The sequence below is a fragment of the Cytobacillus spartinae genome (assembly GCF_042865285.1).
Lineage (GTDB): Bacteria > Bacillota > Bacilli > Bacillales > Cytobacillaceae > Robertmurraya_A > Robertmurraya_A spartinae.
Genome location: NZ_JBIACK010000020.1, coordinates 1 through 57,335, shown reverse-complemented (window position 1 = coordinate 57,335; position 57,335 = coordinate 1). Strand labels below are relative to the sequence as shown.

Annotated in this window: 70 protein-coding genes and 2 other annotated features (1 of these 72 running past the window's edge); all 70 genes read right to left on the bottom strand. The window is 39.0% G+C overall.

The window, feature by feature from the left end:
- Positions 1-434, bottom strand: the 5' portion of a protein-coding gene (locus ACFYKX_RS25160; protein ID WP_389364753.1) for an SAF domain-containing protein. Its footprint begins 298 nt before the window's first position; the window shows 434 of its 732 coding nt (coding positions 1-434); the start codon lies at positions 432-434; its stop codon lies off the left edge, out of view.
- 560 nt (positions 435-994) lie between these two features.
- Complete coding sequence (locus ACFYKX_RS25155) at positions 995-1,420, bottom strand: 2-oxoglutarate dehydrogenase E1 (protein ID WP_389364751.1); 426 nt, start codon at positions 1,418-1,420, stop codon at positions 995-997.
- Between the two features lie 166 nt (positions 1,421-1,586).
- Positions 1,587-1,979 (bottom strand): 30S ribosomal protein S9, encoded by a 393-nt coding sequence (rpsI, locus tag ACFYKX_RS25150; protein WP_389364749.1) that lies wholly within the window; start codon positions 1,977-1,979, stop codon positions 1,587-1,589.
- Positions 1,980-2,000: 21 nt separating this feature from the next.
- Entirely contained in the window at positions 2,001-2,438 is a 438-nt protein-coding gene (gene rplM / locus ACFYKX_RS25145; RefSeq protein ID WP_389364747.1) for a 50S ribosomal protein L13, read from the bottom strand.
- Between the two features lie 295 nt (positions 2,439-2,733).
- Positions 2,734-3,471: a tRNA pseudouridine(38-40) synthase TruA gene (truA, locus tag ACFYKX_RS25140; protein ID WP_389364745.1), complete on the bottom strand. Its 738-nt coding sequence runs from the start codon at positions 3,469-3,471 to the stop codon at positions 2,734-2,736.
- A 12-nt stretch (positions 3,472-3,483) separates the two neighbouring features.
- Complete coding sequence (locus ACFYKX_RS25135) at positions 3,484-4,281, bottom strand: energy-coupling factor transporter transmembrane component T family protein (protein ID WP_389364743.1); 798 nt, start codon at positions 4,279-4,281, stop codon at positions 3,484-3,486.
- Positions 4,278-5,147: an energy-coupling factor ABC transporter ATP-binding protein gene (locus tag ACFYKX_RS25130; RefSeq protein ID WP_389364741.1), complete on the bottom strand. Its 870-nt coding sequence runs from the start codon at positions 5,145-5,147 to the stop codon at positions 4,278-4,280. The genes ACFYKX_RS25135 and ACFYKX_RS25130 overlap by 4 nt, the downstream gene beginning before the upstream one ends.
- Entirely contained in the window at positions 5,123-5,962 is an 840-nt protein-coding gene (locus ACFYKX_RS25125; protein ID WP_389364739.1) for an energy-coupling factor ABC transporter ATP-binding protein, read from the bottom strand. Before ACFYKX_RS25125 ends, ACFYKX_RS25130 begins: the two co-directional genes overlap by 25 nt.
- Before the next feature lie 612 nt (positions 5,963-6,574).
- Entirely contained in the window at positions 6,575-6,937 is a 363-nt protein-coding gene (rplQ, locus tag ACFYKX_RS25120) for a 50S ribosomal protein L17 (protein ID WP_389364737.1), read from the bottom strand.
- Positions 6,938-7,014: 77 nt separating this feature from the next.
- Positions 7,015-7,959: a DNA-directed RNA polymerase subunit alpha gene (locus tag ACFYKX_RS25115; protein WP_389364735.1), complete on the bottom strand. Its 945-nt coding sequence runs from the start codon at positions 7,957-7,959 to the stop codon at positions 7,015-7,017.
- 177 nt (positions 7,960-8,136) lie between these two features.
- Positions 8,137-8,526, bottom strand: a complete 390-nt coding sequence (gene rpsK, locus ACFYKX_RS25110; RefSeq protein ID WP_389364733.1) for a 30S ribosomal protein S11 — start codon at positions 8,524-8,526, stop codon at positions 8,137-8,139.
- Between the two features lie 21 nt (positions 8,527-8,547).
- Complete coding sequence (gene rpsM, locus ACFYKX_RS25105; protein WP_389364731.1) at positions 8,548-8,913, bottom strand: 30S ribosomal protein S13; 366 nt, start codon at positions 8,911-8,913, stop codon at positions 8,548-8,550.
- 24 nt (positions 8,914-8,937) lie between these two features.
- Entirely contained in the window at positions 8,938-9,051 is a 114-nt protein-coding gene (gene rpmJ, locus ACFYKX_RS25100) for a 50S ribosomal protein L36 (protein WP_000868344.1), read from the bottom strand.
- A gap of 36 nt (positions 9,052-9,087) precedes the next feature.
- Positions 9,088-9,306 carry a translation initiation factor IF-1 gene (gene infA / locus ACFYKX_RS25095; protein WP_019157108.1) on the bottom strand — a complete coding sequence of 73 codons (219 nt, stop codon included), beginning with the start codon at positions 9,304-9,306 and terminating at the stop codon, positions 9,088-9,090.
- The gene (locus ACFYKX_RS25090) at positions 9,293-9,619 is read right to left on the bottom strand and encodes a KOW motif-containing protein (RefSeq protein ID WP_389364728.1); all 327 of its coding nucleotides are present in this window, start codon (positions 9,617-9,619) and stop codon (positions 9,293-9,295) included. The genes infA and ACFYKX_RS25090 overlap by 14 nt, the downstream gene beginning before the upstream one ends.
- A gap of 16 nt (positions 9,620-9,635) precedes the next feature.
- Positions 9,636-10,382, bottom strand: coding sequence for a type I methionyl aminopeptidase (map, locus tag ACFYKX_RS25085; RefSeq protein ID WP_389364726.1), 747 nt, complete (start codon positions 10,380-10,382; stop codon positions 9,636-9,638).
- Positions 10,382-11,032 (bottom strand): adenylate kinase, encoded by a 651-nt coding sequence (locus tag ACFYKX_RS25080; RefSeq protein ID WP_389364724.1) that lies wholly within the window; start codon positions 11,030-11,032, stop codon positions 10,382-10,384. Before ACFYKX_RS25080 ends, map begins: the two co-directional genes overlap by 1 nt.
- A 60-nt stretch (positions 11,033-11,092) precedes the next feature.
- Positions 11,093-12,385, bottom strand: a complete 1,293-nt coding sequence (secY, locus tag ACFYKX_RS25075) for a preprotein translocase subunit SecY (protein WP_389364722.1) — start codon at positions 12,383-12,385, stop codon at positions 11,093-11,095.
- Positions 12,385-12,825 (bottom strand): 50S ribosomal protein L15, encoded by a 441-nt coding sequence (gene rplO, locus ACFYKX_RS25070; protein WP_389364720.1) that lies wholly within the window; start codon positions 12,823-12,825, stop codon positions 12,385-12,387. The genes secY and rplO overlap by 1 nt, the downstream gene beginning before the upstream one ends.
- 32 nt (positions 12,826-12,857) lie before the next feature.
- Positions 12,858-13,040, bottom strand: coding sequence for a 50S ribosomal protein L30 (rpmD, locus tag ACFYKX_RS25065; RefSeq protein ID WP_389364718.1), 183 nt, complete (start codon positions 13,038-13,040; stop codon positions 12,858-12,860).
- Positions 13,041-13,052: 12 nt separating this feature from the next.
- A complete protein-coding gene (gene rpsE, locus ACFYKX_RS25060) occupies positions 13,053-13,553 on the bottom strand; it encodes a 30S ribosomal protein S5 (RefSeq protein ID WP_389364716.1) in 501 nt (166 codons plus the stop codon).
- Positions 13,554-13,577: 24 nt separating this feature from the next.
- Positions 13,578-13,940, bottom strand: a complete 363-nt coding sequence (gene rplR, locus ACFYKX_RS25055; protein ID WP_389364714.1) for a 50S ribosomal protein L18 — start codon at positions 13,938-13,940, stop codon at positions 13,578-13,580.
- A gap of 32 nt (positions 13,941-13,972) precedes the next feature.
- Positions 13,973-14,509, bottom strand: a complete 537-nt coding sequence (gene rplF, locus ACFYKX_RS25050) for a 50S ribosomal protein L6 (RefSeq protein WP_389364712.1) — start codon at positions 14,507-14,509, stop codon at positions 13,973-13,975.
- A gap of 31 nt (positions 14,510-14,540) precedes the next feature.
- Positions 14,541-14,939 carry a 30S ribosomal protein S8 gene (rpsH, locus tag ACFYKX_RS25045; RefSeq protein WP_389364710.1) on the bottom strand — a complete coding sequence of 133 codons (399 nt, stop codon included), beginning with the start codon at positions 14,937-14,939 and terminating at the stop codon, positions 14,541-14,543.
- Between the two features lie 30 nt (positions 14,940-14,969).
- On the bottom strand, positions 14,970-15,155 hold the full coding sequence (gene rpsN / locus ACFYKX_RS25040; protein ID WP_009499044.1) for a 30S ribosomal protein S14: 186 nt from the start codon (positions 15,153-15,155) through the stop codon (positions 14,970-14,972).
- Positions 15,156-15,180: 25 nt separating this feature from the next.
- On the bottom strand, positions 15,181-15,720 hold the full coding sequence (gene rplE / locus ACFYKX_RS25035) for a 50S ribosomal protein L5 (protein WP_389364798.1): 540 nt from the start codon (positions 15,718-15,720) through the stop codon (positions 15,181-15,183).
- A 26-nt stretch (positions 15,721-15,746) separates the two neighbouring features.
- Complete coding sequence (gene rplX / locus ACFYKX_RS25030; RefSeq protein WP_389364708.1) at positions 15,747-16,058, bottom strand: 50S ribosomal protein L24; 312 nt, start codon at positions 16,056-16,058, stop codon at positions 15,747-15,749.
- Between the two features lie 36 nt (positions 16,059-16,094).
- Complete coding sequence (gene rplN, locus ACFYKX_RS25025) at positions 16,095-16,463, bottom strand: 50S ribosomal protein L14 (protein WP_389364706.1); 369 nt, start codon at positions 16,461-16,463, stop codon at positions 16,095-16,097.
- Between the two features lie 39 nt (positions 16,464-16,502).
- Entirely contained in the window at positions 16,503-16,766 is a 264-nt protein-coding gene (rpsQ, locus tag ACFYKX_RS25020) for a 30S ribosomal protein S17 (RefSeq protein ID WP_389364704.1), read from the bottom strand.
- A gap of 20 nt (positions 16,767-16,786) precedes the next feature.
- Positions 16,787-16,990: a 50S ribosomal protein L29 gene (rpmC, locus tag ACFYKX_RS25015; protein WP_003351417.1), complete on the bottom strand. Its 204-nt coding sequence runs from the start codon at positions 16,988-16,990 to the stop codon at positions 16,787-16,789.
- On the bottom strand, positions 16,980-17,414 hold the full coding sequence (gene rplP, locus ACFYKX_RS25010; protein WP_389364702.1) for a 50S ribosomal protein L16: 435 nt from the start codon (positions 17,412-17,414) through the stop codon (positions 16,980-16,982). The genes rpmC and rplP overlap by 11 nt, the downstream gene beginning before the upstream one ends.
- 1 nt (position 17,415) lies before the next feature.
- A complete protein-coding gene (gene rpsC, locus ACFYKX_RS25005; RefSeq protein ID WP_389364700.1) occupies positions 17,416-18,072 on the bottom strand; it encodes a 30S ribosomal protein S3 in 657 nt (218 codons plus the stop codon).
- 3 nt (positions 18,073-18,075) lie between these two features.
- On the bottom strand, positions 18,076-18,417 hold the full coding sequence (rplV, locus tag ACFYKX_RS25000; RefSeq protein ID WP_389364698.1) for a 50S ribosomal protein L22: 342 nt from the start codon (positions 18,415-18,417) through the stop codon (positions 18,076-18,078).
- An 18-nt stretch (positions 18,418-18,435) separates the two neighbouring features.
- A complete protein-coding gene (gene rpsS / locus ACFYKX_RS24995) occupies positions 18,436-18,714 on the bottom strand; it encodes a 30S ribosomal protein S19 (RefSeq protein WP_389364696.1) in 279 nt (92 codons plus the stop codon).
- Between the two features lie 60 nt (positions 18,715-18,774).
- The gene (gene rplB / locus ACFYKX_RS24990) at positions 18,775-19,605 is read right to left on the bottom strand and encodes a 50S ribosomal protein L2 (protein WP_389364694.1); all 831 of its coding nucleotides are present in this window, start codon (positions 19,603-19,605) and stop codon (positions 18,775-18,777) included.
- Between the two features lie 30 nt (positions 19,606-19,635).
- Complete coding sequence (gene rplW / locus ACFYKX_RS24985) at positions 19,636-19,920, bottom strand: 50S ribosomal protein L23 (RefSeq protein WP_389364692.1); 285 nt, start codon at positions 19,918-19,920, stop codon at positions 19,636-19,638.
- Positions 19,920-20,543, bottom strand: coding sequence for a 50S ribosomal protein L4 (gene rplD / locus ACFYKX_RS24980; protein ID WP_389364690.1), 624 nt, complete (start codon positions 20,541-20,543; stop codon positions 19,920-19,922). The genes rplW and rplD overlap by 1 nt, the downstream gene beginning before the upstream one ends.
- A gap of 25 nt (positions 20,544-20,568) precedes the next feature.
- Positions 20,569-21,198: a 50S ribosomal protein L3 gene (rplC, locus tag ACFYKX_RS24975; RefSeq protein ID WP_389364688.1), complete on the bottom strand. Its 630-nt coding sequence runs from the start codon at positions 21,196-21,198 to the stop codon at positions 20,569-20,571.
- Between the two features lie 39 nt (positions 21,199-21,237).
- Positions 21,238-21,546, bottom strand: coding sequence for a 30S ribosomal protein S10 (rpsJ, locus tag ACFYKX_RS24970; protein ID WP_009336571.1), 309 nt, complete (start codon positions 21,544-21,546; stop codon positions 21,238-21,240).
- A 901-nt stretch (positions 21,547-22,447) separates the two neighbouring features.
- Complete coding sequence (gene tuf, locus ACFYKX_RS24965) at positions 22,448-23,635, bottom strand: elongation factor Tu (RefSeq protein WP_389364686.1); 1,188 nt, start codon at positions 23,633-23,635, stop codon at positions 22,448-22,450.
- Positions 23,636-23,753: 118 nt separating this feature from the next.
- Positions 23,754-25,832 (bottom strand): elongation factor G, encoded by a 2,079-nt coding sequence (fusA, locus tag ACFYKX_RS24960; RefSeq protein ID WP_389364684.1) that lies wholly within the window; start codon positions 25,830-25,832, stop codon positions 23,754-23,756.
- Positions 25,833-25,883: 51 nt separating this feature from the next.
- Positions 25,884-26,354 carry a 30S ribosomal protein S7 gene (rpsG, locus tag ACFYKX_RS24955; RefSeq protein WP_389364682.1) on the bottom strand — a complete coding sequence of 157 codons (471 nt, stop codon included), beginning with the start codon at positions 26,352-26,354 and terminating at the stop codon, positions 25,884-25,886.
- Positions 26,355-26,399: 45 nt separating this feature from the next.
- The gene (gene rpsL, locus ACFYKX_RS24950; protein WP_389364681.1) at positions 26,400-26,822 is read right to left on the bottom strand and encodes a 30S ribosomal protein S12; all 423 of its coding nucleotides are present in this window, start codon (positions 26,820-26,822) and stop codon (positions 26,400-26,402) included.
- A 107-nt stretch (positions 26,823-26,929) separates the two neighbouring features.
- Complete coding sequence (locus ACFYKX_RS24945; RefSeq protein WP_389364679.1) at positions 26,930-27,178, bottom strand: 50S ribosomal protein L7ae-like protein; 249 nt, start codon at positions 27,176-27,178, stop codon at positions 26,930-26,932.
- A gap of 316 nt (positions 27,179-27,494) precedes the next feature.
- The gene (gene rpoC, locus ACFYKX_RS24940) at positions 27,495-31,094 is read right to left on the bottom strand and encodes a DNA-directed RNA polymerase subunit beta' (RefSeq protein ID WP_389364677.1); all 3,600 of its coding nucleotides are present in this window, start codon (positions 31,092-31,094) and stop codon (positions 27,495-27,497) included.
- 171 nt (positions 31,095-31,265) lie between these two features.
- Positions 31,266-34,826 (bottom strand): DNA-directed RNA polymerase subunit beta, encoded by a 3,561-nt coding sequence (gene rpoB / locus ACFYKX_RS24935; RefSeq protein ID WP_389364675.1) that lies wholly within the window; start codon positions 34,824-34,826, stop codon positions 31,266-31,268.
- A 250-nt stretch (positions 34,827-35,076) separates the two neighbouring features.
- Positions 35,077-35,679, bottom strand: a complete 603-nt coding sequence (locus ACFYKX_RS24930) for a class I SAM-dependent methyltransferase (protein ID WP_389364673.1) — start codon at positions 35,677-35,679, stop codon at positions 35,077-35,079.
- Positions 35,680-35,903: 224 nt separating this feature from the next.
- Entirely contained in the window at positions 35,904-36,269 is a 366-nt protein-coding gene (rplL, locus tag ACFYKX_RS24925) for a 50S ribosomal protein L7/L12 (RefSeq protein ID WP_389364671.1), read from the bottom strand.
- Positions 36,270-36,333: 64 nt separating this feature from the next.
- On the bottom strand, positions 36,334-36,834 hold the full coding sequence (gene rplJ / locus ACFYKX_RS24920) for a 50S ribosomal protein L10 (RefSeq protein ID WP_389364669.1): 501 nt from the start codon (positions 36,832-36,834) through the stop codon (positions 36,334-36,336).
- A 34-nt stretch (positions 36,835-36,868) separates the two neighbouring features.
- Positions 36,869-37,019: a sequence feature (ribosomal protein L10 leader region), on the bottom strand.
- Positions 37,020-37,066: 47 nt separating this feature from the next.
- The gene (gene rplA, locus ACFYKX_RS24915) at positions 37,067-37,765 is read right to left on the bottom strand and encodes a 50S ribosomal protein L1 (protein ID WP_389364667.1); all 699 of its coding nucleotides are present in this window, start codon (positions 37,763-37,765) and stop codon (positions 37,067-37,069) included.
- A gap of 116 nt (positions 37,766-37,881) precedes the next feature.
- Complete coding sequence (gene rplK, locus ACFYKX_RS24910; protein ID WP_019157072.1) at positions 37,882-38,307, bottom strand: 50S ribosomal protein L11; 426 nt, start codon at positions 38,305-38,307, stop codon at positions 37,882-37,884.
- 169 nt (positions 38,308-38,476) lie between these two features.
- Positions 38,477-39,010 carry a transcription termination/antitermination protein NusG gene (gene nusG, locus ACFYKX_RS24905; RefSeq protein WP_389364666.1) on the bottom strand — a complete coding sequence of 178 codons (534 nt, stop codon included), beginning with the start codon at positions 39,008-39,010 and terminating at the stop codon, positions 38,477-38,479.
- Positions 39,011-39,329: 319 nt separating this feature from the next.
- On the bottom strand, positions 39,330-39,509 hold the full coding sequence (gene secE, locus ACFYKX_RS24900; protein WP_389364664.1) for a preprotein translocase subunit SecE: 180 nt from the start codon (positions 39,507-39,509) through the stop codon (positions 39,330-39,332).
- Between the two features lie 52 nt (positions 39,510-39,561).
- The gene (gene rpmG, locus ACFYKX_RS24895) at positions 39,562-39,705 is read right to left on the bottom strand and encodes a 50S ribosomal protein L33 (RefSeq protein WP_389364662.1); all 144 of its coding nucleotides are present in this window, start codon (positions 39,703-39,705) and stop codon (positions 39,562-39,564) included.
- A 185-nt stretch (positions 39,706-39,890) separates the two neighbouring features.
- Positions 39,891-40,502 carry an RNA polymerase sporulation sigma factor SigH gene (sigH, locus tag ACFYKX_RS24890; protein WP_389364796.1) on the bottom strand — a complete coding sequence of 204 codons (612 nt, stop codon included), beginning with the start codon at positions 40,500-40,502 and terminating at the stop codon, positions 39,891-39,893.
- Between the two features lie 119 nt (positions 40,503-40,621).
- On the bottom strand, positions 40,622-41,131 hold the full coding sequence (locus tag ACFYKX_RS24885) for an NYN domain-containing protein (protein WP_389364660.1): 510 nt from the start codon (positions 41,129-41,131) through the stop codon (positions 40,622-40,624).
- 3 nt (positions 41,132-41,134) lie between these two features.
- Positions 41,135-41,878, bottom strand: coding sequence for a 23S rRNA (guanosine(2251)-2'-O)-methyltransferase RlmB (rlmB, locus tag ACFYKX_RS24880; protein ID WP_389364658.1), 744 nt, complete (start codon positions 41,876-41,878; stop codon positions 41,135-41,137).
- Positions 41,875-42,300: a Mini-ribonuclease 3 gene (locus ACFYKX_RS24875; protein WP_389364656.1), complete on the bottom strand. Its 426-nt coding sequence runs from the start codon at positions 42,298-42,300 to the stop codon at positions 41,875-41,877. The genes rlmB and ACFYKX_RS24875 overlap by 4 nt, the downstream gene beginning before the upstream one ends.
- A gap of 3 nt (positions 42,301-42,303) precedes the next feature.
- On the bottom strand, positions 42,304-43,701 hold the full coding sequence (cysS, locus tag ACFYKX_RS24870) for a cysteine--tRNA ligase (RefSeq protein WP_389364654.1): 1,398 nt from the start codon (positions 43,699-43,701) through the stop codon (positions 42,304-42,306).
- On the bottom strand, positions 43,682-44,350 hold the full coding sequence (cysE, locus tag ACFYKX_RS24865) for a serine O-acetyltransferase (protein ID WP_389364653.1): 669 nt from the start codon (positions 44,348-44,350) through the stop codon (positions 43,682-43,684). The genes cysS and cysE overlap by 20 nt, the downstream gene beginning before the upstream one ends.
- A gap of 104 nt (positions 44,351-44,454) precedes the next feature.
- Positions 44,455-44,718, bottom strand: a binding site (T-box leader).
- A 67-nt stretch (positions 44,719-44,785) separates the two neighbouring features.
- A complete protein-coding gene (gene gltX / locus ACFYKX_RS24860; RefSeq protein WP_389364651.1) occupies positions 44,786-46,231 on the bottom strand; it encodes a glutamate--tRNA ligase in 1,446 nt (481 codons plus the stop codon).
- A gap of 196 nt (positions 46,232-46,427) precedes the next feature.
- Positions 46,428-46,907 (bottom strand): 2-C-methyl-D-erythritol 2,4-cyclodiphosphate synthase, encoded by a 480-nt coding sequence (gene ispF, locus ACFYKX_RS24855; protein WP_389364649.1) that lies wholly within the window; start codon positions 46,905-46,907, stop codon positions 46,428-46,430.
- Between the two features lie 32 nt (positions 46,908-46,939).
- A complete protein-coding gene (ispD, locus tag ACFYKX_RS24850) occupies positions 46,940-47,623 on the bottom strand; it encodes a 2-C-methyl-D-erythritol 4-phosphate cytidylyltransferase (protein WP_389364647.1) in 684 nt (227 codons plus the stop codon).
- 202 nt (positions 47,624-47,825) lie between these two features.
- A complete protein-coding gene (locus tag ACFYKX_RS24845; RefSeq protein WP_389364646.1) occupies positions 47,826-48,911 on the bottom strand; it encodes a PIN/TRAM domain-containing protein in 1,086 nt (361 codons plus the stop codon).
- Between the two features lie 321 nt (positions 48,912-49,232).
- Positions 49,233-50,306, bottom strand: coding sequence for a DNA integrity scanning diadenylate cyclase DisA (disA, locus tag ACFYKX_RS24840; protein ID WP_389364644.1), 1,074 nt, complete (start codon positions 50,304-50,306; stop codon positions 49,233-49,235).
- Between the two features lie 4 nt (positions 50,307-50,310).
- On the bottom strand, positions 50,311-51,690 hold the full coding sequence (gene radA / locus ACFYKX_RS24835; RefSeq protein WP_389364642.1) for a DNA repair protein RadA: 1,380 nt from the start codon (positions 51,688-51,690) through the stop codon (positions 50,311-50,313).
- Between the two features lie 349 nt (positions 51,691-52,039).
- Entirely contained in the window at positions 52,040-54,475 is a 2,436-nt protein-coding gene (gene clpC, locus ACFYKX_RS24830; RefSeq protein WP_389364641.1) for an ATP-dependent protease ATP-binding subunit ClpC, read from the bottom strand.
- A gap of 22 nt (positions 54,476-54,497) precedes the next feature.
- Positions 54,498-55,562, bottom strand: a complete 1,065-nt coding sequence (locus tag ACFYKX_RS24825; RefSeq protein ID WP_389364639.1) for a protein arginine kinase — start codon at positions 55,560-55,562, stop codon at positions 54,498-54,500.
- Between the two features lie 2 nt (positions 55,563-55,564).
- A complete protein-coding gene (locus ACFYKX_RS24820) occupies positions 55,565-56,113 on the bottom strand; it encodes a UvrB/UvrC motif-containing protein (RefSeq protein WP_389364637.1) in 549 nt (182 codons plus the stop codon).
- An 86-nt stretch (positions 56,114-56,199) separates the two neighbouring features.
- Entirely contained in the window at positions 56,200-56,661 is a 462-nt protein-coding gene (locus ACFYKX_RS24815) for a CtsR family transcriptional regulator (protein WP_389364635.1), read from the bottom strand.
- Between the last annotated feature and the right edge of the window lie 674 nt (positions 56,662-57,335).

Genomic DNA, 57,335 nt, shown 5'->3' with positions numbered 1-57,335 from the left:
TTTTTATTTGTAGATACAATAATGTCCACTCTATCTAAAGTTTCAATGACCTGATCAAATTGGACCTTTTCAGACGGATACATGGCGATTAAACGACTGTTTTCGTTTCTTAATTCGGTAAATGGCTTTAGCATATTTTTTGTGATGATCTCACCCTCGTTTAAGGGGACAACCGAGACCCGATTTATTAACTTATCTTTATCTTGTATATGTGCCTTATTCACAAATTTATTGGGGATTTCTATGGTGGTAACCTGATTTTCCTGAATAAGTGTCCTGACAGGAATACTTCCATTTGCAATATATATCTTTGTCATTCCTCCTAGTTCAGCATTAAGATCCCTTACCTTATCTAAGACCAGATATCCAGCGGCTACAGCTAGAAGAAAGGCGAGTAATAAGAAAATCGTAGCTCTTCTTTTTGACTCTAACATCCTGCATCTTCTCTCCCAAAAAGTATTTTCAATCCTTAGGGAAATCATCCCCGTTAACTCTGTTTAAAATTGGAAATAATTAAAAATATTTACTATATATTTACTATCATGTGTTCACAATTCAGTCAAACTCTCATACCGATTTGTCGAAACATGTCTGTAATTTTTTTCCTATATTTATCTCAAAACCGAGATTTTTTCATAGAGATATGGACCTAGAATAGGACAGGAGAAGAGAAGGATATTCCTGGAATTTTATTAATGTTTTTTCAAGTTATATTACATTTGTTAAATTTTATAAGCCTTTCGGATGATTTTTGTCAGTTAATTCATTTTCGACCTACTATATACCAAGGGGGCTATACTTTGTTCCAAGTTCCAGACAAGGTGACCTAGGCTTTAGTAGCTACTAGAATTACTATTTTTTTAATAACAAAGGAAGATCTCTATCGATATCATTTATGCTATAGAAAGAATCTAAAGGTTAAAAACGATTAGGATACACTGTCGCTATTGATGTCTTTATAATTTAACTTGATAATTCTATTAATGGTTTTAACTTATATAGAATGCTCCCACAACCCTAGCTTCCCCTTCGCCGGAATCAAGGTGTTTAGGAGGGTTTTTTCTTTTACTTCCCAAGCATAGTTTCCCACTCTAAAATCCCCTAAAAAGTAGTCATTTCCTGACACCACTCGTCCATCTTCTAAGATAGCACTTGATTGATTATCTTCTAATACCCTTAGACAATTCATTAGTTTGCAAGTACCTATTATCATGCCCGTTGGAAGATTCTCTTGTATATATCCATACTTATATAGAAGGGTATTAATTCTTTCATTGCTAATGGCTGTTTTGTCTATTTTCTTACTAGCGTGAATCGCAAATATACCACGATAATTAGTTCGCCATGTCCTTGTCTCATAGTGGGCCTCCCCCAAAATAAAAAGACTTGACCATGGTTGAATCATTGATAACGCCTTCACTCTTTAAGCCCTCCTTTTTTCATTTCCACAAATAGTGCTCGTTCATAGGGCATTAACATAAATAATGAACATACACTATTGATAAAAAATAAATTTACTTTATCATTCCCAAAACGCAAAAAAGACCCCCAACCAAATTGGTTGAGAGTCTTTGATAAACATAAAATTAACGTTTTGAGAACTGAGGTGCACGACGAGCGCCTTTAAGACCGTATTTCTTACGTTCTTTCATACGAGCGTCACGAGTTAATAGTCCAGCACGCTTTAATGTTGGACGGAATTCTGGATCAGCTTGAAGTAACGCACGAGCGATACCGTGACGGATTGCGCCAGCTTGACCAGTGTACCCACCACCATTAACGTTTACAAGAACGTCATAGCTACCAAGAGTTTCAGTAGCGTTAAGTGGTTGCTTTACAACTTCACGTAAAGCTTCGAATGGAATGTAGTTTTCGATGTCACGATCGTTGATTGTAATTTTACCGCTGCCTGGAACTAAACGAACACGTGCAACGGAGCTTTTACGACGACCAGTACCAATATATTGAACTTGTGCCATATTAAAAAATCCTCCCTTTAATTATCCACGAAGTTCGTAAACTTCAGGTTGTTGTGCTTGATGCTTATGTTCTGCACCAGCATATACGTGTAATTTTTTGAACATTTGACGACCTAGAGAGTTCTTAGGAAGCATACCTTTGATAGCAAGCTCTAACATTCTCTCAGGGTAGTTCGTGCGCATTTCAAGAGCAGTTCTAGTTTTTAATCCACCTGGGTGCATAGTGTGACGGTAGTAGATTTTGTCAGTTAACTTTTTACCAGTTAACTCGATTTTTGAAGCATTAATAATAATTACATTATCACCAGTATCAACATGTGGTGTAAAAGTTGGTTTGTTTTTACCACGTAGAATTGATGCTACTTCAGAAGCAAGACGACCAAGAGTTTTGCCTTCAGCATCAATTACGTACCATTTACGTTCGATATTGTTTGCATTAGCCATAAACGTAGTACGCATGAATTTCCCTCCTAAATTTCCTTTTCAATTTCGCTATTTCGTATATTCTTCATCACAATAAGTTCCGGGGCTTATCGTGGGATTAAAATACATACCATATTATGATATATCACTGTTTTCTTGATGTCAAGAGAATGTTACACCAGGATTAGTTGTCATTGAAAAAAATTTAAATTTATCTTCGCCATCCCATGAGTTTTATTGGACAACAAACGTTAGATATTCGCCGTAGAAAGGAATTTATTGGACATAAACCTTTTTTTATTGGACAAACTCTAACCAATATTCGCCAAATTTAATAAAACACTTCCCACAAATAAAGTCCCTGAGGCGGCGCTGTTTTACCAGCATACTTTCGGTCCTTCTTCTCTATGATCTCTTTTATTGAATAAGGTTCAATGTCCCCAGAACCAACCTGTAGCAATGTACCTACCATAATTCTTACCATGTTATATAGAAACCCATTCCCGACAAAACGGAATAGCAGCATACCATCCTCTTCAATAAGCTCAATTTCCTTGATTTCCCTAACACGATCCTCCACTTCTGTCCTAGCTGAACAAAAGCTTGTAAAATCATGGATACCAATGAAAAATTTAATCGCTTCTTTCATCGAGATAAAATCAAGAGGGTAAGGGTAATGATATGCGTAGGATCGTTTAAAAGGATCACGTGTTTTGGATAAATGCACATAATACCGGTATTCTTTTCCTGTAGTATCAAATCTAGCATGGAAGTCACTCGCTACTTTTTCAACATCTATAATGGCAACATCATCTGGCAATAAAGAATTTATTGCCACCTTCCATTTTTCTAGTGGAATTTGTAAGGATGAATCAAAGTGGATGATCTGTCCTTTTGCGTGGACCCCAGCATCCGTTCGCCCAGAGGCACTGATTTTCACCTTTTCACCTTTATGGATCTTCTGTAGAGCAAGTTCGATATCTCTTTGAACCGTCCGTTTCTCTGGCTGTACCTGATACCCAGAGAATTGAGAGCCGTCATACGTCACTTTACACTTATATCGCTGCATCTATTAAGCTCCTTACGTTCTTAATAATGATAGTAGCACGGTTACTAATCCAAGAAAAACAAGCATACCCGTGTCCACAACTCCCCACTTTAAATGGCGATACTTTGTTCTCCCTTCTCCACCTCTATAACCTCGTGCTTCCATTGCAACTGCTAAGTCTTCTGCTCTTTTAAAAGAGCTAATAAATAGAGGAATAAGAAGCGGAATAATGGCTTTTACACGGTCTTTGATCGGACCTCCAGAAAAATCTACCCCTCTAGCTGTTTGAGCTTTCATAATCTTATCCGTTTCCTGCATCAATGTTGGGATAAATCTTAGTGAAATAGACATCATTAGTGCTAGCTCATGAACTGGGAATTTAAACTTCTTTAATGGGTTTAATAGATCTTCTAGGCCGTCTGTTATTTCAATAGGAGTCGTCGTTAGCGTCAGTAAAGATGTCATTAAAATTAATAAGAAAAAACGTACTGATATGAAGACACCTTGCCGTAGACCCTCTTCATAAATTTTGATCCAGCCTAACTCAAAGAGGAGTTCTCCTTCTTTCGTTAAAAACAGGTGTAAAACTAGAGTAAACAAGACGAGCCATATAATCGGTTTTAAGCCACCTAGAAGGAATCTAAATGGAACCTTAGAGAAAGATACCATTAACACTGTATAAACCGCTAAAATCCCATACGTAAGTGCGTTATTTGCGATGAACACTACACATACAAATAAAAAGGTTAAAATCAGTTTTGACCTCGGGTCCATTCGATGTAATAGAGACTCTGCAGGAATATATCGGCCAAAAATCATTTTTTCCATCATATTGGCATCCCTCCTTTTAGTTGAGTGGATACCTCTTCCGTTAATTCTTCTATCGTTAAGCATGTTTTGCCAAGTTTTGTTTTAAAAGTCTCCTCAAGCTTATGTTGAAAACGTACCACTTCAGGCACATCGAGGCCTAGTTCAATAAGGCCTTCTGGAGAACTGAATATCTCCCTAGGCTTTCCTCGTTTGTATACTTTTCCACTATGCATGATCACAATTTGATCAGCAAATCTTGAAGCATCCTCCATGCTATGCGTAACAAGCACCGTAGAAAGATTTCTTTCTTTATGAAGAGCATGAAACATCTCCATAATCTCTTTTCGCCCACGAGGGTCTAGACCCGCTGTAGGCTCGTCCAAAACGATCACATTAGGTTCCATCGCCAGAACTCCTGCAATCGCTACACGACGCATTTGACCGCCTGAGAGGTCAAATGGTGACTTTGCTAGAATCTCTTCTGGAAGGCCTACCTGTTTAATCGCTTTTCTAGCCCGGTCTTTTGCCTCGTACTCGGAAACACCAAAATTCATGGGACCGAAGCATATATCTTTTTCCACTGTTTCTTCGAATAACTGGTGCTCAGGGAACTGAAAAACAATCCCAACTTTTTGTCTAATTTCCTTTAAGTTTTTTTGCTTCTTTGCTCCTGTTACTTCTCTATCACCAATTACCACTTTACCTTTATGAGGCTTTAAAAGTGCATTAAGATGTTGAAGAACCGTTGATTTTCCGGATCCAGTATGCCCAATAATCGCTAAGAATGTCCCTCTAGGAATATCAATAGAAACATCCGTAATGGCTAATCGTTCGAAGGGAGTATTTGCTTGATAGCGGTATTCTACTTGCTGGAGTGAGATGTCCATAACTGCGTTAGCAACTCCTCTTCTGATAGATAGTGTTTTTCTACTGAAATACCTCTTTCTTTTAAGGACTTACTCAACTTAACGGAAAAAGGAATATCGAGACCCAACTCAACTAACTCTTCGTCCATCTGAAAAATTTCATTTGGAGTTCCTTCTTTATATAACTGACCTTTATTCATCACGATGATTCGATCTGCCTTAGCTGCTTCCTCTAAATCATGTGTAATTGAAATAACCGTCATTTTATTGTCCTTTTTTAGTTCTCTAACAGTCTCTAGTACTTCTTCTCTTCCACGAGGATCCAGCATGGATGTCGCTTCGTCCAATACGATAATATTCGGTTGCAAAGCTAGTACACCTGCAATGGCTACCCTTTGCTTTTGCCCACCTGAAAGATTATGAGGCTCGGATTGAAGATACTGCTCCATCTTTACTTTTTGAAGAGATGACTTTACACGTTCCACCATGACTTCCCTAAGTATCCCGTTATTCTCTAATCCAAACGCGACATCATCCTGCACGGTTGTACCAACAAATTGATTATCTGGATTTTGAAAAACCATTCCTATTAACTTGCGGGTATCCCAGACAGTATCATGACTCAAAGTTATACCACATATCGTTATACTACCTTCCTGAGGAAATTGAAGACCGTTAAGAAGTTTTGCTAGCGTTGATTTTCCTGAACCATTATGACCAACAATCGCCAACCATTCACCATCATTTATTTGAAAAGAGACACCGTTAAGGGCATACTCCTGTTGACCTTCATATTTAAAAGAAACATTCTCTATTTGTACAAGTGGCTTTGACATAAAACTCCTCCTCTCAGCTCTACCTTCTATGCTAATCTAGCTCGTATCTATATTGTAATATAACATGACGATATGTTCATGTTTAATTTAGAGGTCATTTATTGAGGGGAAAAATAATTAGATATAAAGAAAACTCGCCAATTGGCGAGCCTATACTATGAGAAAACATGACCATATTATCATGAATTTAATAAGTATGAATAAAAAATAATAGCAAGCAATCATTCAATCAAACTGACCATTGTCCCCTTCATACCGGCTCTATAAAAATGAAAATTTTTATATAGGCAAAAAACGGAACAATTATTAATAAAAATAAATAAAGCCTGCACCCCTTGTTGTTATTAACAACATAAGGGGTGCATGAGCTAGACGAGACGTGAAACAATAAGAATACTTCAAGTTCCCACAAGCGTTAGACAACTCGTAAGGAATTGAATCGATTGGGAGTTCCTGAATTATAGACATATGCCTATTGTATCCCTATGTCTTTCATACACGCCCATCGTAACACTCTATTTTGGCTTGACTCATATAAGGTACACTTACAGAAAAAGGGCAAAGAACAAGTTTCGAATTAAACTGTCCCGCGCCCTTGCTCTGCCTTAGTCATTAAACTAACTCGATAATTACCATTGGTGCTCCGTCTCCACGACGTGGCCCAAGTTTCATGATTCGAGTGTATCCACCTTGGCGCTCATTATAACGACCTGCGATATCACTGAATAACTTTTGTAGTGCATCTGTATTGTTCTCAACATCAGCAACCTCGTTACGAATGAATGCAGCTGCTTGACGACGTGCATGTAAATCTCCACGCTTACCAAGTGTAATCATTTTCTCAACAACTGAACGAAGTTCTTTCGCACGAGCTTCAGTTGTTTCAATACGCTCATTAATGATTAAATCTGTAGCTAAGTCACGTAGCATAGCTTTACGTTGAGCGCTAGTGCGTCCTAACTTTCTGTATCCCATGAAAGTTTCCCTCCTTTGTTGAAGTTATCATGTCGGCTAGCATAAGCTAACATCAAAATGCCTAGTTATCGTAGTAACTAGTCATCTTTACGTAAGCCTAAACCAAGCTCTTCTAGTTTATGCTTTACTTCTTCGAGTGACTTACGGCCTAGGTTACGTACTTTCATCATATCTTCTTCAGTTTTATTAGCTAACTCCTGAACAGTGTTAATGCCAGCACGCTTTAAGCAGTTGTAAGAACGAACTGATAAATCAAGTTCTTCAATTGTCATCTCAAGAACTTTTTCTTTTTGATCTTCTTCTTTTTCAACCATGATTTCAGCATTTTGAGCTTCATCAGTTAAACCAACGAAGATGTTTAAATGCTCAGTTAAGATTTTCGCTCCAAGCGCAACAGCGTCTTGAGGTCCTGTGCTTCCATCAGTCCACACATCGAAAGTTAACTTATCATAATTAGTCATTTGACCAACACGTGTGTTTTCAATTTGATATTGAACACGTGAAACTGGAGTATAGATAGAGTCGATAGGGATTACACCGATCGGTTGATCCTCTCTCTTGTTTTGATCAGCTGGCGTATAGCCTCTGCCGCGTCTCGCAGTTAGTCGCATACGCAAATGACCGTTCGTACCAAGGGTCGCAATGTGAAGATTCGGGTTTAGAATCTCGACATCACTATCATGGGTAATCTCTGCTGCTGTTACAACGCCTTCACCTTGAACATCAATTTCAAGTGTCTTCTCTTCATCAGAGTAGATTTTTAGTGCTAGCTTTTTAATATTAAGAATGATAGATGTAACATCTTCTACGACACCCGAGATTGTCGAAAATTCATGTAGTACCCCATCGATTTGAATCGATGTGACAGCAGCACCTGGGAGTGATGATAATAGGATACGACGTAAGGAGTTACCCAAAGTTGTACCATATCCACGCTCAAGTGGTTCTACGACGAACTTCCCGTACTTGGCATCATCGCTGATCTCAACCGTTTCGATTTTTGGTTTTTCTATTTCGATCATCAAATATACCCTCCTTCAAAACGTCGAAACCTCGGCTAATGGTATTAACCGAAATTCCCCCTGTATACGTTCCCGTTTGTGCACAACAACTGGAATAATGATTCTGTATGAAAACCGTTTTTATTATATTCATCATATCCCATTATAGACAGGGATAAAAATTCTTATACAGAAAAATTAAACACGACGACGTTTTGGTGGACGGCATCCGTTATGAGGAACTGGAGTTACGTCTCTGATTGCAGTTACTTCAAGACCTGCAGCTTGAAGAGCACGGATAGCAGCTTCACGACCTGCACCAGGTCCTTTAACTGTTACTTCAAGAGATTTCATGCCATGTTCCATAGATGTTTTAGCTGCTGTTTCAGCTGCCATTTGAGCTGCGAAAGGAGTAGATTTACGAGAACCTTTAAATCCTAAAGCACCTGCACTTGACCATGAAAGAGCATTTCCATGAACGTCAGTGATAGTAACGATTGTGTTGTTGAAAGTAGAGCGGATATGCGCAATACCTGATTCAATATTCTTTTTCACACGACGTTTGCGTGTATTAGTTTTACGAGCCATTTAAAGTACCTCCTTTACCGATTATTTCTTCTTGTTAGCTACAGTTTTACGTGGACCTTTACGAGTACGAGCGTTGTTCTTCGTGTTTTGTCCGCGAACAGGTAATCCACGACGGTGACGAAGACCACGATAGCTTCCAATCTCCATTAAACGCTTGATGTTTAAAGAGATCTCACGACGAAGGTCACCTTCAACTTTTAATTTGTCAACGATATCACGAATTTTGTTTAATTCGTCTTCCGTTAAATCACGAACACGAGTATCTTCAGAAACTCCTGCATCAGCTAAAACCTTTTGTGCAGTATTTTTACCAATACCATAGATGTAAGTTAATGAGATAACTACACGCTTTTCACGTGGAATATCTACACCAGCAATACGTGCCATATTAAATGCGCACCTCCCTCATTATTAACCTTGTTTTTGTTTATGTTTAGGGTTTTCACAGATAACCATAACTTTACCACGTCTACGAATAACTTTACATTTTTCGCAGATCGGTTTAACAGATGGTCTTACTTTCATTATCCTAACCTCCTTAGTAGTACGGAGTGCAACAGATTATTTAAAGCGGTAAGTAATTCTTCCGCGAGTTAAGTCATATGGAGAAAGCTCAACAGTAACTTTATCACCTGGTAAGATACGAATGAAGTGCATGCGGATTTTACCAGACACGTGAGCTAAAACTGTATGACCATTTTCTAATTCTACCTTAAACATTGCATTTGGCAAAGTTTCAAGAACTGTACCTTCAATTTCAATTACATCATCTTTCGCCATCAAACTCGTCTCCCTTCTCTTTAACAAGCACACTATCAACCATATACTTATTCATTGCAAATCGCAGTTTTCCATTTGTGACACGCCCGGTATCTAGTAAACTGCTCTGTACTTCTGGAGATACATAATCAATTAGTTTGAGATGCTGTAGGTTTTTCTTCTTCGGACGATCAAACTTTTTACTTTCACCATCGGCTATAAAAACAAACCTTTCATCTATCAACCTTACAATTATAGCATATTGACCAGCATCTCGTCCGCGTGTAATCAAAACAAATTGACCTAATTGCGGACTGATATCAGAATTAACCAATGAAATCACCAACTAATCAGGCCTTCGTAAGAATTTCAAAACCTGTTTCAGTTATAGCGACCGTATGCTCAAAGTGTGCACACATTTTTCCGTCAGTCGTAACAACAGTCCAGTCATCAGCTAACGTCTTAACGTATCTACTTCCAGCATTGACCATTGGCTCAATAGCAAGTACCATACCTGGTTTTAAACGCGGACCCTTGTTCGGAGGACCATAATGAGGAATCTGTGGGTCCTCATGTAAGTCTTGCCCTATTCCATGCCCAACATACTCGCGTACAATTGAAAAACCATTTGATTCAGCATACGTTTGAATCGCATGGGAGATGTTTGACAGGCGTTCACCCGGCTTTGCTTCTTTTAGTCCTACATATAAAGATTCTTCTGTCACATCTAAAAGACGCTGAGATTCTTCATCTATATTTCCAACTGCATAAGTCCAAGCAGAATCACCATGATAGCCGTTATATTTCGCACCAATATCAATGCTAATAATGTCACCGTCTTTTAGCACTCGTTTTCCAGGAATCCCATGAACAAGTTCATTGTTCACAGATGCACAGATACTGCCAGTAAAACCGTTATACCCTTTAAAAGAAGGATACGCATCATGTTCTTTAATGAACTTTTCCGCAATTAAATCCAACTCTTTAGTCGTAACTCCTGGAGTAATGTGCTTTTTTAACTCCTGATGAGTCAAAGCAACGATGCGACCAGCTTCACGCATAATCTCTATTTCACGCGGGGTTTTGCAAATGATCATTAATTCATGCCCCCGAGAAGACTATCAATATCAGCAAATACTTTATTTATGTCTTGTTGACCATCTACGTTACGAAGATAGCCTTTTGTTTCATAAAAATCAAGTAAAGGCTTAGATTGTTGCATATTTACTTCTAAACGATTTTTAACAGTGCTTTCGTTGTCATCTGCACGTTGGTATAACTCCCCACCACAACGATCACAAACCCCTTCCTTTGCAGGAGGATTGAATACAAGGTGATAAGTAGCTCCACAATCTTTACAAATGCGACGACCTGTCAAACGATCCATTAGAATGTCTTGATCTACATCAACGTTTAGGACGTAGTCAATTTTCTTGTTCAGTTCAGTAAGAATGTTTTCAAGCGCTTCTGCTTGAGGTACTGTTCTAGGGAATCCGTCTAAAAGGAATCCTTTTTCACAATCATCCTTACTTAATCTTTCACGAACGATACCAATTGTAACTTCATCTGGCACAAGAGCACCTTGATCCATGAAAGACTTTGCTTTTAAACCTAGTTCCGTTCCTTCTTTCATAGCCGCACGGAACATATCTCCTGTTGAGATATGAGGGATGCCGTACTTTTCAACGATTCTCTCGGCTTGAGTACCCTTACCAGCACCTGGAAGCCCCATTAATACTAAATTCATGTGAATTCCACCTCAGTCTCTAATACGGCGATTGGGAACACACGTCCCCAACACACCGGATTATTTTATAAATCCTTTATAGTGACGTTTAACAAGCTGAGCTTCAAGCTGTTTCATCGTTTCAAGTGCAACACCGACAACGATAAGCAAACTTGTTCCGCCGATTTGCGCTGACTGTGGTAAACCGGCAAAGTTAATGAAAAATACCGGTATTATTGAGATAGCTGCTAAGAAAATCGCACCGACAAAAGTTAAACGGTATAATACGCGAGTTAAATATTCTTGTGTATTCGCACCAGGGCGAATTCCAGGAACATATCCACCTTGCTTCTTCAAGTTCTCTGCCACTTGTTCAGGATTCACTTGAATGAAGGCATAGAAATAAGTAAATGCGATAATTAACGCACTATAAATAACCATACCAATAGGTTGTGTATAATCGAATATTCTTTCAATCCATAATGTTACATCATTTGGCTCAAAGAACTGAGAAATGGTTCTTGGCGTGATGATGAACGAGATTGCAAAGATTACCGGAATAACACCAGCTGCATTTACTTTTAACGGTAAATGCGTTGATTGACCTACTGGAGCTTTTCCTGCCGTCATACGCTTAGCGTACTGGATAGGAATTTTACGTAAAGCTTGTTGGATGAAGATAACTCCCACTACGATCGCAACAACCGCAACTGCAATTAGTACCATTGTTACAATACGAAGAAATAGTTGTTCACCAGCATCTTCAAATTGCTGAGCATAGATTTGGTTAACCGTTGAAGGTATACTCGCCACGATACCAGCAAAGATGATGATGGAGATCCCGTTTCCAACACCTTTAGACGTAATTTGTTCCCCTAGCCACATTAAGAATGCAGTACCACCCGTTAAGACAGTAGCAATGACTAAATAAGAACCAATTCCAGGGTTTTCAATCAACATTCCACCAGCTAAGTTGTTAAATCCGTAAGACATACCTAATGCTTGGATGAAACCAAGCACAATTGTAAAGTATCGGGTAAACTGAGCTAATTTACGTCGACCCACTTCTCCTTGCTTAGACCATTCAGCAAACTTCGGTACTACATCCATTTGAAGTAACTGGATGATAATTGAAGCAGTAATGTATGGCATGATTCCCATTGCAAGGATAGAAAAATTAAGAAGCGCTCCACCACCGAATGTATTAAGAACACCGAAGACACTAAGTTCATCTTGTGCTTTTAATAATTCAGCATTTACGCCAGGTACCGGAATAAATGTCCCGATACGGAATACAATCAACATTAAAAGGGTGAATATGATTTTTCGTCTTATATCACCCACGCGCATAAAATTGGAGATTGTCTGAAACATTAAATCACCTCAGTTTGACCGCCGGCAGCTTCAATAGCTTCCTTTGCAGCAGAGGAGAATTTATGAGCTTTAACTGTAAGCTTTTTCTCAACTTTGCCTTTAGCAAGAATTTTAATTCCTGCTTTTTCATTACTTACTACGCCTGTTTCGATAAGAAGTTCTGGAGTAACTTCTGTACCATCTTCAAAGCGGTTAAGTGCATCAAGGTTCACAACTGCGAATTCTTTACGGTTAACGTTCGTGAATCCGCGCTTAGGTAAACGTTGGAATAAAGGTGTTTGACCACCCTCGAAGCCAGGACGTACACCGCCACCAGAACGAGCATTTTGACCTTTATGACCTTTACCAGCAGTTTTACCTTGACCAGATCCGATTCCACGTCCTAAACGTTTACGCTCTTTACGAGAACCTTCTGCAGGCTTTAATTCATGAAGTTTCATATTGGCACCTCCTTATTTAAAGAAAGATCAAATTAATTTTCTTTTACCGTTACTAGGTGAGCAACTTTGTTAATCATACCACGGATAGCCGGGTTATCTTGCTGCTCAACAGTTTGATGTAATTTACGTAATCCTAGAGCCTTAACAGTCTCTCTTTGATCTTGTGGACGACCAATTACACTGCGAGTTAGGGTAATTTCTAACTTATTAGCCATTTGATTTCCCTCCTAACCTAACAGTTCTTCTACTGATTTACCACGTAATTTCGCTACGTCCTCAGCACGTTTTAATTGTTTTAAACCGTCTAAAGTTGCACGAACCATGTTAATTGGTGTGTTAGTACCTAAAGATTTTGAAAGGATATCAGCAACACCAGCTAACTCTAGAACCGCACGAACTGGACCACCAGCGATAACCCCTGTACCTTCAGAAGCAGGCTTAAGAAGGATCTCACCAGCACCGAAGTGTCCGATTACTTGGTGTGGAACCGTTGTACCTACCATAGGCACCTCGATTAAATTTTTCTTAGCATCTTCGATTGCTTTACGAATAGCATCTGGTACCTCTTGTGCTTTACCTGTACCAAAGCCAACGTGGCCGTTTTTGTCACCTACTACTACAAGAGCAGAGAAACGGAAACGACGTCCACCTTTAACAACTTTCGCTACACGGTTAACGGTAACTACACGTTCTTCAAGTTCAAGTTTGTTTGGATCAATACGACGCATCTTTTTGTGTCCCTCCTTTGTCTATTAAAATTCTAGTCCACTTTCACGAGCAGCATCTGCTAGTGCTTTTACGCGACCATGATATAAATATCCGCCACGATCGAACACTACAGCTTTAACGCCTTTTTCTACAGCGCGTTTAGCAACTAATTCTCCGACCTTAACAGCTGCATCAACGTTACCAGTAGATTCTAGGCTAACTTCTTTATCTAAAGTAGAAGCACTTGCTAAAGTTACTCCATTAACATCATCGATTAATTGAGCATAAATGTGTTTGCTAGAACGGAACACATTTAAACGAGGACGAGCTGCAGTTCCGCTAAGCTTAGAACGAACACGAGCGTGTCTTTTCTTGCGGGTTGCATTTTTATCAGCCTTGTTAATCATTTAGGTCACTCCTTTCGTTTACCTATGCGGCATTACTTACCTGTTTTACCTTCTTTACGACGAACGAATTCGCCTTCGTAACGGATACCTTTACCTTTGTATGGCTCTGGTGGACGAACATCACGGATGTTAGCAGCTAGAGCACCAACACGTTCTTTGTTAGTACCTTTGATAGAGATCTTAGTATTTGATGGTACTTCGATTTCTACGCCTTCTTCTGCTACGATTTCAACAGGGTGAGAATAACCAACGTTTAACACAAGCTTGTTACCTTGCTTAGATGCACGGTAACCGACACCGATAAGTTCTAAGTTTCTTTCGAAACCTTTAGAAACACCTTCAACCATGTTAGCAAGTAACGCACGAGTCGTTCCGTGTAATGCACGGTGTTCTTTTGCCTCAGAAGGACGGCTAACGTTAATCACGTTGTCTTCTACTTTGATTTCGATGTCAGGGTGGAATGAACGAGAAAGTTCACCTTTAGGACCCTTAACAGTTACATTATTATCATTTAGAGTAACAGTTACTCCAGATGGGATTTCAACTGGTTTTTTACCTACGCGAGACATTTATTGCACCTCCATTCTTTAAGAAACTCTATTACCAAACGTATGCTAATACTTCTCCGCCAACTTGTTTAGCGCGAGCTTCTTTATCTGTAAGAACTCCTTGAGAAGTAGATACTAATGCAAGCCCAAGTCCGTTAAGTACACGTGGAACTTCGTTAGCTTTCGCATATACACGAAGACCAGGTTTACTGATACGTTTAAGACCTGTGATAACACGTTCGTTGTTAGAACCGTATTTTAAGAAGATACGGATAATACCTTGTTTGTTATCTTCGATATACTCAACATCACGTACGAAACCTTCACGCTTTAAGATCTCAGCGATTTCTTTCTTCATATTAGAAGCAGGAACCTCTAATTTTTCGTGACGAACCATATTCGCATTACGGATGCGAGTTAACAAATCTGCAATTGGATCAGTCATGACCATTGTTTTTTGCCTCCTTCCCAAACTCTAGTTTTACCAGCTAGCTTTTTTCACACCAGGAATTTGTCCTTTGTATGCTAATTCACGGAAACAAATACGGCAAAGCTTAAATTTACGGTATACAGAATGTGGACGACCACAACGTTCGCAACGTGTATATTCTTGTACCTTATATTTAGGCGTGCGTTTTTGTTTCGCAATCATTGACTTTTTAGCCACGTTTTCGCCTCCCTTATTTTAGCGATTACTTTTGGAATGGCATTCCAAATTGAGTTAAAAGCTCACGAGCTTCTTCATCAGTATTAGCTGTAGTTACAATAACGATATCCATACCACGAACTTTGCTTACTTTATCGTAATCAATTTCAGGGAAGATTAACTGTTCTTTTACACCTAATGTGTAGTTTCCACGACCATCAAAAGATTTCTTTGAGATCCCGCGGAAGTCACGTACACGAGGAAGAGATACAGAAATCAACTTATCGAAGAATTCGTACATACGCTCTCCACGTAATGTAACTTTAGCACCGATTGGCATACCTTCACGAAGACGGAAACCAGCGATTGATTTTTTAGCACGAGTTACAACTGGCTTTTGACCAGTAATAGTTGCTAATTCTTCAACTGCGTTATCAAGAGCTTTTGCATTTTGAACAGCATCACCAATACCCATGTTGATAACGATTTTCTCAAGCTTAGGTACTTGCATTACTGATTTATAGTTAAACTTGCTCATTAGAGCAGGAGTAATATCATTTGAATACTTTTCTTTTAGGCGGTTCATCATTGTACCTCCCTTCATTTATAGACTTATTTATCTAGAACTTCACCTGATTTTTTTGCAACACGTACTTTTTTGTCATCGACCATCTTATAACCAACGCGTGTAGGTTCGCCGGACTTAGGATCGATAGGCATGACGTTTGATACATGAATAGGTGCCTCTTGGCTAATGATTCCACCTTGTGGATTCAATTGGGATGGTTTAGAGTGCTTCTTTACAACGTTTACTCCTTCAACTAAAACACGGTTTTGTTTAGGGAATGCAGTAAGAATGACACCCGTCTTACCTTTATCCTTACCAGAGATGACCATGACTTTGTCACCTTTTTTTACATGCATCTGTTCGCACCTCCTTAAAGGCAATTAGTTTTAAAATTATAGTACTTCTGGAGCTAGAGAAACGATTTTCATAAAGTTGTTGTCACGTAGTTCACGCGCAACTGGTCCGAAGATACGAGTTCCACGAGGGCTCTTATCGTCTTTAATAATTACACATGCGTTTTCATCGAAACGAATGTAAGTACCGTCGTTACGACGAACACCGCGTTTTGTACGGACAATTACAGCTTTAACAACGTCACCTTTTTTGACAACGCCACCTGGTGTTGCTTGCTTCACTGTACAAACGATAACATCACCAATGTTAGCAGTCTTACGGCCAGAGCCACCAAGAACTTTAATTGTAAGTACCTCACGAGCACCAGAGTTGTCAGCAACTTTCAAACGTGATTCTTGTTGAATCATGTGTGTAACCTCCCTTCGGGATGTAGCTTATTCCGATCATTAGATAATAACTGCTTTTTCTACTACTTCTACAAGACGGAAGCGTTTTGTTGCAGAAAGTGGACGAGTTTCCATGATACGTACTACGTCGCCAACTTTTGCTTGGTTCTGCTCATCATGAGCTTTGTACTTCTTAGAGTACTTAACGCGTTTACCGTATAAAGGATGCTTTTTGTAAGTTTCAACAAGTACAGTAACTGTCTTATCCATCTTGTCAGAAACAACGCGTCCTGTGTAAACTTTGCGCTGGTTGCGTTCACTCATCGTGCGAACCTCCTCTCAGGTTATCGATTATTAACGCCGATCTCTCTTTCACGAATAACTGTCTTCATGCGAGCAATCGCTTTGCGTACTTCACGAATACGAGCTGTGTTTTCAAGTTGTCCTGTCGCCAATTGAAAGCGTAGGTTGAAAAGCTCTTCTTTTAATGATTTAACTTTTTGTTCTATTTCGGCAGTGGTAAGGTCACGAATTTCATTAGCTTTCATTTGATTCACCACCAATTTCTTCTCGTTTTACAAACTTACATTTAACTGGAAGTTTGTGTGCTGCAAGACGTAATGCTTCACGAGCTACCTCTTCAGAAACACCCGCTACTTCGAACATTACTTTCCCAGGCTTAACAACTGCTACCCATCCTTCAGGAGCACCTTTACCAGAACCCATTCGGACCTCTAGAGGCTTAGCTGTGTATGGCTTATGTGGGAATATTTTAATCCAAACTTTACCGCCACGTTTCATGTAACGTGTCATCGCGATACGAGCAGATTCAATTTGACGGTTTGTAATCCAAGAAGCTTCTAGAGCTTGTAAACCGAATTCACCGAAGTTTACTTCAGTACCACCTTTAGCTTGACCGCGCATTTTACCACGGTGTTGACGGCGATACTTGACGCGTTTAGGGACTAACATATTATTTGCCTCCTTCCTCAGTATTCTTCTTCGTAGGAAGGACTTCTCCACGATAGATCCATACTTTTACGCCTAACTTACCGTAAGTTGTATCTGCTTCAGCTGTAGCGTAATCGATATCAGCACGAAGAGTATGAAGTGGAACAGTTCCTTCGCTGTATGACTCAGAACGAGCGATGTCCGCTCCGCCTAGACGACCAGATACCATTGTTTTGATACCTTTAGCACCAACACGCATAGCACGTTGAATAGCTTGTTTTTGCGCACGACGGAAAGATACACGATTTTCTAATTGACGAGCGATATTTTCAGCAACTAATTTTGCATCGATATCAGCTTTTTTGATTTCAAGAATGTTGATGTGTACACGTTTACCAGTAAGTGAGTTAAGTGCTTTACGTAGAGCTTCTACCTCAGTACCACCTTTACCGATAACCATTCCTGGTTTAGCAGTGTGGATAGTAATGTTTAAACGGTTAGCTGCACGCTCGATTTCTACTTTAGAAACAGAAGCATCACTTAGACGTTTCGTGATGTACTCACGAACTTTTAGGTCTTCGTGTAAAAGATCAGCATAGTCTTTTCCTGCGTACCATTTGGACTCCCAATCACGGATGACCCCGATACGTAAACCGACTGGATTTACTTTTTGACCCACTGATTACCCCTCCTTCTTTTCTGTTAATACGATAGTAATATGACTAGTACGTTTATTGATTGCACTTGCACGACCCATTGCACGAGGACGGAAACGTTTTAAAGTTGGTCCTTCGTCAACGAACACTTGAGAAACTACTAGGTTGTTTACATCCATTTCGTAGTTGTGCTCAGCGTTTGCCATAGCAGAGTTTAATAATTTCTCTACGATTGGTGAAGCAGCTCTTGGCGTATGTTTTAAGATAGCCACCGCTTCTCCTACTTGCTTTCCTCGAATTAAATCTACGACTAAACGAGCTTTACGAGGAGCAATACGAACTGTTCTTGCAACAGCTTTAGCTTGCATCAGAATGCCCTCCTCTCATTAACGTCTTGTTTTCTTGTCATCACTTGCGTGACCTTTGTAGCTACGAGTTGGAGCAAATTCTCCAAGCTTGTGGCCTACCATGTCTTCAGTGACGAATACAGGAACATGTTTACGACCATCGTAAACAGCGATTGTGTGTCCGATGAATTGTGGGAAGATCGTAGAACGACGTGACCAAGTTTTTACCACTTGTTTGCCACTAGTTTCATTTAACTTTTCGATCTTTGTCATTAAATGCTCATCAACAAAAGGTCCTTTTTTTAAGCTGCGACCCATGATTGAACCTCCCTTCGTGATTGTTCTACGGCTCTAACTTGGAACCGTAGTTCAATCCCGTTATTTTTTACGACGACGTACGATAAATTTATCTGATTTGTTTTTCTTTTTACGAGTTTTGAATCCAAGAGTTGGTTTACCCCATGGAGACATAGGTGATTTACGTCCGATAGGTGAACGTCCTTCACCACCACCGTGTGGGTGATCGTTAGGGTTCATTACAGATCCACGAACTGTTGGGCGCTTACCTAACCAACGTGAACGACCTGCTTTACCAATGTTGATAAGTTCGTGTTGCTCATTACCAACTTGACCTACAGTTGCGCGACACTCAGCAAGAATCATACGAACTTCACCAGAGTTTAAACGAACTAGTACATATTTACCTTCTTTACCAAGAACCTGTGCTGAAGTACCAGCAGAACGTACTAATTGTCCACCTTTACCTGGTTTTAACTCGATATTGTGGATAACTGTACCTACAGGAATGTTTGCTAAAGGAAGTGCATTTCCTACTTTAATGTCTGCTTCAGGACCAGACATTACTTCCATTCCAACCTCTAAGTTTTTAGGAGCTAGAATGTATCTTTTTTCACCATCTACATAGTTAATTAATGCAATGTTTGCAGAACGGTTTGGATCGTACTCGATTGTGGCAACGCGTCCAGGAATGCCGTCTTTTGTACGTTTAAAATCAATAATACGGTATTGACGCTTGTGACCGCCACCTTGATGACGAACTGTTAACTTACCTTGGTTGTTGCGGCCGCCTTTTCTTTTTAAAGGAGCAAGTAAAGACTTTTCTGGTTGATTCGTAGTGATTTCTGCGAAATCAGAAGTAGTCATACCGCGACGACCATTAGAGGTAGGTTTATACTTTTTAATCGCCATTTCGTTTCCCTCCTCTTCTATTTATGTGAATTAAACCTCAAAGAATTCGATTTCTTTGCTGTCAGCTGTTAATTTAACGATAGCTTTACGACGTTTGTTAGTGTATCCACCGAAACGTCCCATACGCTTGAACTTACCTTTGTAGTTTTGAACGTTAACTTTCTCAACTTTAACACCGAAGATAGTTTCTACAGCGTCTTTAACTTGAGTTTTGTTAGCTCTAACGTCAACTTCAAACGTATATTTCTTTTCAGCCATTAAATCAGTAGAACGTTCAGTGATAACGGGGCGCTTAATGATATCGCGTGCATCCATTATGCAAGCACCTCCTCTACTTTTTCAACCGCTGCTTTAGTCATGATTAACTTATCATGATTTAAAACATCCAACACGTTGATTCCGTTAGCAGTCACAACTGTTACACCTGGGATGTTACGAGCAGATAATGCTACGTTCTCATCTAGATCAGCAGTTACGATAAGTGCTTTAGATTCAACTGAAAGACCTTTAAGTACACCTTTAAAGTCTTTAGTTTTTGGTGTTTCAAAAGCAAGGTTTTCTAATACTAAAATGTTTGCTTCTAATACTTTAGAAGATAATGCAGATTTGATCGCTAAGCGACGTACTTTTTTCGGTAATTTATAGCTGTAGCTACGTGGTACAGGACCGAATACAGTTCCACCTCCGCGCCATTGTGGAGAACGGATAGAACCTTGACGAGCACGACCAGTACCTTTTTGACGCCATGGTTTACGTCCACCGCCAGCTACTTCAGAACGAATCTTAGTTTTGTGAGTTCCTTGACGTAAAGAAGCTCTTTGCATAACAACTGCTTCAAATAAAACGTGGTTGTTAGGCTCAATACCAAAGATAGAATCATTAAGTTCGATTTCACCAACTTGAGATCCAGCTTGGTTTAATAATGCAACTTTAGGCATTCTTGTTTCCTCCTTTCTAGCTTAATTACTTTGCTTTAACCGCACTTTTAATTTTTACTAGAGCTTTCTTCGCTCCAGGTACGTTACCTTTAATTAATAAAAGGTTGCGTTCAGCATCTACTTTTACGATTTCTAAGTTTTGAACAGTAACTTGTTCTCCACCCATACGTCCTGGTAATGCTTTACCTTTGAATACACGGTTAGGAGCTACTGGACCCATTGAACCAGGGCGACGGTGGTAGCGAGAACCGTGAGACATAGGTCCGCGAGATTGTCCATGGCGCTTGATTGAACCTTGGAAACCTTTACCTTTTGAGATTCCTGTTACATCTACAACTTCGCCTTCAGCGAAGATATTTACTTTGACTTCTTGACCAACTTCATACTCACCTAAATTAACTCCGCGTAATTCACGAACGAAGCGCTTAGGAGCAGTATTAGCTTTAGCAACGTGGCCTTTCTCAGGCTTGTTAGAAAGCTTTTCACGTTTGTCTTCAAATCCTAATTGAACAGACTCATATCCGTCAGTTTCAACTGATTTCTTTTGAAGAACTACGTTACCAGCAGCTTCTACAACAGTTACCGGGATAAGGTCACCATTTTCAGCAAATACTTGAGTCATACCGATTTTTCTTCCTAAGATTCCTTTGGTCATTTCAGTCACACCTCCTGTAAGTTATCTTGTTTTATTTCATTAAAGTTTGATTTCAATATCAACACCAGATGGTAAGTCTAAACGCATTAGTGAATCAACTGTTTGTGGAGTTGGGTTCACGATATCGATCAGACGCTTATGTGTACGCATCTCGAATTGCTCACGAGAATCTTTGTACTTATGCACCGCACGAAGAATTGTGTAGATAGATTTTTCTGTTGGTAACGGAATCGGACCTGAAACCGCAGCACCAGAACGTTTAGCTGTTTCTACAATTTTCTCTGCAGATTGATCAAGAATTCTGTGATCATATGCTTTTAAACGGATACGAATCTTTTGTTTTGCCATTATTTTCCCTCCTTTTTCGCCTATATTCTTATAGACATTCTCAGTGAAAATTTCCCACACACTCGCCATGGCAAAGCGGCCGGGTGTGTCAGCAACCTTCCACATCATCGCAGTCAAAGACCAACATTGTCTATTATACAGAAACCATAAATGAAATGCAACAACTATTTGCAGTTACTTATGTTTCACACACTTTTACTATTATAGCGGCTCTATTATTACTTTTCAAGTGATTATGAATATGACCAAATTTTTCAATAATAAGCTTTGTTGAAAGGGCTGTATTTTATTTGCGTACTGTTAATGAATACCTTTAGATGATTAGTAAGAAGATGTAGGGATGCTAGGCTGGTGAAGATTCTTAGTTAGTAGTTCTACTTTCTTTTCTTGAATGAGGTTTCAGCTTTTATTGAAGATGGCTATTTAATTTTCTTATGTCTTTCATATTCTTGATCAAGGACATATCTCCGGGATAAGGATTTATTTTGTCTTTCATTCCCCTGATGAAAGACATTTATCCGATATTGCGATTTATTTTGTCTTTCATTTCTATGATGAAGGACATATATCTGTGGCTAAACACTATTTTGTCTTTCAACCCTCTGATGAAGATAGTATCTCAGTGAAAAACCCCCATTTAGTCTATCATCCTCTCTGATAAAATTCACAATCCTGCATATAAACTATTGTATTGTCCTTCTTTTCATATAAAACAAAATACGTTTCATGCTTGTCTTTAGATCTATAATAAGTTTTCTAGTTTCTTCATATATATAAGAAAAACATTTAATAAAAGTTTATACAGAAGCAGCTATATATCAGGTCAGCCTCAGGTTCGATTTTTTATCAACAAAAAAACAGGCGGGAAGAATCCCACCTGTTCATTTTATCCGAGTATTAATTACTCAGTGATTGTAGCAACAACGCCAGCGCCTACAGTACGTCCACCCTCACGGATAGAGAACTTAGTACCTTCTTCGATAGCGATTGGAGCGATTAGTTCAACAGTCATTTCGATGTTATCTCCAGGCATAACCATTTCTACGCCTTCAGGAAGATTACAGATACCTGTAATATCAGAAGTACGGAAATAGAATTGTGGACGATAGTTTGTGAAGAATGGAGTATGACGTCCACCTTCTTCTTTAGATAAAACGTAAACTTCAGCTTTGAACTTAGTGTGTTGTTTGATTGAACCTGGCTTAGCAAGTACTTGGCCACGCTCGATATCCTCACGAGAAACCCCACGAAGTAAAGCTCCAATGTTGTCACCAGCTTCAGCATAATCAAGAAGCTTACGGAACATTTCAACACCAGTTACAGTTGTGCTCTTAGACTCTTCAGTGAAACCAACGATGTCTACAACGTCTCCAACTTTAACTTGTCCACGCTCAACACGTCCTGTAGCAACTGTTCCACGACCAGTGATTGAGAATACGTCCTCAACTGGCATCATGAAAGGCTTATCAGTGTCACGAGTTGGAGTTGGGATATACTCATCAACAGCATTCATAAGCTCGTTGATTTTCGCTTCCCATTCAGCATCTCCTTCTAATGCTTTAAGAGCTGAACCTTTGATTACTGGAATGTCATCACCAGGGAATTCATATTCTGAAAGAAGGTCACGAATTTCCATTTCTACTAATTCAAGTAATTCTTCGTCGTCAACCATGTCACACTTGTTCATGAATACAACAAGGTAAGGAACACCTACTTGACGAGATAAAAGGATGTGCTCACGAGTTTGAGGCATTGGACCATCAGTAGCAGATACTACTAAGATACCGCCGTCCATTTGAGCAGCACCAGTGATCATGTTTTTAACGTAGTCAGCATGTCCTGGGCAGTCAACGTGTGCATAGTGACGATTTGCAGTTTCATACTCAACGTGTGCAGTAGAGATTGTGATTCCACGCTCTCTTTCTTCTGGAGCACCATCGATTTGATCGTAAGCGCGAGCTTCAGCTCCACCTACTTTTGCAAGTACAGAAGTGATTGCAGCAGTTAAAGTAGTTTTACCATGGTCAACGTGACCAATTGTTCCGATGTTAACGTGAGGCTTAGAGCGATCGAATTTAGCTTTTCCCATTTTGGAAAATCCTCCTTTAATAATTGAAATAATTAAGTATATTTTGGCTGTGGAGAGGTAATCCTTCCCACAGCATTCTTACAATAGTAGTTATACTTGATTATAAAGGTAAAATCAATTATTCACCTTTATTTTTTTTGATGATTTCTTCTGAAATTGATTTTGGTACTTCTTCATAATGATCGAAGTGCATTGTGAATACTCCACGACCTTGTGTATTAGAACGTAATGAAGTTGCATATCCAAACATTTCAGAAAGTGGAACCATTGCACGTACAACTTGAGCGTTACCACGTGCTTCCATACCTTCAACGCGACCACGGCGTGAAGTGATGTTACCCATAATGTCACCCATGTACTCTTCAGGAATGATAACTTCAACTCTCATCACTGGCTCAAGAATTACAGGGTTACATTTTGAAGCTGCGTTTTTAAGTGCCATTGAAGCAGCGATCTTAAACGCCATTTCAGATGAGTCAACATCATGGTATGATCCATCAAATAATCTAGCTTTAATGTCAACTACAGGGAATCCTGCAAGTAGACCTCTATCAAGAGCATCTTCAAGTCCTGATTGTACCGCAGGGATGTATTCACGTGGAACAACACCACCAACGATTCCATTTTCAAACTCGAAGCCTTTACCTTCTTCGTTTGGAGAGAATTCAATCCAAACGTGTCCGAATTGTCCGCGTCCACCCGATTGACGAGCAAACTTACCTTCAACTGATGCTGAATTACGGATTGTTTCACGGTATGCTACTTGTGGAGCACCTACGTTCGCTTCTACTTTGAACTCACGACGCATACGGTCTACTAAGATATCTAAGTGAAGCTCACCCATACCTGCGATAATTGTTTGACCTGTTTCTTGGTCAGTATGCGCACGGAATGTTGGGTCTTCCTCTTGTAGTTTTTGAAGAGCTGTAGACATTTTATCTTGGTCAGCCTTAGATTTAGGCTCAATAGATAATTGAATAACTGGCTCTGGGAATTCCATAGACTCAAGGATTACAAGGCTCTTCTCATCACATAGAGTGTCACCAGTAGTAGTATCCTTTAATCCAACTGCTGCAGCGATATCTCCAGCGTATACCATTGAAATCTCTTCACGAGAGTTAGCATGCATTTGTAGGATACGTCCTACACGCTCACGCTTACCTTTTGTAGAGTTTTGTACATATGAACCTGAGCTTAATGTACCAGAATATACACGGAAGAACGTTAATTTACCAACATAAGGGTCAGTCATAACTTTGAATGCAAGAGCAGCAAATGGCTCTTCGTCACTTGAAGGACGAGTTACTTCTTCATCTGAATCCGGAAGAGTACCTTTGATTGCAGGTACATCTAATGGAGATGGAAGGTAATCAATAACTGCATCAAGCATTTTTTGAACACCTTTGTTTTTGAATGCAGATCCACAGATTACTGGGTAGAATTCAACGTTTACAGTACCTTTACGAATAGCTGCTTTTAGCTCTTCGTTAGTGATTTCTTCACCACCAAGGTATTTCTCCATTAAGTTCTCATCTAGTTCTGCTACTGCTTCGATTAATTTTTCACGGTATTCTTCAGCTTGCGCCATGTACTCTTCAGGGATATCTTTATCCTGAATATCAGTACCTAAATCGTTACCGTAGAAAGTAGCTCTCATTTCAACTAGGTCAATGATACCTTCGAATTGATCTTCAGCACCGATTGGTAATTGAATTGCAGCTGCATTCGCTTGTAAACGATCATGTAGCGTACCTAAAGAATAGATGAAGTCCGCACCGATTTTGTCCATTTTGTTAACGAACACAACACGTGGAACTCCGTAAGTTGTAGCTTGGCGCCAAACCGTTTCAGTTTGTGGTTCAACACCTGATTGAGCGTCAAGAACTGCTACTGCACCATCAAGTACACGTAGAGAACGTTCAACTTCAACAGTGAAGTCTACGTGTCCTGGTGTATCGATGATGTTTACGCGGTGACCTTTCCATTGTGCAGTTGTTGCTGCAGATGTAATTGTGATACCACGCTCTTGTTCTTGCTCCATCCAGTCCATCTGAGATGCACCTTCGTGAGTTTCTCCGATCTTATGAATACGACCAGTGTAATAAAGAACACGCTCAGTTGTTGTAGTTTTACCAGCATCGATGTGTGCCATGATACCGATATTACGAGTATTTACTAAGGAGAACTCTCTTGCCATTGGTTTTTTCTCCTTCCTAATTTGAGTGTAATTTTTATTTTGGAGTAAATCCTACCAACGATAGTGAGCAAATGCTTTATTTGCTTCAGCCATTTTATGTGTATCTTCACGTTTCTTAACAGCAGCACCAGTGTTGTTAGCTGCATCAAGAATTTCGTTAGCTAAACGCTCTTCCATCGTCTTTTCTCCACGAAGACGAGCGTAGTTTACTAACCAACGAAGACCTAGAGTAGTACGGCGATCTGGACGCACCTCTACTGGTACTTGATAGTTAGAACCACCTACACGGCGTGCTTTAACTTCTAGTACTGGCATGATGTTCTTTAGTGCTTGATCGAATACTTCCATAGGATCTTTACCACTGCGCTCACGAATTAATTCGAAGCTTGAGTAAAGAATTGCTTGTGATTTTCCTCTTTTACCGTCAACCATCATTTTGTTGATTAGACGAGTAATTAGCTTTGAGTTGTATAACGGATCTGGTAATACGTCTCTTTTTGCTACAGGACCTTTACGTGGCATGTTTGTTCCTCCTTTCAAAGAAAAGTTCTTTTTATGTTTTGGTTATTATTTTTTTGGAGCTTTAGGTCTCTTAGTTCCGTATTTAGAACGACCTTGCATACGGTTGTTAACACCAGCAGTGTCAAGCGCACCACGTACAATGTGGTAACGTACCCCCGGTAAGTCTTTTACACGACCACCACGAATAAGTACTACACTGTGCTCTTGTAGGTTGTGACCGATACCAGGAATATAAGCAGTTACCTCGATACCGTTAGTTAAACGTACACGCGCATATTTACGTAACGCTGAGTTTGGCTTCTTTGGAGTCATTGTACCAACACGAGTACAAACACCGCGTTTTTGTGGTGAAGATACGTTAGTTTGTGCTTTCTTAAAGCTGTTGTAACCTTTGTTTAGTGCTGGTGATTTTGACTTTTCCTCTTTTGATTGACGAGGTTTACGCACTAATTGATTAATAGTAGGCATTTATGTTTCCTCCCTTCATTTCTACTTTGGTAAGCCCACACATCCAGGTGGTTCATTTTGAAACAAAAAACAAAGTCTTTGCAGAGAATCATCTACAAAAACAGTTTTTAAATGTTTATTGCAACAGTTGAAGCTCCAACTTCTATACCACATGCTTTCCCAAGTTTTTTCATCGAGTCCACATAGATAATTGGAACATTCATTTCTTTGGCTGTGCTTACTACTTTTGCAGTCACACGTGGTTCTGCATCTTTAGCAACTAGCACTTCCTTGACCGTTCCGCTTTTTAAAGCTTTCACTGTTTGCTTTGTTCCTACTATAAAACTTTTGGCCTGCAATACTTTTTCATAAGACATTGAATATCCTCCAAAGCAACAGGTTAATAGGAGCACCTTTGCAATATTACCATCATCCAGAATGGATGTCAACATTTCAAAGATATTTTTTTAAAAGAACAACGTTTGCGCTTGAAAAACTTCGTTGAATAATCTCTACGTTTCTCTTTTAGATAGGCTTTGTAGGTAGTTGCTTGTCCATAGGAGTTCCCTCTACGTATTGCCATCTCGATTGGTCCTCCGTAGGATTCAAGTGCATCCGTTCCAAACAAAACATAGCACATAGCCTTTACATAAAAATGCGGTACTTGAATGTCAAGTACCGCACATATATCCATTACTCCACTGTTACAGTTTCTTCAACTTCCTCATCATGTGAGAATGGCTCTGCTTTACGGTATCTTTGCATACCTGTTCCAGCTGGAACAAGTTTACCGATGATAACATTTTCTTTTAGTCCTAAAAGTTCGTCACGCTTACCTTTGATTGCTGCGTCTGTAAGAACTCTTGTTGTTTCTTGGAATGATGCAGCAGATAAGAATGAGTCTGTTTCTAGAGATGCTTTTGTAATACCTAGTAGGACTGGACGACCTGTTGCAGGTAGTTTTCCTTCTAGTAAAGCTTTTTCGTTCGCATCTTTGAACTGTCCAATATCTAGTAGAGATCCAGGTAGTACACTTGTTTCACCTGCATCGATCACACGCACTTTACGAAGCATTTGGCGAACCATTACTTCTACGTGCTTATCACCGATTTCTACCCCTTGCATACGGTAAACTTTTTGAACTTCACGTAGCAAGTACTCTTGAACAGCCGTAACGTCTTTCACTTTGATAAGTTCTTTCGGATCGATTGAACCTTCAGTAAGTTCTTGACCTCTAGCGATACGATCGTTAACAGCTACTTTTAGACGTGCTGTATAAGGAGCTGTGTAAGTACGAGACTCCACATCACCTTGTACGACGATTTCATGTTGTCGGTCACGTCCTTCGTTAATTCCAACAACTACACCATCAACTTCAGAGATGACAGCTTGACCTTTAGGGTTACGAGCTTCGAATATCTCTTGGATACGAGGTAAACCTTGAGTGATATCGTCTCCAGCTACCCCTCCGGTATGGAATGTACGCATCGTTAACTGAGTTCCAGGCTCACCGATTGATTGAGCAGCAATAATACCTACTGCTTCACCCACTTCAACCTCTTGACCTGTTGCTAAGTTGCGACCATAACATTTTTTACACACACCATGGCGAGTATTACATGTGAAGGCAGAACGGATCCACACTTCCTCAATACCTGCTTCTACTACTTCCGTAGCTAAATCTTCAGTAATAAGTCCGTTCTCAGGAACGATAACTTCTTTTGTTTCCGGATGACGGATCGCTTTACGCGCATGACGACCGATTAAACGCTCCTCTAACGCTTCAATAACTTCTGTTCCGTCTTTAAGAGATTTGATAAACAATCCTCTATCCGTACCACAATCGTCTTCACGAACAATGACATCTTGGGCAACGTCAACAAGACGACGAGTTAAGTAACCTGAGTCAGCTGTCTTAAGTGCTGTATCGGCAAGACCTTTACGCGCACCGTGAGTAGAGATAAAGTACTCTAATACTGTTAGACCTTCACGGAAACTAGATTTGATTGGTAACTCGATGATACGACCAGCCGGGTTGGCCATTAGACCACGCATACCAGCTAACTGTGTAAAGTTAGATGCGTTACCACGGGCACCAGAATCACTCATCATGAAGATCGGGTTCGTTTTATCTAATGATTTCATTAGTTTTGCTTGGATTACATCCTTAGCAGCACTCCAAATCGAGATAACACGATCATAACGCTCATCTTCAGTGATAAGACCACGTCTGAACTGCTTTAATACGTTATCCACTTTACCTTGCGCTTCATGGATAATCTCTTGCTTCTCTTTTAATACCACGATGTCAGCAACACCAACTGTGATACCAGCTTTAGTAGAATATTTGAATCCCAGGTCTTTCATGCGGTCAAGCATTTTAGACGTCTCTGAAATTTTGAAACGCTTGAATACTTCTGCAATGATGTTTCCAAGAATACCTTTCTTGAAAGGACCTACTAATTCACTATTCTTAAAGTGTTCACGAACATCCGTACCTTGTTCAACGAAATACTTCATAGGAGTCTCTATTTCTAGATTCTCTTTAGTTGGTTCGTTGATGAACGGGAATGTATTTGGCAAGATTTCATTAAATATTAACTTACCTACAGTAGTTAAAAGCAACATATTTTTTTGCTCGTCTGTAAAGGTAGCGTTATTTAATGAAGCAGCCGATACGGCAACACGAGTATGCAAATGAACATAACCATTTTGGTATGCAATTAACGCTTCATTTGTATCTTTGAAAACCATACCTTCTCCAACAGCATCTTTTCTTTCAAGAGTTAGGTAGTAGTTTCCTAATACCATGTCCTGAGAAGGTGTAACAACTGGTTTTCCATCTTTAGGGTTAAGGATGTTTTGAGCAGCAAGCATTAGTAATCTTGCTTCAGCTTGAGCTTCTGCAGATAAAGGTACGTGAACCGCCATTTGGTCACCATCGAAGTCAGCATTGTAAGCTGTACATACTAGAGGGTGTAGACGAATTGCGCGTCCTTCTACTAATGTTGGTTCAAATGCCTGAATTCCAAGTCTGTGAAGAGTAGGGGCACGGTTAAGTAATACTGGATGCTCCTTAATAACATCTTCAAGTACATCCCAAACTTCAGGTTGAACTCTCTCAATTTTACGTTTAGCTGATTTAATATTATGAGCTAAGCCTTTTTCAACTAACTCTTTCATGACAAACGGTTTGAAAAGTTCTAAAGCCATTTCTTTCGGAAGTCCACATTGGAACATCTTTAAGTTAGGTCCTACAACGATAACCGAACGACCAGAGTAGTCTACACGCTTACCAAGTAAGTTTTGACGGAAACGTCCTTGCTTCCCTTTAAGCATATGTGAAAGAGATTTTAATGGACGGTTACCAGGTCCTGTTACCGGACGACCACGACGACCATTGTCAATTAGAGCATCAACTGCTTCTTGAAGCATACGCTTTTCATTTTGAACGATAATGCTAGGCGCTCCAAGATCTAATAGACGTTTTAAACGGTTGTTACGGTTGATAACACGACGGTATAAATCATTTAAATCCGAAGTTGCGAAACGTCCACCATCAAGTTGAACCATTGGACGTAGCTCCGGTGGAATTACCGGTAGAACGTCAAGGATCATCCATGAAGGTTCGTTCCCAGAGTTACGGAAAGCTTCAAGAACTTCAAGTCGCTTGATTGCTCTTGTACGACGTTGTCCTTGTGCTGTACGCAATTCTTCTTTTAGCATATCAACTTCTTTATTTAAATCGATATCTGATAAAAGCTTTTTAATAGACTCCGCACCCATAGAGGCTTGGAATTTATTTCCATACTTATCACGGTATGCTCTATATTCTTTTTCAGATAAAAGCTGCTTTTTCTCAAGCGCAGTATCTCCAGAATCGGTTACTACATAAGAAGCAAAATAAATAACTTCCTCAAGTGCACGTGGAGACATGTCTAAAACTAGACCCATACGGCTTGGAATTCCTTTAAAGTACCAGATGTGAGAAACAGGAGCTGCTAATTCAATATGTCCCATACGCTCACGACGGACTTTTGCTCTAGTAACCTCAACACCACAGCGATCACAAACTACGCCTTTATAACGTACACGTTTGTACTTACCGCAATGACATTCCCAATCCTTTGTTGGACCAAAAATACGTTCACAGAATAAACCATCTTTTTCAGGTTTAAGTGTACGGTAGTTAATCGTTTCAGGTTTCTTTACCTCACCATGCGACCATGAGCGAATCTTGTCTGGTGATGCAAGACCAATTTTCATATACTCAAAATTATTGACATCTAGCAAGGGGCCTACCTCCCTTTTGATCTACAGGTTCTACCCTAATCGCTCTCAATGAGGGCACCAGCACAAATCATATCTATCCCCCTTTGGTAGAGGGATAGATCGTGAAAATGGTTGAATCTATTAAAGGTTTATCGTTAACTCACCTAAGAGTTTCACAAAATCAACCTATTTTTATTCTTTAGATCCTACTTTTTCTGACTCTGTGTCTTCTAATTCAGGTGCAACGGTTAGAGATTCTGCTTGTTGAATCTCTTCGTCATCCTCTAAATCACGCATTTCAATTTCTTTTTCGTCGCTAGAAAGCATTTTAACGTCCATACCTAAGCTTTGTAGCTCTTTCATTAATACTCGGAATGATTCTGGTACACCTGGTTCTGGTACATTTTCACCTTTTACGATTGCTTCGTAAGTCTTAACACGTCCAACGACGTCATCCGACTTGACCGTAAGAATCTCTTGAAGTGTATATGCTGCACCGTAAGCTTCAAGTGCCCAAACCTCCATCTCTCCGAAACGCTGACCACCGAACTGAGCTTTACCACCAAGTGGTTGCTGAGTAACAAGTGAGTAAGGTCCAGTTGAACGAGCATGAAGTTTATCATCAACCATGTGAGCAAGTTTGATCATATACATGACACCTACTGATACACGGTTATCAAACGGCTCTCCAGTACGGCCATCATAAAGAACAGTTTTAGCATCACGAGCCATACCTGCTTCTTCAATGGTTGACCATACATCTTCTTCACGCGCACCGTCAAATACTGGTGATGCGACATGAATTCCAAGCGCTCTAGCAGCCATACCTAAATGAAGCTCTAGCACCTGTCCGATGTTCATACGTGAAGGTACCCCTAATGGGTTTAACATGATATCAACAGGCGTTCCATCCGGTAGATACGGCATATCTTCTTCAGGTAAAATTCTGGAGATAACCCCTTTATTACCATGTCGACCAGCCATTTTATCTCCTTCAGAGATTTTACGCTTCTGTACGATATATACACGAACTAGTTGGTTTACACCTGGAGGTAATTCGTCGCCATCTTCTCTGTTAAAGACTTTAACATCTAATACAATTCCTCCACCGCCGTGAGGTACACGAAGGGAAGTGTCACGAACTTCACGTGCTTTTTCTCCGAAAATCGCATGTAAAAGGCGTTCTTCAGCTGTTAATTCTGTTACCCCTTTAGGTGTTACTTTCCCAACTAAAAGGTCACCATCTTTAACTTCAGCACCAATTCGGATAATTCCGCGCTCATCTAGATTACGAAGAGCATCTTCACCAACGTTAGGAATATCACGTGTAATTTCTTCCGGTCCTAGCTTCGTATCACGAGACTCTGACTCATATTCTTCAATATGAATAGAAGTATATACATCATCTTTTACAAGACGTTCACTCATGATGATGGCATCCTCATAGTTGTAACCATCCCATGTCATAAACGCTACAAGTACGTTACGTCCTAATGCTAATTCACCAAGTTCCATAGAAGGACCATCAGCCAGGATTTCACCTTTTGTCACCCTGTTTCCTACAGCAACGATTGGACGTTGGTTGTAGCAAGTTCCTTGGTTAGAACGGATGAACTTTAACATTCTATATTTATCTAGGTCACCTTTAACTTCTTGACCATCAACTTCTTTGATTCTACGAACCCAAACTTCACGAGCTTCTACATGCTCAACAATTCCTTCATGCTTACAGATGACTGCAGCACCAGAATCTTTACCTGACATGTACTCCATCCCTGTACCTACTCTTGGCGCTTCAGGTTGCATTAACGGTACAGCTTGACGTTGCATGTTCGCACCCATTAATGCACGGTTTGAATCGTCATTCTCAAGGAAAGGAATACAAGCAGTCGCAGCAGATACAACTTGTTTTGGAGATACGTCCATGTAGTCAACACGATCTCTAATAACAACTGTGTTCTCACCACGGAAACGCGCAATGATATCTTCATCTAAGAATGAACCATCATCACCTAGGCGAGCATTTGCTTGTGCCACTACATAGTTATCTTCTTCATCAGCCGTTAAGTAATCAATATGATTCGTTACTTTTCCTGTTTCAGGATCAACACGGCGATAAGGAGTCTCAATAAATCCAAAACGGTTTACTTTTGCATAAGAAGACAACGAGTTAATTAACCCGATGTTTGGACCCTCTGGAGTCTCAATCGGACACATACGTCCGTAGTGAGAGTAGTGAACGTCACGTACTTCAAAGCCAGCACGTTCACGCGTTAAACCACCTGGTCCTAATGCAGATAAACGACGTTTATGTGTTAACTCAGCTAATGGATTCGTTTGATCCATGAACTGTGATAACTGAGAGCTTCCGAAGAACTCTTTTATAGAAGCAATTACAGGACGAATATTGATTAACTGCTGTGGGGTAATCGTATTTGTGTCCTGAATTGACATTCTTTCACGAACAACACGTTCCATTCTGGATAATCCAATACGGAACTGGTTTTGCAATAACTCCCCAACAGATCTTAAACGACGGTTTCCTAGATGATCGATATCATCTGTGTCCCCTACTCCATGTAATAAGTTAAAGAAATAACTTATCGAAGCAATAATATCTGAAGGTGAAATATTTTTAATCGCTTCTTCAACATAAGCGTTTCCGATTACGTTAATTGCCTTTTCTCCGTCATCATTTGGAGAGAAAATCTTGATGGATTGAAGAGTAACATCATGTTCTACAACTCCACCAACTGGGCTAAATGATTTGAAGCCAATATCTTTTTCTAAGTTTGGAATAATACGATCTAACGTACGACGGTCTAGTGTTACTCCCTTTTCAGCAATAATTTCACCTGTTTCAGGATCTACTAGTGTCTCAGCAAGACGTTGACCAAAAAGTCTATTCTTAATATGAAGCTTCTTGTTAATTTTGTAACGACCAACGTTCGCTAAATCATAGCGTTTCGGATCGAAAAATCTAGAAACTAACAAGCTTTTTGCATTTTCAACTGTTGGCGGCTCGCCTGGACGAAGACGCTCGTATATTTCTAATAAAGCTTTTTCTGTACTTTCTGTGTTGTCTTTCTCAAGCGTGTTACGAATGTATTCGTTATCTCCAACAAGCTCAATAATCTCTTGATCAGAGCCGAACCCAAGTGCACGCAAAAGAACCGTAACGGGTAGCTTCCTCGTACGATCTATCCTCACATATACGACGTCTTTGGCATCTGTTTCATACTCTAACCAAGCGCCGCGGTTCGGGATAACGGTTGCTGTGAATCCTTTTTTCCCATTCTTATCTACTTTCCCACTGTAGTACACACTCGGTGAACGAACAAGCTGAGAAACGATAACACGTTCAGCTCCGTTAATTACGAATGTTCCTGTTTCTGTCATTAGTGGAAAGTCACCCATAAAGACATCTTGATCTTTTACTTCGCCTGTTTCCTTGTTTACAAGACGCACTTTTACACGCAATGGTGCTGAATATGTAACATCTCGTTCTTTCGATTCCTCAACGGAATACTTTGGTTCGCCAAGACTGTAATCAATAAATTCTAGCGACAAATTACCAGTAAAGTCCTCAATCGGTGAAATATCCTGGAACATTTCACGTAAGCCCTCATCAAGAAACCATTGATAAGAAGAGGTTTGGATTTCAATTAAATTTGGTAATTCCAATACTTCACTGATTCGTGCGTAACTTCTACGTTGGCGGTGTCGTCCATACTGAACTAGTTGACCTGTCAACTGATTCACCCCTCAAATCAAGCGTTATTATTGCATCTATTGCGGCCTTAATCTTGGACAAATTGTCCAGTCATAAGACAAAAAGAAAAAAGGGTTTTTAACTCAAAAACCACAATTTCCACATTACAAGTATTATTTTGTTAGTTTCTCCGTATAAACCCAAAATTATACAACTTTCGTTGAATTTAGTAATTTATCCGGATTTTATTATGTTGGCATTTTATAATGCTATCACAACGAAAATGTCAAGTCAATTCTTTTTCACTTTTAAGATAAAATATCCTTTTTTCTTTTCAACTGTTTCAACTTCGCCATAAATTTCGGTTAATTTATCTATCGCCGAAGGCGCTCCTTGCTTTTTCTGAATAACAACCCAGAGCTCTCCACCCTCAACTAAATATTCATAGCTTTGTTCTAGAATATCATGAACGATCTTTTTTCCTGCTCTAATAGGAGGGTTGGTTAGGATAGCAGCAAAACTCCTTTGGCTAACTTTTTCAAATCGATCACTTTCATAGATGGAGACATTTGAAATGTTATTCAATTGGGCGTTTTCTTTCGCAAGATTAATGGCTCGCTCGTTCACATCTATCATATGGACTTGTCGATCAGAGTTTTCTTTTGCAATCGATAACCCAATCGGTCCATATCCGCAGCCAACATCAAGGATATCTCCTTGAACTTCAGGTAATGTAAAGGATTCAATTAAAAGCCTTGATCCAAAATCTACTTCATTCTTTGAAAATACTCCACTATCGGTTTTAAACCTTAACTTATTGCTTCTTAGTGTAAAATCCCAATATGTAGGATTACTTTCTACTTTTTGCTCACGGGAATAGTAATGCTCTGACATATAATGTCACCTCCAAGAGGAATATAGAAAAGTATTTTATGGATTATCAGCAAGTAGCATAACCCCTTCAAATAAAACACTTTTCTCTAATGAAGAGAATAATTAAGAAGCAAAATATTTTTACGAACGAATTATAAACCATAGAATCATAAAAAGCAAAAGCAGGGTTATATCTATAAAAGCTAAAAAAGCTCGCTTATACAGCGAGCTTTTTCGTACTATTATTACTTAACTTCAACGCCAGCTCCAACTTCTTCAAGCTTAGCTTTAACTTCTTCAGCTTCTTCTTTAGAAACGCCTTCTTTAAGTGGCTTTGGAGTGTTGTCAACAAGTTCTTTTGCTTCTTTAAGACCAAGACCTGTGATTTCACGTACAACTTTGATAACTTTAATTTTTTGGTCTCCAGCGCTAGCTAGAACTACGTCAAATTCAGTTTGCTCAGCAGCAGCGTCACCAGCAACAGCTCCACCCATTACAGCTACAGGAGCAGCAGCAGTTACACCAAATTCTTCTTCAATTGCTTTTACTAAATCGTTAAGTTCTAAAACAGTCATATTTTTAACTGCTTCAATGATTTGTTCTTTAGTCATGATTATGTTTCCTCCTTAGATTTTCGGTTTAATTTATTTTTAAGATATTGTGGTTAAGACTAGCTTACGCGCCTTGTTCTTCTTTTTGATCTGCAACAGCTTTTGTAGCAAGAGCAAGATTGCGGATAGGTGCTTGAAGCACGCTGAGTAACATAGAAAGTAGGCCTTCGCGAGACGGTAGGTCTGCAAGAGCTTTAATGTCTTCTACAGAAGCAATGTTACCTTCAATTACACCTGCTTTAATTTCAAGAGCTTCATGCTTTTTAGCGAAGTCATTTAAAATTTTAGCTGGAGCAACTACGTCTTCGTTACTGAACGCGATTGCGTTAGGACCTGTTAAAGCTTCATTTAAAGCTGAAAGCTCAGCGTTGTCAGCTGCACGACGAGATAAAGTGTTTTTGTAAACTTTAAAGTCGATGCCAGCTTCACGAAGTTGTTTACGAAGTTCTGTAACCTCAGCAACATTAAGACCACGGTAGTCAACTACGATTGTTGTCTTACTTGCTTTTAACTTCTCAGAAATTTCTTCAACGATTTGTTTCTTTGATTCGATTACGCTGCTCATCCTTACACCTCCTGTAGATTTCCTACATTCATACCGGTACAAATAAAAACCTCCATGCCTTGCAGACACGGAGGAAGTATACAATAGTCGTTAAAAACGAACTGAAAAATCTATCGTATGACCTCGGTAGGAAATTAAGCCTGTTGAAGGGCACCTACTGTCTGCGGTACAAATGTTATTTATTTTTCACAACAGAATCTATTTTATAAAATAAATTTCTGATTGTCAACAATTATTTTACTGTAACAGTTGAAGGATCTACTTTAACACCAGGACCCATTGTAGTTGTTACAGTTACATTCTTCATGTAAGTTCCTTTAGCAGCTGCAGGCTTAACTTTTAACATTGTATCAAAAATCGTGTTAAAGTTTTCAACAAGCTTAGCATCTTCAAAAGAAGTCTTACCGATTGGAACGTGGATGTTTCCTGATTTATCAACGCGGTATTCTACTTTACCAGCTTTGATTTCATTAACAGCTTTTTCTACGTCAAATGTAACAGTACCAGTTTTAGGGTTTGGCATTAAACCTTTAGGTCCTAATACACGACCAAGTTTACCAACTTCACCCATCATGTCAGGTGTTGCAACGATTACATCGAACTCGAACCAACCTTGGTTGATTTTGTTGATGTACTCTGCATCGCCTACGAAGTCAGCTCCAGCAGCTTCTGCTTCTTTCGCTTTCTCACCTTTAGCAAATACAAGAACACGTTGAGTTTTACCAGTTCCATTTGGAAGAACTACAGCTCCACGAATTTGTTGGTCAGCTTTCTTAGGGTCTACTCCTAAACGGAAAGCTACTTCAACAGTTGCATCAAATTTAGCAAAGTTTGTTTTCTTTGCAAGTTCAATTGCTTCTCCAATAGCGTAAGCTTTTGTTGAATCTACTAGCTTAGCAGCTTCTAAAAACTTCTTACCTTTTTTAGCCATTTTTATTTCCTCCTATAATGTGGTTTTAGCGGAATAACCTCCCACGAATAAAGGTTGCGAGTGAAACCTAATTCAGCGTCGCAACCTCCCGTTACCTTACCTTTTACACATAAGCATTAGTCTTCGATTACGATACCCATGCTGCGTGCAGTACCTTCAACCATACGCATAGCCGCTTCAACGCTAGCTGCATTTAGATCAGGCATTTTTGATTCAGCAATCTCGCGTACTTTATCACGCTTGACTGTAGCTACTTTATTACGGTTTGGTTCACCAGAACCAGACTCAATTCCAGCCGCTTTCTTAAGAAGAACTGCAGCAGGAGGAGTTTTCGTAATAAATGTAAATGAACGGTCCTCAAAAACCGTAATTTCAACAGGAATGATTAAACCAGCTTGTTCAGCTGTACGAGCATTAAACTCCTTACAGAATCCCATAATGTTAACACCGGCTTGACCTAGTGCAGGACCAACTGGTGGAGCTGGATTAGCTTTAGCAGCAGGGATTTGCAATTTAACAACCTTAATTACTTTTTTAGCCACGAGACACACCTCCTTAAAGTCCGTGATGTGGTAATAGGGGTTTGTCCCCTCCCACTCATCTTATAGTCTTTATATCAATAAAGAACTTGACAATATTAAATCTCATTGTGAGACATACTGACCTATGAAATATTAACACTTTTTAAAGTGCTTTTCAAGTTTTTTCAAATTATAATTTTTTAATTTGTGTAAAATCCAGTTCTACAGGGGTGTCACGACCGAACATATTTACAAGAACCTTGATCTTCGCTTTATCTTTATCAATGTCCTCGATCGTACCAGTGAAGTTAGCAAATGGCCCCTCTTGTACTTGAACGGTTTCTCCTAATTCGAAGTTGATATCTACACGTCTTTCTTCAACGCCTAAGCTCTTCAGAATGGTAGCAACTTCCTCAGGTAATAACGGTGTCGGTTTTGACCCTGAGCCCGCTGATCCTACGAAACCAGTAACCCCTGGTGTATTACGAACTACGTACCAAGAGTCATCAGTCATGACGATTTCTACTAATACGTATCCAGGAAACACCTTGCGTTTTACCACTTTCTTCTTACCGTTTTTTAATTCAGTTTCTTCTTCTTCGGGAACAATTACACGAAAAATTTTATCTTCCATTCCCATTGTTTCAACACGTTTCTCTAAGTTCGTTTTTACTTTGTTTTCATAACCTGAGTAAGTATGAACCACGTACCAATTCTTTTCCATTGATCAGGACGAAATGTCCTTCCCTCCCTGTTTTTAAGATTTAAACTTTTGTTAAACCGTCATGCTTGTCCTTTAAAGGCCAATTTCGTAGATACCGTTATACTAATTATGTATCAAGGGATATAAGGGTAAACAGAGGAACTGTTTGGGGTACGTAAAAAGTTGCCCCAAGATAGCCTGATCAATGTCATCTCTTATATCCAAGTAAACAGCAAAGGTGCAAAACAGCCTTTTTTAAGCAAATTAAAAAACCCGTTTCCGGGCTTTGTAAATGTTTCCTGTGTTATTTTCCATTATACCATTAGACTACAGGGGTTATTCAAGGAATTAAACGGATTAATTCAGAAATCCCTAAATCAATTACAGCAAAGAATAGAGCAAAGAAAATAACTGTTGCTAATACAGTGACAGTGTAGTTCGTTAATTCTTTACGTTTTGGCCAGCTGACCTTACGCATTTCACGCCCTACATCTTTGAAAAAGTTAATAATGCGCTGCATATCTGAAACCTCCAACTTTCTAGAGATAGCTTACTAATCTATTTGATAACCTTTATTTCGTTTCACGGTGGATCGTATGAGCACTACAAGTTTTACAATGTTTCTTAAGTTGTAACCGCTCCGCTTCTTTATTGCTCATCGTTGAATAATTTCTAGAGCCACATTCAACACAAGCAAGAACGACCTTCTTTGTCACGGGAAACCCACCTACTATGTTCATCTATTTTATCCTTAAAAACTTTATCATGGACAAAAGTCAATGTCAACAAGAGGAAAAAAGCAGCATTAACCAGTTAATGCTGTCGCAAGGCTCTGTTACAAACTTTACGTATAAAAACTTTACAGATACTTCCTTTAAAAAACTTAGTCGCTACAAGTCGTTTACAGAGTAAACTCTCTAACTTCTAAATATCTTTCTAGCTTCCGCTTCACTCTTTGTAGAGCATTATCAATCGACTTTACATGCCTATTAAGCTCTTCTGATATCTCTTGGTACGATTGACCGTCTAAGTATAAGGCAAGAACTTTTCTTTCTAAATCACTAAGAAGTTCCGCCATTTTCACTTCAATTTGATCAAATTCTTCCTGACTGATAATCAATTCCTCAGGATCCATCACTTTCGCACCGGAAATAACGTCCATAAGGGTCCGATCTGACTCTTCATCATAAATCGGCTTGTCCAAAGAAACGTAGGAGTTTAACGGAATGTGTTTTTGTCTTGTAGCCGTTTTAATGGCAGTAATAATTTGTCTTGTAATACAAAGTTCAGCAAATGCTTTAAAAGAAGTAAGCTTGTCCTCTTTGAAATCACGAATCGCCTTATAAAGACCAATCATACCTTCTTGAACAATATCTTCTTTATCTGCACCGATTAAGAAATAGGACCTTGCTTTTGCTCGAACAAAATTTCGATACTTATGAATTAAGTAATCTAACGCTTCACTCTCACCCTTGTGCACTAATTCTACTATTTCTTCATCTTCTAGATGCATGTAGCCTATAAAATTTTCGTTGGTTTTTGTCTTGTAGTCAGCACTCACGTAGGATCCCCCCGACCGCACAAGCATAGTTAGTAATATTATACAGTAGCTATTTTTAAAGCGTCAACCAGTCATCTTTCTCCTCTACGCCATTTTTCAAAAATTTCTGCCATTTCATCACTTAATGGAATCTTGGAACTAGGCCGTTTTTCTTGTATATTTTTTACTTTTTTTTCTATTCTTTTTTCCACAGATTCCATTTCATTAAGGAGCTCTCTAGCTGACTTTCTTAGAGCTCCTTGTCCAAAAATGGCCCACTGTTCCGTAAAATCAGAAGTGGCAACATGAACCTGTGTTTTGCGGTTATTTAGATCAATTGCGAGCCTTTCAATTCTCTCATCAGCTGTCTCGTTATTTCTTGTAAAAATAACTTCAACTTTATAGTTTTTATATTTTTTCTCCGTCCCTTTTACAAAATGAGCATCAAAAACAATGATGACTCTATAACCTGAGTACGCCTGATACTCCGCCATTTTCTCTACTAATCGATCCCGAGCAGAAGCTAAGTCTTTGTTTTTCAAATCTCTTAACTCTGGCCAAGCCCCGATTATGTTATATCCATCAACGATAAGGATGTCCATTTTTTATCCCTCAAGAGGGTGACGTTTCCGGTAGACCTCATACATTAAAAGGGCCGCAGCAACTGAAGCGTTCAATGAGGTAACATGACCTTTCATCGGTAAGTGTATGAGGAAATCACATTTATCTCGAATGAGACGACCCATCCCTTTTCCTTCACTTCCAATTACTAATCCTAACGGAAGTGTGCCATCAAAAGAACGGAAATCCTCTTTTCCTTTTGCATCAGTACCAGCAATCCATACTCCTCTTTCCTTTAGCTCATCAATCGTTCTTGCCATATTGGTGACTCGAACAACAGGAACATATTCAATGGCACCGGTTGAAGCTTTTGCTACAGTAGATGTTAATCCCACAGCTCGTCTCTTCGGTATGATGATTCCATGGGCCCCCACCGCATCAGCTGTTCTCATGACAGATCCCAAGTTGTGAGGATCCTCAATCTCATCCAAAAGCATAAAAAATGGAGCTTCGTTTTTCTTTTCAGCTGCAGCAAATAAATCATCAAGTTCGGCATACTCATAAGCTGCCACCTGAGCAACAACACCTTGATGATTCCCCTCTACAAGTTGATCAATTTTCTTTTTCGGAACAAATTGAACTAGAACATTTCTTTCTCTCGCTAAGCCAACCACCTGCTGCATTTGTCCTTTTTGCGAACCTTCCGCAACTAAAATCTTATTCACATCCCGATCTGATTTCAGCGCTTCAATAACTGGATTTTTCCCAATGATGTAATCCTGGCTCATTTCACAACTCCTCCTTTCTGTTCTTCGACTAATTTTAGGGAGATCATAATAATCTCTTTCAATCTCTCTTCTCGTTTTAGTAAATAAAGGTAACCAATTAAAGCTTCAAAAGCAGTACCATATCGGTAAGTTTGAACATCCGTATTTTTAGGAACCGAACCAGACTTAGCATTGCGTCCTCTTTTAACAACCGCTATTTCCTCATCACTTAATAAGTTTTCTGCAAGAAAATAGTGGATGATATGAGATTGCGCCTTTGCCGAAACATATTTAGTTGCTTCACGGTGAAGCTGGTTAGGCCTCACACTTCCCATTTCAAGGAGGTGATGCCGAACGTATTGTTCAAAAACAGCATCACCCATATAAGCAAGAGCTAAACTATTCAATTGTTTTACATCAAGGCTGCTTTCATATGGAATCATGAACTATCCTCTTTTCCATCTCGTACCTTGTGGTGTATCTTCTAAAATAATATTCATTTCTTTCAGTTGGTCACGAATTTGATCGGATAATTGGAAATTACGCTCTTTACGCGCCTGAATACGTTTTTCGATTAACTCTTCAATCTCTTCGTCTAGCAATTCTTCGTTTTCTAACGTAAGACCTAACACGGAGAATAATGTTTCAAATTCGTTTAAAAATGCATCAATGACTGCAACAGAAGTATTCTTTTCCATCAGGTAAAGATTTGCTAGCTTTGAAAGATCGAATAAAACGGAAATCGCATTTGCCGTGTTGAAATCATCATCCATAGCAACAATGAATTCTTCGTGTAAAACTTTCACTTGCTCCAACCATTTTTCGTTGTTCTCAGTTAAATCCGTACTAGATTGTTTACGGTGCTTTAAGTTTTGATAAGATGTTTTTAGTCGATCAAACGCAGCTGCCGTATTCTCAAGAAGTTCATCGGAATAGTTAATTGGATTTCGGTAGTGAACAGCAAGCATAAAGAATCTCAATACTTGTGGGTCATGCTTTTTAATAATGTCGTGAACTAATACAAAGTTCCCAAGCGATTTAGACATCTTTTCATTATCAATGTTGATATATCCGTTATGCATCCAGTAACGAGAAAACTGTTTATCATTCATTGCTTCCGATTGAGCAATTTCATTTTCGTGATGTGGGAAAGTTAAGTCTTGCCCACCAGCATGAATATCGATGGTGTCACCTAAATATTTTTTTGCCATAGCTGAGCACTCAATATGCCAACCTGGTCTCCCTTTCCCCCAAGGGCTATCCCAAGAGATTTCACCTGGCTTAGCCGCTTTCCATAGTACAAAGTCTAAGGCATCTTGTTTCTTTTCTCCTATAGCAATTCGAGTTCCAAGGCGAAGTTCGTCAATCGATTGATGCGAAAGTTTCCCATACTCTTTAAATTTACGCGTTTGGAAATAAACATCTCCTTCAGACTCATAGGCAAAACCTTTTTCAATTAAAGTCGAAATAAATTCTAGAATAATATCCATGCTCTCTGTTACTTTAGGGTGCACATCTGCCTTTCTGCAACCTAGTGCTGTAACATCCTCGAAGTAAGCATCAATGAATCTTTCAGAGAGCTCTGAAACCTCTTCCCCTAACTCATTTGCAGCACGAATGATCTTGTCATCAACATCCGTAAAGTTTGAAACATACTGTACTTCATATCCTCTGTATTCTAAATATCTCCTAACTGTATCGAATACAATCGGCGGACGAGCATTTCCTATATGAATATAATTATAAACTGTAGGTCCACAAACATACATTTTCACTTTCCCTTCTTCAAGGGGAATAAAGGGTTCTTTCTGCCTCGTTAACGTATTATAAAGTTGAACGGCCATGTTCCAGGCTCCTTTCTTTTTTCAGCTCTTCCAATTCTCTTTTTAATGCATCCATTTCCTTTTCCATTTGAATGAATCGATCCCCTGTTGGGTCAGGAAGATCACAATGGTTCAGGTCCTTATTAATTTTTACACCATCTCGGATTACAACTTTTCCTGGTATTCCTACAACGGTTGAATTTGGGGGAACATCTTTAAGTACAACAGAACCCGCCCCAATTTTTGAGTATTCCCCAACCGTGATGGAACCCAATACTTTCGCACCCGTAGCAATCAAAGCGTTATCTTTAATTGTCGGATGCCGCTTTCCTTTTTCTTTCCCCGTTCCACCGAGCGTTACGCCCTGGAATATCGTCACATTATCGCCAATTTCACATGTTTCTCCAATAACGACTCCCATCCCATGATCAATAAACAGCCTTCTTCCGATTTGCGCTCCTGGATGGATCTCAATTCCGGTAAAAAAGCGACTTACTTGTGAAATGAATCGTGCCAAGAAAAAGAGCTTTTTCTTATATAAAGCATGTGCCAGACGATGACACCATATCGCATGTAGTCCTGAATAAGTCAGAATAACCTCGAAATAGGTTCTTGCAGCAGGGTCCTGCTCAAAAACAACCTCAACATCTTCCTTCAGCATTTTAAACATATGAACTGCCCTCCTACCTTTAAAAACTCTATAATGTTCTCTTGTTACGCTAAACCTTACAAATATCCAATTAGAGAGAATATAAAAAGCGCCTCTGTCAAAAAGACAGAGACGCTTGTGCGCGGTTCCACTCTGTTTAGACCAAAAAAATCGGTCTCAACTTAAACCTGTTAACGGATGGGTTCCGCCCGGATCTAGTAAAAGGCCACTAACCTTTGTTCGAAACGGGACTCAGAGGTGCATTTCAAAAAGCAAGAGGCCTGAACCACTTTCAGCCGGTGTAAAAATTAAGACGTTCGCTTCATTTTTACTAGATGGTTCTCTCTAAAAAGCTTTACTTCTTTACTTTTCCTCATCAACATTTTAACTATAATCGTTATGCCAAGTAGGCATTTCATCTAATTACTTTTACTATATTATATTTTTTCCAATTTGTTAACTAATAATGCTTGCTAAGCGTTGAATTACTTTTTCTTTTCCTAATAAAGCGATCGCTTTTGGAAGATCTGGACCATGTGTTTGACCTGTAGTGGCTACTCTTATTGGCATGAACAATTTTTTACCCTTTTGTCCAGTTTGTTTTTGAACAGCTTTTATAGCTGCTTTAAGTTCGTCTCCGGTAAACTGCTCAATCTTTTCAACCTCGTTTTTAAAAGAAGCTAATACTTCATTTACACCCTCTTCAGCCAAAACAGCTTTTGCTTCTTCATCAAACTCTAGATCATCTTTATAGAATAGATCTGATAGTTCCACAATCTCAGCACCGAAACTCATTTGGTCATGATAAAGGGCAATTAGGTCTCGTACCCACTGTGTCTCTTCTGTCGCTCTTCCCGATTTAATTAAATGAGGAAGGGCAAGCTTAACCACTGTATCTAAGTCTTGTTGTTTCATGTATTGATTGTTCATCCAAGCTAATTTTTGCTTGTCAAATAACGCTGGTGACTTAGATAGACGACTAGCATCAAAGATTTTAATAAAATCTTCTTTTGAGAAGATCTCCTCTTCTCCAGATGGAGACCAGCCTAATAGCGTAATAAAGTTAAATAACGCTTCGGGTAAATACCCTAACTCTTCATATTGTTCAATAAACTGAATGATGGATTCATCACGCTTACTTAACTTTCTTCTACTTTCATTCACAATTAAAGTCATATGTCCGAAAACCGGTGCATCCCAGTTCAGTGCCTCATAGATCATTAATTGTTTTGGAGTATTCGAAATATGGTCATCTCCACGAAGAACATGAGAGATTTTCATTAAGTAGTCATCTACTACAACCGCATAATTGTAAGTAGGTGTTCCGTCCTTCTTAACAATAACAAAATCGCCACCGACTCCGTCAGATTCAAAGGAAACCTCTCCTTTAACCATATCATCAAAGGTATAAACCTTGCCATTAGGTACACGGAAACGAATGCTCGGGACTCTTCCTTCCCCTTCTAGGCGGTTTCTGTCTTCATCTGTTAAGTTACAGCACTTCCCTGAATAGCCGCTCATTTCATTACGCTCAGATTGTGCTTCTCTTTCTGCTTCAAGCTCTTCTTCAGTACAGTAGCACTTGTAAGCTGCCCCTCTCTCAAGAAGCTCGCTTGTGTATTTCGCGTAAATATCATTTCTCTCAGATTGTCGATATGGTCCAAATTCTCCACCCACATCCACACTTTCATCCCATTCCATTCCTAGCCATTTTAAATATTTTAATTGGCTTTCTTCTCCACCAGCGATATTACGTTTTTTATCTGTATCCTCGATACGAATAATGAATTTACCGCCTTGGCTTTTTGCAAAAAGATAATTAAATAATGCTGTACGTGCATTACCAATATGTAAATGTCCCGTTGGACTCGGAGCGTAACGTACACGAATATCGTTTGTCATAATCATTGCCTCCTGCTTTTAATCCAGATTATTGTATCACTCTGGTTTTATCGAATAAAGTGTAATTATTTTTTCAACCATCCACCTGAAGGTTAGTACTATTGTAAAATAGCAAGTCTGTATGTAGAGCGTGGAGAACCCTCAATTATTACTTGGGAAATAATTGTGTAAGTACTTAATTTACTTTTTCGATATATCATTTCATCGAACTTAGTAATACTACTGCTTGAGAAGCGATTCCTTCTCCTCTTCCCGTAAAACCTAGCTTTTCCGTTGTCGTTGCTTTTACATTAATTTGTTCAGGGTTACATTGTAGTAATCCCGCTATTCTTTCCTTCATTTGTTCAATATAAGGTGCCATTTTGGGCTTTTGTGCAATAATGGTGCAATCCGCATTGACCAACTCATAACCTTGTTCCCGAACTAATGCCCATACGTGCTCTAAAAGCTTCGCAGAATCTGCATCCTTAAAAGCTGGATCTGTATCTGGAAAATGTTTTCCGATATCACCTGCACCAATTGCTCCTAAACAAGCATCAGCAATCGTATGTAATAACACATCTGCGTCTGAATGTCCTAAAAGTCCTTTTTCATAAGGGATTTCAATACCACCAATAATTAACGGACGACCTTCTGCTAATTGGTGAACATCAAATCCTTGTCCTATTCGAAACATAATAATCCTCCTTAAATAACAGTTATATATGTTTAACTTTGTCTTTTTCGAATAATCGCTTCTGCAAAATATAAATCCTCTGGAGTCGTAATCTTTATATTATCATAATTGCCTTCAACTATCTTTACAGGTTCGTTAATCCGCTCTACTAAGCTTGCATCATCCGTCCCGAGGTAGTTGTCTTCATCAGCTTTTTTATGAGCTTTTACCAATAATGAAACACGAAAAGCTTGCGGGGTTTGAATGGCCCACAAGCTAGAACGTTCAACGGTTTCAACCACTTCGGAATGATTCACCCTCTTAATCGTGTCTTTTACAGGAACTGCTAGGACAGCTGCTCCCTCTTTACTCGAAACTTCGACTAGCTGGTGAATTTGCTTCTTGTCAACAAAAGGTCTTGCACCGTCATGAACAAGAACAATTCCTTCCGAGCCAATTTCCTTTAATCCGTTATAAACACTGTGCTGACGCTCCTTTCCCCCTGGAACAAGCGCCTGTACTTTTTTAATCTGATAGGTTTGCAAAAGCGTTTTAAAAGATTTTTCATCTTCACTTGAAATAGCGAGAATAACTCCATCACATGTTTCATCATTTTCAAATACGAATAATGTATGAATCAAGATTGGAACGTTATTCAGTTCAAGAAGCAACTTATTTTTACCTGCTCCCATTCTTTTACCCTGACCTGCTGCAGGAATAATGACTTTGTAGGCCATACCTAACACCCTATCTACTAAAACTTATTTTAGAACCGTCGTATTAGAAAAGCGCAAGCGCCATGATCAGCGCCGTAAAAACTGGAGCTAGGCACCAGTCTAGCTTGGAGAATGTTAAACTTTCTTTCCTAATAAAAAATATGATTTTCGCAAAGAAAAAGCCACAAAGGGCTTTTTCCGGATTTCAAACTATTTGTTTTCATTATAATGCTTTTTCTAGAAGCTTGGGCTTGGCAAAAATCATTCTACCAGCAGATGTTTGTAGTACACTCGTTACAATTACATCGATATGCTTACCGATATAGTCACGTCCATCTTCTACTACAATCATTGTTCCATCGTCTAAATAAGCAACGCCTTGATTGTGTTCTTTTCCATCCTTAATAACTTGGATATTCATTTCTTCACCTGGAAGAACAACTGGTTTAACTGCGTTTGCCAAGTCATTAATGTTAAGAACCCCAACTTTTTGAAGTTCACACACTTTATTTAAATTAAAATCATTGGTAACGACCATTCCATTTGTCAGTTTGGCAAGCTTAACAAGTTTGCTATCTACTTCTTGAATTTCTTCAAAATCGCCTTCATAAATTTCTACGTTCATTGAAAGCTCTTTTTGAATACGATTTAGGATATCTAATCCTCTTCGCCCTCGATTTCGTTTTAGAACATCTGAAGAATCTGCGATATGCTGTAATTCTTCTAATACAAATTGCGGAATGACGATAGTACCCTCAAGAAAACCAGTTTGACAGATGTCAGCAATTCGTCCATCAATAATAACACTTGTATCCAATATTTTAAGGGTGTTGGCACTTACAACGGTTACCTCTTCTTCTTCGCCAGATTTCTTCTTATTCTTTGAGAATAAAGTCAATAACTCGTCTCTCTTTTTAAAACCAACTTGGAAACCTAAATAACCAAATAATAAGGTTAGTAATATAGGAGCAACTGTATTAATGACCGGGACCTCAATCATATTTAGTGCATACCCAATTAGGAAAGCTATGAGCAATCCGAATACAAGACCTACACTACCAAAAATAATATCCGTAATTGGGGCCTTAACTAGAGACTCCTCTACCCACTTTACGAAGTTAACGACATAATCAACCGCCCAAAAAGTAATAAGATAAAAAATAATAGCACCTAAAATAGCGGTCACATAATGATTATTTAAAAACGGAATGTCATCTAAAGAAATTAATGTTAATAGATCAGATATTAAAAATATACCTAGCGTACCACCTATAATAAGGAAGCAGGCTTGAACGATACGTTTTAACATTCCTTCACCTCCTTTTAATCATTATAAACAATTTTTGTAAAATGAAACCTATTATTACACATTATTTTAGCTTTGTAATGAAATCGAAATAAATATTATTTAAATATAACAATATGTGCTAAAAATAGACAATAATCTTTGTGAGAATATACTTGTTCTCAACCTAAGGGTAGCACCGTAAAAATAAAGTGTCAAATGTATACCTTTAACAATTATTCTAGAACCGATGACTCCATACAAATTGGGAAAATAGCCCCTATATAAATAGACGCGTTTTAGGAAAAAAAGGTTCTCCAAAGAAGAACCACTTTTTAAATTCTATTAAAGTTGGCGGTCCGCAAATAACTGTTCTCTAATTAATTTTAAGCCTTCTTTAATCTTTCTAGCTCTTACTTCTCCAATCCCTTCAACATCATCTAATTCTTCCACGGTAGCTTTAATGATTTTTGGTAGCTCTTCGAATCTTTCAATTAGATTTTCAATAATAATGGGAGGGAGTCTAGGAACTTTATTTAACATTCGATACCCTCTGGGACATTTGAATTCATCAATATGGATATAGCCGTTGTATCCTAACAGCTTGAGTGCATCTGTATCATCTAAAACATCTCCATAGGACATCTCTTGTAGCTTCTTAATAATTTCAATGGGATTTACTTGTTTATTTGCTGCATAATCTTTTATGATTAACGCCGCTTCTGACTCCATATCTGTTAAGAGCTCATTCATTTGTAGCCTGATAAGTCGCCCCTCCGTACCTAGCTCACTCAAATAAGTTAAAAGTTCATTTTTTATTCTAAGGACCATTTCAAAGCGATTAATGACTTTTAAAATATCACTGTAGGTTACAATCTCTTCGAATTCCAAGATGCCTAAGTTTGATATACTCTGTTCTAATACTACTTTATATTTTTCTAGTGTTTGAATGGCCTGGTTTGCTTTTGTAAGGATTACTGCTATCTCTCTAAGAGCATAGCGGAAATCCCCTTTATATAATGTGATGACATGTCTACGCTGAGAAATGGCGATTACAAGTGATTTGGTTTGTTTTGCTACACGTTCAGCTGTTCGATGACGCATTCCCGTCTCGGTTGATGGAATGTTTTGATCTGGTGCTAGTTGGGCGTTTGCAATCAGAATCTTATTTCCCTTTTCGCTTAAAATAATCGCTCCATCCATTTTTGCCAATTCATATAAAAAGCTAGGTGTAAATGGACAATCCACTTGAAAGCCACCATCTACAATGCTTTTAACTTTCTCATTACAGCCTAAAACAATCAGTCCACCTGTTTTCGCACGAAGTACATTATCAATCCCTTCTCGGATCGGTGTACCTGGAGCAACGAACTGCAGTATTTCACTCATGGTAGTTTCGCTCCGCTTTCTCTGATCCACGTATTTATCCTCCTAACGTTGCTTTAAGTGCCTCGTTAACTGACTTAACACCAATGATCTCAATCCCTTTTGGACCTTTCCATCCTCCTAAGTTGTTAGCAGGCAGAATAACGCGTTCAAACCCTAGTTTTGCTGCTTCTTGAACCCGCTGTTCAATTCTCGAAACCCTTCTAACTTCTCCCGTTAAGCCTACCTCTCCAATAATACAATCAGTCGCTCGCGATGGCTTATCTTGAAAGCTAGAAACGATACTTACCGCAACGGCTAAATCAATGGCAGGTTCATCTAATTTCACTCCACCAGCAACCTTAAGGTAAGCATCTTGATTTTGTAATAACATCCCTACTCTTTTTTCAAGGACGGCCATTAAAAGAGAGACACGATTATGATCAATTCCTGTCGCCATTCTTCTTGGATTCCCAAAACTTGTAGGGGAGATAAGCGCTTGAATTTCTACTAAAACAGGGCGCGTTCCTTCCATTGAGGCAACAACCGTGGAACCCGCAGCACCTTGAGAACGCTCCTCTAGAAATATCTCTGAAGGATTTTCTACCTCTTCTAAGCCAAACTCCTTCATCTCAAAGATACCCATTTCATTGGTTGATCCAAATCTATTTTTGACCGCTCTAAGGATTCGATAGGTGTGGTGTCTCTCACCTTCAAAATAGAGCACCGTATCAACCATATGTTCTAATAGTCTTGGCCCTGCTATAGAGCCTTCTTTTGTAACATGCCCAACTATAAAAATAGCCACTCCTTTTGTTTTCGCTAATCTCATAAGCTCCGCTGTACACTCTCTTACCTGTGACACACTTCCAGGGGCTGATGTTACATCTGGGTGAAAAATCGTTTGGATGGAATCCACAATAACAAAATTCGGGTCTTCTTTTTCAATCGTACGTGTTATTTCATGTAAATCCGTTTGTGAATATATTAATAACTTCTCAGAAGCTACACCAAGACGGTCAGCCCTAAGTTTTGTCTGTCGCATGGATTCCTCACCAGATATATATAAAACGGACTCATTTTTGTTAGCTAATTGAGATGAAACCTGTAAGAGGAGAGTTGATTTCCCTATCCCAGGGTCCCCACCAATTAATACTAGGGAGCCTTTCACAATTCCCCCACCTAGGACTCTATTTAGTTCATTTAGATCTGTTTTGATTCTCGGTTCACTAATGGTTTCAATGGCGGTAATGGGCGTTGCTTTTGACATGATGGTTGAACCTTCTGAATGGGTAAAAGCCGTTCTTCTACCAGTTGCCTTTTTCTCTACTTCCTCCACCATCGTATTCCATTGTCCACATCCGGGGCATTTCCCCATCCATTTTGCAGATTCATATCCGCATTCTTGACACATAAATTTTGTTTTAATTTTTGCCATGTGTTTCTTCCTCTCTAGGCTTTTATTATTAGGAATTAAGCGCAAATTTTGGGAAATGTTAAGAGGTTATTATTAAGGATTTTAAAAAAATATTATCGTATTTTATACGAACGTGCATGGAATTCGATTTCAAAAATATAATCCGCTTGGATGATAGAGGAACATATACCTAAGTACCATATCAGGAGAAAAATAATAAAGTACTCTCATTTTATTGTTATGTTAATAAAATCCATTTTATTTGTTATACTTCTATATTTTTTCATTAATTATGATTACCAACATTGTTATACAACTTTTAAAAAGGAAAAGGTACACGATATGCTTACGTGTACCTCCTGATGTTGTATTATTTTGTTACTGGCTGACCGGTTTTGACAACAAACTCACCATTTTCAATATCAATGATGACACTTTGCCCTGTCAACACCGTTCCCTTCAATAGCTCTTCGGATAGGCGATCCTCAATATGTTTTTGAATCGCTCTTCTTAATGGACGAGCACCATACTCTGGGTCATATCCTTCTTCAGAGATTTTTTCCTTCGCAGTTTCTGTAAGTTCAAGTGTGATTTCTTGCTCACCTAAGCGCTTGATTAACTGCTCAGACATGAGTGTAACTATTTGTTTTAATTGCTTCTTCTCTAAAGAATGGAAGACGATAATTTCGTCAATACGGTTTAGGAACTCAGGACGGAATGCTTTTTTCAGCTCCTCCATCACTTTTCCTTTCATATCCTTATAATCCTGCTCTCCATCTTGGATATTGAAGCCAACGTATTTGTTACGTTTTAACGCTTCGGCACCTACGTTAGAGGTCATGATTAACACAGTGTTTCTAAAATCAACCGTTCTACCCTTAGAATCTGTTAAACGACCATCTTCTAACACTTGAAGAAGAATATTAAAGACATCCGGGTGAGCCTTTTCAATTTCGTCTAATAAGATAACCGAATAAGGCTTTCTTCTAACCTTCTCAGTTAACTGTCCACCTTCATCATATCCTACATACCCTGGAGGTGACCCTACAAGTCTTGAAGTAGAGTGCTTCTCCATGTACTCAGACATGTCAACACGTATCATTGCATCCTCATCACCGAACATGGCTTCAGCAAGGGCACGAGCTAGTTCTGTTTTACCTACACCAGTTGGGCCTAGGAAAATGAATGAACCAATCGGTCTCTTTGGATCCTTAAGACCAGCACGCGCACGGCGGACTGCCTTAGAAATAGCTTTAACAGCTTCTTCTTGACCAATGACTCTTGAATGTAGAATATCTTCAAGGTTTAACAGTTTTTCTGTTTCAGTTTGAGCCAATTTAGATACTGGGATTCCAGTCCAGCTAGAAACAACATGAGCAATATCTTCAACCGTTACCTCTGTATTTTCTTGGCCTTGTTTTTCTTTCCAAGTCTTCTTCGTTTCTTCTAGTTGCTCACGGAATCGTTGTTCAGAGTCTCTTAATGAAGCTGCCTTTTCAAACTCTTGGCTTTGAACTGCCGCATCTTTTTCTTTTCTAACTTCCTCAAGCTTCGCTTCAAGTTCTTTTAAGTTCGGAGGCGTCGTATACGAGCGTAAACGTACCTTTGATCCTGCCTCATCAATCAGGTCGATGGCTTTATCCGGAAGGAAGCGATCTGAAATGTAACGATCAGAAAGCTTAACCGCTGCGTCAATGGCAGCATCCGTAATCGATACACGGTGATGTGCTTCATAGCGGTCGCGTAATCCTTTTAAAATTTGAACAGATTCTTCAGCAGATGGCTCATCAACCATGATTGGTTGGAAACGACGCTCTAGTGCAGCATCTTTTTCAATATATTTACGATATTCATCAAGTGTAGTAGCACCAATACATTGAAGTTCTCCACGAGCTAATGATGGCTTTAAGATGTTCGATGCATCAATTGCACCTTCTGCCCCACCAGCTCCGATTAATGTATGAAGCTCATCAATGAACAAAATAATATTTCCTGCTTGGCGAATTTCATCCATAACTTTTTTCAAGCGATCCTCAAATTCACCACGATATTTTGTACCAGCAACAACTGTACCCATATCCAGTGTCATAACGCGCTTATCACGTAAAGTTTCTGGCACTTCATTGTTGATGATTTGTTGAGCAAGACCTTCAGCGATGGCTGTTTTCCCTACACCAGGTTCCCCAATAAGCACCGGGTTATTTTTCGTTCTACGACTTAACACTTCAATGACACGCTGAATTTCTTTGCTTCTCCCAATTACAGGGTCCAGGCTACCTTCTCTCGCGATAGCTGTTAAGTCTCTTGCTAAACTATCAAGTGTTGGTGTATTTGCACTTGCCGCTGAGCCTCCTTGATGATTGCCCGACTCACTACTTCCAAGTAACTGTAATACTTGCTGACGAGCTTTATTTAGACTAACGCCCAGATTATTTAACACTCGTGCAGCTACCCCTTCGCCCTCACGAATTAATCCTAGAAGGATATGTTCTGTACCTACGTATGAATGACCTAATTTACGAGCCTCATCCATCGAAAGCTCGATGACTTTCTTTGCTCGAGGCGTATAATGAATGGTTTGAGAAGCATCTTGCCCTCTGCCGATTAAGTTTTCTACTTCTTTTTGAATTTTTTCAGAACCTAAGCCAAGTGCATATAATGCTTTAGCTGCGATTCCTTCTCCTTCACGTACAAGTCCTAGTAAAATATGCTCTGTTCCTATATTATTATGACCTAGTCTAATAGCTTCTTCTTGTGCTAATGCTAAAACTTTCTGGGCTCTCTCTGTAAAGCGTCCAAACATCATGTTTTCGTCCTCCCTACTAATTTTAGTTTTCCATATTTAATCTTTCACGAATAAATGAAGCACGCCTAATGTCACGTTCATTCGGTCGCAACGGACCTCCTGCATATTGTTGTAAAAAGCCTGGCTGAGTGAGGATCATTAATTCATTTAAAATGTTTTTGGAGATATTTTTTATATAACCCATATCTATTCCAAGTCGAACATCTGATAAACAGCTAGCTGCTTCTTTTGATTCGATGATCCGACTGTTAGATAAAATTCCATAAGAGCGATAGACTCTGTCTTCTAATTGTATGTTCGAAGTTTTTGCTAATGCTTCCCGAGCAGATCTTTCCTGAGAAATTAACTGCCCTACCACGCTTTTCAAATCTTCTACGATGTCCTCTTCAGATTTTCCAAGTGTGATTTGATTAGATATTTGAAAAATATTCCCTAATGCTTCGCTGCCTTCCCCATAAATTCCTCTAACCACTAGACCAAGTTGACTAATAGCTGGAATAATACGATTCATTTGTTGAGTAAGGATTAGACCTGGAAGATGCATCATTACGGATGCTCTCATACCTGTACCAACATTTGTTGGGCAGCTTGTTAAGTATCCTATTTTTTCATCAAAAGCATAGTCTACGTTCTTTTCAATGGAATCATCAAGTTGATTAGCCATTTCTAGGGCTTCCGTTATTTGAAATCCTGGGAATAAACATTGTATTCGAATATGATCCTCTTCATTAATCATAATGCTCACTTCTTCATTTTGTGAAAGTAAGCAAGCACCGAAGCTTGAGTTTTCTGCTAGATGCGGACTGATTAAATGCTTCTCCATCAATACTCTTTTTTGTAGAGGCTGTAATTCATCCATTTTTAAAAGTTCAAGTTCCCCTAGTTCTTTGAGCTCAAGGTTTTTCACACTCTCTACCACATCTTCAACAACAGCTTTTGCTTCCTCATTTGAAAATAAAGTAGGGAACTTATATTTACTTATATTCCTAGCTAACCGAATTCGGGAGCTCAACACGATGTCTGAGTCTGGTCCCTCCGAACTCATCCAGGAACTAATAGCCTGATTGATAAAGCGTTCTAAAGACAAAATTATTCCCCTCCCTCTTTAAAAGTTGCTAACTTTTTTTCTAAAGAGCGAATTTCATCTCGAACTCCTGCTGCTTCTTCAAATTCTTCTGTTGTAATAAGAGTTTTTAATTTCTGTTTTAACTCATCAAGGTTTTTTCTAAGGTGGATATTTCCACCTATACGCATAGGAATCTTCCCATTATGAGTCCAATTTCCACTGTGTAAACGTCTCAATATAGGCTTAAGTTGTTCATTAAACGCCTCATAGCAATTGGCACATCCAAAACGACCTACTTTTATAAACTGTTGAAACGTCATCGAGCAAACCTCACATTGAGGTATTTGCTCCTGATAAATAGGTTCTTTAGTAGAAGGTTTAAACGTACTATCCATATTTAACAAGCCTGCTAAAAGATTATTAATAGAAAACCCGCCACCACTGCCAAGCATAAAGCTCTCACCTTTTTCTTGAGCACATCTTTCACATAAATGGAAAACGGTCTTTTCTCCATTATTAATTTTCGTAAAATGTAAAGTTGCTGGTCTTTCATTACACTCTTGGCATATCACAAATATTCACCTCTCCAGCTAAGACCTTTCATATATAATTTTAAAATTATGAGCCCCCCTACTTGGGGTTGTATAATAAAGACATTTTATTTATATTTCAAGCTAGTAAGCATGGCCTTCAGCATCCTTGCCCGAAGTTCATCTCTATAAGGAAGGTCTATATATAAAACGGACCGATCGATCACACTAAGCATGATTTTCGCTTCTCTTTTAGATATAACATCTTCTTCAACCAAGCGAAAAATGACACTCTCAGCTGTATTCTGAGGGATACGGTTTTCTATTAGGGAGAGTATTTGATCAATAAGATGAGCATCATCATAAGACTGTACCTTCATTATGCGGATATATCCCCCGCCACCTCGTTTACTTTCAACGAGATACCCTTTTTCAATTGTAAATCGCGTGTTGATTACATAATTTATTTGAGAAGGTACACATTGAAATTTATCAGCGATTTCACTTCTTTTTATTTCCACATGTTCTCGTTCGCTCAAATCCAATACTTGTTTTAAGTATTGTTCAATGATATCGGAGATGTTTTTCACCTAACCCCCTCCTATCTGACTTTGACTATATTTGACTTTAATTATACATGAAGTCCTTAATCCGTTGCAATTAACAACACTCTAATAATTTCCCCATTTTTTTGACATCTCAAACCCGTACGTGCTATTAAAAATGAGAATTGGTAGTTTTTTTGGGAAAGAAGTTGGGTGTTTTGGTGTTAGGAGGTGTTTAAATTTTGTTTATTGGATAGGGGGCGTTTACTATTTAAGGTGCGTCTACTAACGGAGCTAGTATATTTGGAGTTGAATTCATTAATTGATTTAATTTGTGGGGCGTCGATTAATTCAACCGTTTATCTGATTAAGACTCAACTGTTTGAAATGATAAACGTGAATTTGTGATAAACGTGCATATATTTTTAATTTCGTGCATATCTCTTTTAGTTTCGTGCATATATTTTCTTTATTGTTTCATATAAGTTGAAATTTGTTTCATTTCCTCCAGAATAGAAAAGAATTGATCATGTTTTATTAAGAAATAGCTGGAAAAAGCATGAGAAAACCTTAAATCTATCCTCTGATTAATGGTTCAACGTCAAATGTTGGGGTGGAGTCAATTTTACTTCACCCTTATCCAATATGAACACCCATTTTTTTATACTTATGTGTCAATAATATCTTTGCTCTAAAACGCTTAAAACTCCTAAAACCAA

Bases quoted from the DNA above. Each gene is read 5' to 3' on its own strand.
- rpsI (WP_389364749.1), bottom strand. From the start codon at position 1,979: ATGGCACAAGTTCAATATATTGGTACTGGTCGTCGTAAAAGCTCCGTT.
- rplM (WP_389364747.1), bottom strand. From the start codon at position 2,438: ATGCGTACTACGTTTATGGCTAATGCAAACAATATCGAACGTAAATGG.
- truA (WP_389364745.1), bottom strand. From the start codon at position 3,471: ATGCAGCGATATAAGTGTAAAGTGACGTATGACGGCTCTCAATTCTCT.
- ACFYKX_RS25135 (WP_389364743.1), bottom strand. From the start codon at position 4,281: ATGATGGAAAAAATGATTTTTGGCCGATATATTCCTGCAGAGTCTCTA.
- ACFYKX_RS25130 (WP_389364741.1), bottom strand. From the start codon at position 5,147: ATGGACATCTCACTCCAGCAAGTAGAATACCGCTATCAAGCAAATACT.
- ACFYKX_RS25125 (WP_389364739.1), bottom strand. From the start codon at position 5,962: ATGTCAAAGCCACTTGTACAAATAGAGAATGTTTCTTTTAAATATGAA.
- rplQ (WP_389364737.1), bottom strand. From the start codon at position 6,937: ATGGGATACAGAAAGTTAGGACGCACTAGCGCTCAACGTAAAGCTATG.
- ACFYKX_RS25115 (WP_389364735.1), bottom strand. From the start codon at position 7,959: ATGATCGAAATAGAAAAACCAAAAATCGAAACGGTTGAGATCAGCGAT.
- rpsK (WP_389364733.1), bottom strand. From the start codon at position 8,526: ATGGCTCGTAAAACTAATACACGCAAACGTCGTGTGAAAAAGAATATT.
- rpsM (WP_389364731.1), bottom strand. From the start codon at position 8,913: ATGGCACGTATTGCTGGTGTAGATATTCCACGTGAAAAGCGTGTAGTT.
- rpmJ (WP_000868344.1), bottom strand. From the start codon at position 9,051: ATGAAAGTAAGACCATCTGTTAAACCGATCTGCGAAAAATGTAAAGTT.
- infA (WP_019157108.1), bottom strand. From the start codon at position 9,306: ATGGCGAAAGATGATGTAATTGAAATTGAAGGTACAGTTCTTGAAACT.
- map (WP_389364726.1), bottom strand. From the start codon at position 10,382: ATGATCATTTGCAAAACCCCGCGTGAAATAGAGATTATGCGTGAAGCT.
- ACFYKX_RS25080 (WP_389364724.1), bottom strand. From the start codon at position 11,032: ATGAATTTAGTATTAATGGGGCTTCCAGGTGCTGGTAAGGGTACTCAA.
- secY (WP_389364722.1), bottom strand. From the start codon at position 12,385: ATGTTTCAGACAATCTCCAATTTTATGCGCGTGGGTGATATAAGACGA.
- rplO (WP_389364720.1), bottom strand. From the start codon at position 12,825: ATGAAACTTCATGAATTAAAGCCTGCAGAAGGTTCTCGTAAAGAGCGT.
- rpmD (WP_389364718.1), bottom strand. From the start codon at position 13,040: ATGGCTAATAAGTTAGAAATTACCCTAACTCGCAGTGTAATTGGTCGT.
- rpsE (WP_389364716.1), bottom strand. From the start codon at position 13,553: ATGCGTCGTATTGATCCAAACAAACTTGAACTTGAAGAACGTGTAGTT.
- rplR (WP_389364714.1), bottom strand. From the start codon at position 13,940: ATGATTAACAAGGCTGATAAAAATGCAACCCGCAAGAAAAGACACGCT.
- rplF (WP_389364712.1), bottom strand. From the start codon at position 14,509: ATGTCTCGCGTAGGTAAAAAACCAGTTGAAATCCCATCTGGAGTAACT.
- rpsH (WP_389364710.1), bottom strand. From the start codon at position 14,939: ATGGTCATGACTGATCCAATTGCAGATTTGTTAACTCGCATCCGTAAT.
- rplE (WP_389364798.1), bottom strand. From the start codon at position 15,720: ATGAACCGCCTAAAAGAAAAGTATTCAAATGATATTACTCCTGCTCTA.
- rplX (WP_389364708.1), bottom strand. From the start codon at position 16,058: ATGCATGTAAAAAAAGGTGACAAAGTCATGGTCATCTCTGGTAAGGAT.
- rplN (WP_389364706.1), bottom strand. From the start codon at position 16,463: ATGATTCAACAAGAATCACGTTTGAAAGTTGCTGACAACTCTGGTGCT.
- rpsQ (WP_389364704.1), bottom strand. From the start codon at position 16,766: ATGAGTGAACGCAACCAGCGCAAAGTTTACACAGGACGCGTTGTTTCT.
- rpmC (WP_003351417.1), bottom strand. From the start codon at position 16,990: ATGAAAGCTAATGAAATTCGTGACCTTACCACTGCCGAAATAGAACAA.
- rplP (WP_389364702.1), bottom strand. From the start codon at position 17,414: ATGTTAGTCCCTAAACGCGTCAAGTATCGCCGTCAACACCGTGGTAAA.
- rplV (WP_389364698.1), bottom strand. From the start codon at position 18,417: ATGCAAGCTAAAGCTGTTGCAAGAACAGTTCGTATTGCTCCTCGTAAA.
- rpsS (WP_389364696.1), bottom strand. From the start codon at position 18,714: ATGGGTCGCAGCTTAAAAAAAGGACCTTTTGTTGATGAGCATTTAATG.
- rplB (WP_389364694.1), bottom strand. From the start codon at position 19,605: ATGGCGATTAAAAAGTATAAACCTACCTCTAATGGTCGTCGCGGTATG.
- rplW (WP_389364692.1), bottom strand. From the start codon at position 19,920: ATGGATGCACGCGATATCATTAAGCGCCCCGTTATCACTGAACGTTCT.
- rplD (WP_389364690.1), bottom strand. From the start codon at position 20,543: ATGCCTAAAGTTGCATTATTAAACCAAGCTGGATCTCAAGTTGGTGAA.
- rplC (WP_389364688.1), bottom strand. From the start codon at position 21,198: ATGACCAAAGGAATCTTAGGAAGAAAAATCGGTATGACTCAAGTATTT.
- rpsJ (WP_009336571.1), bottom strand. From the start codon at position 21,546: ATGGCAAAACAAAAGATTCGTATCCGTTTAAAAGCATATGATCACAGA.
- tuf (WP_389364686.1), bottom strand. From the start codon at position 23,635: ATGGGAAAAGCTAAATTCGATCGCTCTAAGCCTCACGTTAACATCGGA.
- fusA (WP_389364684.1), bottom strand. From the start codon at position 25,832: ATGGCAAGAGAGTTCTCCTTAGTAAATACTCGTAATATCGGTATCATG.
- rpsG (WP_389364682.1), bottom strand. From the start codon at position 26,354: ATGCCACGTAAAGGTCCTGTAGCAAAAAGAGACGTATTACCAGATCCG.
- rpsL (WP_389364681.1), bottom strand. From the start codon at position 26,822: ATGCCTACTATTAATCAATTAGTGCGTAAACCTCGTCAATCAAAAGAG.
- ACFYKX_RS24945 (WP_389364679.1), bottom strand. From the start codon at position 27,178: ATGTCTTATGAAAAAGTATTGCAGGCCAAAAGTTTTATAGTAGGAACA.
- ACFYKX_RS24930 (WP_389364673.1), bottom strand. From the start codon at position 35,679: ATGTCAGAGCATTACTATTCCCGTGAGCAAAAAGTAGAAAGTAATCCT.
- rplL (WP_389364671.1), bottom strand. From the start codon at position 36,269: ATGACTAAAGAACAAATCATTGAAGCAGTTAAAAATATGACTGTTTTA.
- rplJ (WP_389364669.1), bottom strand. From the start codon at position 36,834: ATGAGCAGCGTAATCGAATCAAAGAAACAAATCGTTGAAGAAATTTCT.
- rplA (WP_389364667.1), bottom strand. From the start codon at position 37,765: ATGGCTAAAAAAGGTAAGAAGTTTTTAGAAGCTGCTAAGCTAGTAGAT.
- nusG (WP_389364666.1), bottom strand. From the start codon at position 39,010: ATGGAAAAGAATTGGTACGTGGTTCATACTTACTCAGGTTATGAAAAC.
- secE (WP_389364664.1), bottom strand. From the start codon at position 39,509: ATGCAGCGCATTATTAACTTTTTCAAAGATGTAGGGCGTGAAATGCGT.
- sigH (WP_389364796.1), bottom strand. From the start codon at position 40,502: ATGCATCTAGAAGATGAAGAAATAGTAGAATTAGTGCACAAGGGTGAG.
- ACFYKX_RS24885 (WP_389364660.1), bottom strand. From the start codon at position 41,131: ATGGACATCCTTATCGTTGATGGATATAACATAATCGGGGCTTGGCCA.
- rlmB (WP_389364658.1), bottom strand. From the start codon at position 41,878: ATGAGCCAGGATTACATCATTGGGAAAAATCCAGTTATTGAAGCGCTG.
- ACFYKX_RS24875 (WP_389364656.1), bottom strand. From the start codon at position 42,300: ATGATTCCATATGAAAGCAGCCTTGATGTAAAACAATTGAATAGTTTA.
- cysS (WP_389364654.1), bottom strand. From the start codon at position 43,701: ATGGCCGTTCAACTTTATAATACGTTAACGAGGCAGAAAGAACCCTTT.
- cysE (WP_389364653.1), bottom strand. From the start codon at position 44,350: ATGTTTAAAATGCTGAAGGAAGATGTTGAGGTTGTTTTTGAGCAGGAC.
- gltX (WP_389364651.1), bottom strand. From the start codon at position 46,231: ATGACAAACGATATTCGTGTACGTTACGCTCCGAGTCCAACGGGACAT.
- ispF (WP_389364649.1), bottom strand. From the start codon at position 46,907: ATGTTTCGAATAGGACAAGGATTTGATGTTCACCAATTAGCAGAAGGT.
- ispD (WP_389364647.1), bottom strand. From the start codon at position 47,623: ATGGCCTACAAAGTCATTATTCCTGCAGCAGGTCAGGGTAAAAGAATG.
- ACFYKX_RS24845 (WP_389364646.1), bottom strand. From the start codon at position 48,911: ATGTTAAAACGTATCGTTCAAGCCTGCTTCCTTATTATAGGTGGTACG.
- radA (WP_389364642.1), bottom strand. From the start codon at position 51,690: ATGGCAAAAATTAAAACAAAATTTATGTGTCAAGAATGCGGATATGAA.
- clpC (WP_389364641.1), bottom strand. From the start codon at position 54,475: ATGATGTTTGGACGCTTTACAGAGAGAGCCCAGAAAGTTTTAGCATTA.